We start from the raw sequence: 57,671 nt of genomic DNA on the forward strand, positions 1-57,671 counted from the left end.
ACGTTGATATCGTTTGGCACATCGCGGCCAGCAGGGATGTCTTTGAAGCTCATTTTTATATTTCCAATTATGTTAAGGAATGGCGGCAATTATAGAAGTTCACACTTTGGGATGCTAGTCATAGCAAAGTTTAACCGGAAATAATCGATATATAGCCTCAAAAAAACCATGAAAAATAAGGCATTTCGTTCATAAGTTATTGCTTTCTTTCTAAATTTAGCTAGTCTAAAGGTGTGATCAAATTATAGTCGAGAGGGCACTGATGACTAAATCTGAACTGATAGAAATGCTTATAGACCAGCAGCCTCATCTACCAGTTAAAGATGTTGAGTTGGCGGTTAAGGCTATGCTGGAGCATATGTCTGAAGCACTTGCTAATGGCGAGCGTATTGAGATTCGTGGTTTTGGTAGTTTCTCACTGCATTACCGTGCGCCTCGTGTTGGTCGCAATCCGAAGACAGGTGAGTCTGTTGAGTTAGGCTCCAAATATGTGCCGCACTTTAAGCCTGGTAAAGAATTGCGTGAATTGGTCAATTCTGTCGCATTTAGTGAAGAGTTAAGCTAATTTTGCTATCGAATTTTTCTTTGACCAGCGGCATAATAGACTAATTAACGCATTAGATGGGTGTTTTATGCTTAAGTGGCTTAAGCGGGCTATACTTCTTATTGTATTAGCTTTCTTTTTGTTTATAGGTCTTTTCTTTGCTATACGAAATGGCGAACTAATCTCCTTGGATCTTGTTTTGTGGCAAGCTCCAGAGCTCAGTATTGCGCTATATATTATTATTGCTTTTGCGTCGGGAATTATTTTAGCTTTGCTTTCATCTGGTGTGTTGCTGTTGCGCCTTGAGCGCCGACTTCGTAAGCAAAACAAGCGTATTCTGACGCAACAAGTGGAAATGGATAATTTACGCAAAATGAATTTGTCACCTGAGTTGGCTGAGCGGGAGTAGCGCTTGACCGAGTGGGTATTGTTTGTTGTTCTCTTTGCAGCCTTGTTTATTGGATGGCTATTAGGGCGTCGCCGCAATCATGACGTAACACCCAAGGAACTAAAAAAAGTCCCCAATGATTATTTTCGTGGCTTAAATCATTTACTAAATGGTCAACAATCAGAAGCCATTGATGCTTTTGTTGACTCCCTTGAGGTCAATTCGGATACGTTTGATATTCACCTCACATTAGGCAATTTGTTTCGCAAGAAAGGCGAGATTCAAAAAGCCATTAATATTCATCAAAGCCTAATGGCTCGACCTGATATTTCTCCCCGTGATACTCGTTTAGTACAGCTTGAGTTGGCCAGCGATTTTATGTCTGCAGGGCTATTGGATCGCGCGGAACGTTTGCTATTGAATATAGCGTCGAGAAAAACCGAGTTTCAAAAAGAAATCTTCACTTTATTGGTAGATCTGTATGAATTCGAGCAAAGCTGGGAAAAGGCTATTAGCATTGCTCATCAATTACAGCTAGATTTCCCAAATCGTCGCCAAGCGCAAAGGTTGGCCCACTTTTATTGTGAACTGGCTGAAGAGGCGGCTAAAAAAGATCAGCTAACGCAAGCATTTCAGAGATATAAGGCTGCGATTGATGTGGATGTGGATTGCGTTCGAGCAAGCATTGGTTTGGCTGATTTGTACATACTGCAAAAGCGTTTTCGGGATGCCATAAAAGAATTGAAGTCTGTGGCAGACCAAGATCATGAGTTCCTGCCAATTGTGATACCTAAATTAAGAGATTGTTACCAGAAGGTTTGGAGTAGCGGAGGCTATATTAAGTTCTTACAAGAGCAGCTTAAAATGCATCCTTCAGCGACGTTAATTCGTGCTTTGACCGAACATTACGCCCACGATGACAAAGAATTTGCGGAACAGTTTATAATAACCCAACTAAGAGCTCACCCAACTATAAAAGGCTTTCAAGAATTGATCGATATGCAGCGTGCCGACTCCCATGGACACGATCAAGAAAACCTAAGTGTATTGTATGGGCTAATAGAACAATTAACGTCTTCTAAACCAAAACATAGATGTCGCCAGTGCGGTTTTTCTGGCCATCAGTTGCATTGGCAGTGCCCTAGTTGTAAAAGCTGGGGAACGGTTAAGCCGATCCACGGTTTAGAGGGTGAATAGTAAAGTATATAGAGGAAAATCAATGAGTTGCCAATCCCCAATCGTTGTAGCGTTAGACTACCCAACAATCGATCAAGCTACTGCGATGGCAAAGCGCTTAGACCCTAAATTATGTCGAGTGAAAGTTGGTAAAGAGTTGTTTACCAAAGCCGGTCCAGCCATTTTAGAAGAATTGCACAAGCTAGATTTTGATGTATTTCTAGATCTTAAATTTCACGATATTCCTAACACGGTTGCGAATGCCGTATCCGTTGCAGCAAAAGAAGGTGTGTGGATGGTAAACGTCCATGCCAGTGGTGGTCGTCGCATGATGGAAGCGTCAGCGAATGCCTTAGCGCAAATTCAAGATCACAATACACTTTTGATTGCGGTGACTGTTTTGACCAGTATGGATGAAACAGATCTTTCAGAAATCGGTATTGATCTATCGCCACGTGACCATGTTAAGCGTCTTGCTACACTTGCTCAGTCTTCAGGTATGGACGGTGTTGTGTGCTCGGCCCAAGAGTCTGAAATGCTATCTGAAACACTCGGTAAAGACTTTGTGTTGGTAACACCTGGTATTCGTCCTACTGGCTCGGACCAAGGTGATCAAAAGCGTATCATGACGCCAGCACAAGCGATGCAAGCAGGTAGTCACTACCTGGTGATGGGGCGACCGATTACCAAAGCAGAAGATCCTATTGCTGTATTAACTCAGGTCAATACTGAGCTGGGTGTGACTGCATAGTACTTGAGCTAGCTCGTTAATGTGTTATTTTAAAAGCCGATCCTAAGTGATCGGTTTTTTTATTGGCATGAAGCCGAACTAACAGCATAAGGAGAATGCAATGTTATACTTCATAAAACGCGCCTGTGCGCTGTGTCTTATTTTAATTCCAATGTTTTCAATCGCGGCTGAGCCGCTCGATATTAACTCAGCAACGGCTGACCAGTTAGCCATGGCGTTATCTGGTGTTGGAAATTCCAAAGCGGAAGCAATCGTGGCCTATCGCGATGCGAATGGGCCGTTTGCTTCTATTGATGACTTAGTCAAGGTGAAAGGAATTGGCCCATCGTTATTGGATAAGAACCGTATAGTGATTCAGGTAAAAAAAGACGCAGAACCATAGCTGTCTGCAACGTTGTTTAAAAGAGGAGAGATCATGCGATCACTCCTCTTTTGAGCAGATATCTTCGAAGGCTTGGTTCTGAGTTAGATAAATGTTGCCGCTTAGATGTGAGGTTAAGGTAGAGCCTTTTAATCTATCCATGACTGGGCCTTTGACTTCTGATAAGTGTAAGCGAATGCCTGTGGAGTGCAGTCGTTCACAAATCATTTCAAGGCTCTCTAAGGCGCTTGCATCAATCATATTGACTGCGGTGCACATCAGTACTACGTCCTTTACTTCTTTATTTTTTGCGATCAATTGCGTAATGCGATCTTCCAGCACGCGAGCATTGGCGAAGAATAAGCTTTCATCGATTCGTATGGTCAATAAATCGTTCGTTGTTTCTACTTGAAAGCGTTCAACGTTACGAAAATGTTCTGTGCCAGCAACGCGGCCAACCACAGCAATGTGAGGGTTGCTGGCATGCCAAAGAAATAGCAATAGCGATAGGCTCACACCAGTGATGATTCCGGCCTCAACTCCGGCTAAAAGCACGACCAAAAACGTCGCAAGCAAAGCGCTGGCGTCTTGTTTTGAATAACGCCAAATTTCGATCAAACCTTTTAGGTCTATCAACTGTAGTACTGCGACAATAATGGTGGCGGCTAGAACGGCTTTTGGTAGATAGTAAAAAGCGCCAGTCAAAAAGCTTAAAGTGAGTAGAATCAAAATCGCTGTAAACACGCCCGTCATAGGCGTTTTGGCGCCAGCATCAAAGCTAACGACAGAGCGAGAGAAGCCGCCAGTGACTGGAAAACCTCCACTAAAAGCGGAGCTAAGGTTTGCTGCGCCTAGGCCTATCAGTTCCTGGTTTGGGTCAATGCTTTGGCGACGCTTTGCGGCGAAGGATTGAGCTACAGATACTGATTCAACAAAGCCTACAATGCTAATCAGGATGGCTGCGGGTAGTAAATCCAATGCTAAATGAAAATCCATGTTAGGTAAGGCAAGTGGTGGAAAGCCGCTTGGTACGTCTCCTACAATCTTAACACCTGAGTTGTTTAGCTGCAGGGCTGCGACAATTAGTGTTGCGATAACAACCACTAAAACGGGTCCTGCTTTAGAGGCTAATTGAGCTTGATGATGGGAGAGGCCAATAGCCATTAATATGTGCTTGAAGTATAGCCGAAGTAGATATAAAACGACGATGGCACCTAAGCCAATGCATACGGTTATTAGGTTAGCGGTAGAAAGGTTGTACCACATGGTTTTCAGCATTTCGATTAGGTTATGTCCTGATGCCTGAATGCCTAAGATATGCTTTGCTTGTCCCAAGGCGATTAAAATAGCGCTGGCACTGATAAAGCCAGAGATCACTGGATGGCTCAAAAGGTTTGCCAAAAAGCCAAGTTTGAAAAGCCCCATCAATAGCAAAAATAGCCCAGAAATCGCTGCCAACAAGATAACCACTGTGAGATATTCCGCTGTATTCGGTGTAGCAAATTGTAGCGCGGCCGTGCCTGTCATCATAGAAACCACGGCAACGGGTCCAACGGCCAGAGTTCGGCTAGAGCCAAATAATGCATACGCAATCAGTGGCAAAATACTGGCATAGAGCCCTACTGCTGGTGGTAACCCCGCCAGCATGGCATACGCCAAACTCTGCGGGATTAACATGATGGTCACGATAATACTGGCCATCATGTCGGTTTGCATGTCTGCTCGCGTGTAGTCTTTTAACCATACACTGGCGGGGATGAGACGATTCAATCGAGTCATTACGATACCTAAACTAAATTGATCGGCGTTTTTAGGTAGCGCATACCATTTTCTTCCTCTGGAGGGAGGTCGCCAGCACGCATATTGACTTGCACTGATGGCCAAATCAAACGAGGCATGGCTAGAGTGGCATCCTTGCTGGTGCGCATCTGGCAAAAAGCCTCTTCAGAAATGCCTTCATGGATATGAACGTTAGATGATTTCTGCTCAGCAACCGTTGTTTCCCAAATGTATTTGTCGCGGCCAGGGGCTTTATAGTCATGACACATAAATAGGCGAGTTTCATTAGGCAGTGAAAAGATTTTCTGAATAGAGCGATAAAGGGTTACGGCATCGCCACCAGGAAAATCACAGCGCGCAGTGCCATAGTCTGGCATAAAGAGTGTGTCGCCAACGAATGCGGCGTCGCCGATCACGTAGGTGACACAGGCTGGCGTATGGCCAGGGGTGTGCAATACTTCAACGTTCAAGTCGCCAAATGGTAATTTATCACCTTCTTGTACTAACTGATCAAACTGAGAACCATCGCGGGCGAATTGTGGTTCAGCATTTAATAGTTTGCCAAATGTGTTTTGTACCGTAGTAATGTTGTTGCCGATTACAATTCTGCCTCCAAGCGCTTTTTTTAAATACGGAGCAGCCGATAGGTGGTCAGCATGAACATGTGTTTCTAAGATCCAGCTAACGGATAATGATTCGTTTTCAACATATTTGATCACTTCGTCTGCTGAGGCGGTTGAGGTGTGGCCAGAGGCATGATCGTAATCTAATACGGAGTCAATAATGATGCAGTGTTTACTCGCTTCATCAACAACTACATAAGAAACAGTAAATGTTGCTTCGTCGAAGAAGGCTTTGACAATAGGTTGGAAAGACATTGTTATACCTCTTTAGGTTATAAGGTTATTACTTAATGATATATAAGGGGTGCTTTATTAGCAACTGCTTAGATAGAGCGATTTGGACTACTCAAGCTTGCTTTTATATTCTTTCTTTCTAATGTCATAGTTTGAGTAAGACCTAAAAGTTGAAATTTGTTACTCTGTTAAACTACCGCTGAATGAAAAGAATAGGGCGTAAAAGTGTCGCAAGAATTTCAAGTTGTTTCGCAATATCTGCCAGCTGGAGATCAGCCAAAAGCTATTGAAAAGCTCGTCCAAGGAGTTGATGCAGGGTTGGCGCACCAAACATTACTGGGGGTTACTGGCTCAGGTAAGACTTTTACAGTTGCTAATGTAATTGCTCAGGTGAAACGCCCGACTATCATCATGGCGCATAATAAAACTTTGGCCGCCCAGCTTTACGGGGAATTCAAGGAGTTCTTCCCGAACAACGCGGTGGAGTACTTCGTTTCCTACTATGACTATTATCAGCCCGAAGCCTACGTTGCCGCGTCAGATACCTTTATTGAAAAAGATGCATCGGTAAATGAGCACATTGAACAGATGCGGCTGTCGGCAACCAAAGCGCTCTTGGAGCGTGAAGACGTCATCATTGTTGCGACCGTATCTGCGATTTACGGTTTGGGTGATCCACAGTCCTATTTAAAAATGATGCTACATCTTGATCGTGGTGATCGCATTGATCAGCGTTCGATTTTACGACGCTTAGCAGAGCTTCAGTACACACGTAATGATATGGTGTTTGAACGTGGTAACTTTCGGGTGCGAGGCGATGTGATCGATGTCTTCCCAGCTGACTCGGAAGACGAAGCGCTACGTATTGAACTGTTCGATGACGAAGTGGATAACTTGGCGGTGTTCGATCCACTGACCAATCGCACCCTTCGTAAAGTGCCACGGATTACGATTTATCCGAAAACCCACTATGTCACGCCTCGCGAAACCATTCTTGAAGCCATTGAAAAGATTAAAAAAGAATTAGATGTTCGACTTGAGCAGCTGAAGTCACTTAATAAACTGGTTGAGATGCAACGCCTAGAGCAACGCACTAACTATGATTTGGAAATGATGCAGGAGCTTGGGTACTGCTCAGGCGTTGAAAACTACTCCCGATACCTTTCTGGGCGACCGGAAGGCGCGCCGCCGCCAACACTGTTTGATTATTTGCCTGCAAATGCGCTTTTGGTGATAGATGAATCCCACGTGACTGTGCCGCAAATTGGTGCCATGTATAAAGGTGACCGCTCCCGCAAAGAAAACCTTGTCGAGTATGGCTTCCGTTTGCCCTCAGCATTGGATAACCGTCCGATGAAGTTTGAAGAATGGGAGCATATAAAGCCGCAGACTATTTTTGTCTCGGCGACACCGGGCAAATATGAAGAACAGCATCAGGATTGGGTGGTGGAACAAATCGTTCGTCCGACGGGGTTGGTCGACCCTGAGTTAGAAGTTCGTCCTGTCGCTACACAGGTGGATGATTTGCTGTCTGAAATTAACCTTCGTCTACCGAAAGGTGAGCGTGTGTTGGTGACCACGTTAACCAAGCGCATGGCGGAAGACTTAACCGATTACTTACATGAGCACGGTATCCGTGTGCGTTACCTGCACTCGGATATTGATACCGTTGAACGTGTAGAAATTATCCGCGACCTACGCCTCGGTGAATTCGATGTGCTAGTGGGTATTAACCTGCTCCGAGAAGGTCTGGATATTCCTGAAGTCAGCTTGGTGGCGATCTTAGATGCTGATAAAGAAGGCTTCTTACGTTCAGATCGCTCACTAATTCAGACTATTGGTCGTGCGGCACGTAACGTTAACGGTAAAGCAATTTTGTATGCCGATCGTATTACCGGCTCGATGCAGCGTGCGATGGATGAAACCATTCGACGCCGCGCGAAACAAGAAGCCTTCAACGAAGAGCATGGCATTGTGCCAAAAGGTATTAACAAATCGGTAGAAGACATACTTGAGGGGGCTTACAACCCAGGTGCAGGTGGTCGAAATAAAGGCAAGCAAACACGTAAAGTAGCCGAGAAAGTCAAAGATTACCAAATTGAAAACATGGATGATGTGGCTGAAGTGCGTAAAGCCATTGTTCAGCTGCAGAAAGAAATGACGCTTGCTTCAGAAGAGCTTCAGTTTGAACTTGCTGCAGGCTACCGTGATCAAATCCGCGTTTTGCAGAAGAAATTAAAAGAGGTAGGAGAGGGTTGAATTTTCCCTTCATTCACCGTTTAAAAACAAATACTTAAAATTTTATTTAAAGTGCTTGAACTGGTAAAAGTGCTGCGTATAATAGCCATCACTTTCTAGGTCTATAGCTCAGTTGGTTAGAGCGCTACCTTGACATGGTAGAGGTCAGCAGTTCGAATCTGCTTAGACCTACCAGAATTTACAAAAAAGCCGAGCGCCAAGCTCGGCTTTTTTGTTTCTATCTCCTTTGTTTCATGTTTCTCTGACTAAGTGCTCCCTATCGAATTGAATACTGGGCTGTCTAAGATAATGCGCTCTAGTCGTTTGGTTGCTTCATTAATATTTTTGGCTGTAAAAAGTGCTAATTCTGTTTCTGGAAGGGGGGGAAGCCCTTTATGTAGGATGACTAAATCATCTTCTAGGGTGTGTAGTGGGATGATTCCTATGCCGATTCCTGCTCTGACTGCTGCAAGCACACCAGCCCGACTTTGACTTGTGAATGCCACTCTGTAAGCAATATCAGCTTCCTCCAGTAAATGGATAGCATGATGTCTGTGGTTGCAGCCTTCATCGAAAACCGCAAGCGGAAGAGGTCGTTGACCAGCGAGGTTATGATCCCTTGATCCAATCCATACTAACGCGTCCCTTCTTAATCGAATACCACCATCGCTATCTGCCATCATTTCAACTAAAGCAATATCAAGTAAGCCTTTTTCTAGTCGTTTTATAAGAGTTACTGGACTGTGATCGCAAAATACTTCTAGTTCAACCTCTGGGTAACTGAGAACAAACTCTTGCAGCAATGGAGATAAGGTTCTAGTTGCGTATTGGTCATGACTGCCTAGGCGAACGGCGCCGTTAATTCCCATATTTTGAAATGAGCCAACGATTTGATCATGTAAATTCAGGAGTTGTTGTGCATGAGCTGTGAGTTGCAATCCTGCTGGAGTCAATCTAACCCCATGTTGACCGCGTTCCATTAGAGTGCTCCCAACAAGCTCTTCTAAGCGGCTTAGCTGCATGCTTATGGTGGAGGGAGCCTTATGCAGGTGCTTTGAAGCTTCTGTTAAGTTCAATGTTTTAGCGACCATTAAAAATGTTCGTAGAAGGTGAATCGGTAAGTCGCGCATAAGTAATGTGTCTACTCTTAAGATTTCGATAAAAGCGAATGTAGATTTCAATATTATTCGATTTATTGAAAATGTGCATTCCTCTAAATTCCTTTCATCAATTAAAAGTCAGCTTTTGAAAAGCATTATTTGGTGGGGGTGAGTATGGGGATGGATGCGTTAATGGCGTTTAACCAAGTTGTAAGTCACGGTTTTGGCCTGTTTTTATTTGTTGCGCTGGTACCTGAAATGCAAGCAGATATGGGCATTGAAGCGTGGCATCTTGCCATTATTGGTGCTGGTAGTCAGATGTCATATTTAATAGGTGCTGCGCTTTTGGGAGTTTGGGGCACAAGCTACCGTCAAATAAGTTGCTGCTTGTTAGTGGGTTATTAACCGCTAGTATCCTTTTTAGCATGATGTTTATTCAGTCCCCGATGCTGATAATGCTAGGTCTTTTCCTCATGGCCATCAGCGCTTCTATTTGCTGGGGAGGCATTGTTGAATTGATTGCTCGGCACAGTAAGACGGAGGAGAGGTCCACTCACCTTTCGATTGCCTCAAGCGGAACGGCATGGGGCTATGGTGTAAACGGTTTACTGCTTCTATTGATTGTTCCTTTATGGGGATGGGAGGGAGCGTGGCTTGTGGCGGGCTCAATGGCAATAGTCAGTGTTTTAATGACTTATCTGGCTTTGAGAAAGGGAAAGTCTAGTTCGCGCGCTCTGGTTGATGAAATGGTCCTCTCTAATCAAGTGATTCCTTTAACTTCTAAAAAATTAATACATGCCATATTTACCGAACGCGTTGCCCGAGCCTCTACTATGATTTTAGGTGTCGTTGGGTTTTCCTCTATGCCCTTCTCTACATGGTTAAACCTCTATTTAGAAGAGCTTTTACTACCCTCAACTGTCGGTGGAACTGCGTGGCTTTTAGTTGGTGTTTCAGGCATGTTGTCAGGCATTTTCATAGGAAGGTTAGCAGATATAAAAGGGGCTTTGTTTTCACTAGCAGCTATCTTTATTGGTTTTCTGGTCGGTAATATTTTGTTCATGGTTAAGCCAGAAAAAACAGTCTATCTGATGGCTGTTTGCTATGGTGCGATGTACTTCCCTGTATGGGGTATTTTAGCTGGTTGGGTAAATAAGACATATTCATCAAAAGTGACGATGCAAATAAATGGTATTGGAATGGTTGCTTTTGGGCTGGGAGGAGCATTAGGAAATCTTGTCGCAGGGGGGATTCAGCATCATACCAGTAGCATTAGTGGTCTTTTTGTTATTTTAAGTGCTGCGGCCATTTTATTGGTTGGAATCACTCTACATTTGAATTGGATATCTGCTTCTAAAAATATATCGCAATCAGATCTAATGCCTGAGTCCTAACCAATGCTTAATATAAGTACAGTTAAATTAAGTAGGCATATTTCAAAATATACGAACATTGAGCTACGCTATGATAAGTGCTTCTGTAAGTCCTTTTTTGCTTTTACCGTTGCGTCTTCTTAACTATGTAAAAGTTTGTGCAGTTGTCGTATGTTGTGTGACAGTCATCAGTGCTTGTGTAATTTGTTGTGGTGTAAGTAAAAAACATAAAAAATATGAGGGCAAATATTGTAATGTTTCGTTATAAATAGATGAATTCATTGCATAAAAGTCATAACCTCTAACCATGGTCGGTAATGGACGAGTAATTAATGTGCTGAGCACAATACTCATAATTGAACTTTAAGGAATTGGTATGCTGAAACTGTTTTTGATACAGGCATTTGCTGTCATAGTTGCAATGACATTGGCACTTTCCCAATTTTTTTGGCCTGCTTTGTTGGTAATGGCGTTATCAGGAGTATTGCTCATTTTCCTGAGCCGTACCGCAAATAGTCGTTACGTTGCTTCAGACTCATTGGATGATATCTCAGAAAAAAATACAGAAAGTGTTGAAAAGCACGATGCCCAAAAACTGTTTCATGATGAGCTGGTTCCCATTTTGGAAGTATGCGGTGATGATTTAGATAATGTGTTAACAACTCAAAAAAGTGCAATTGAGCTACTGAGCGAATCATTTGAAACAACTCATCGCTTAATTAATGAGCAGTCTGACTGTATTCACTCCTTGATTAACGACAGTGATGATGGATCACGTTCGTACAGCGAAGTTATGCAAGAATTCGCTGACCAAACTTCCAAAACCTTAGATCGATTCATAAATACCACCGTGGAGATGTCTGCTGAATCCATGGACTTGTTAAGCAAAGTGAGTGACATACACGATGAAATGCCAGTTGTAACTAAGGCTTTGAAGGATATTGATGATATTGCTGAGCAGACTAACCTACTGGCCCTTAATGCAGCCATTGAAGCAGCTCGAGCAGGTGAAGCAGGTCGAGGCTTTGCTGTCGTGGCAGATGAAGTTAGAACACTTTCTAATCGGTCAGCAGGTTTTAGTGTTGCGATTCAAACACAACTACAAAAGATACAAGACCAAGTAACGGATCTAACGAAATCTATGGAGAGTTTAGCTGCCCACGATGTGACCTACATTATGGAGTCTAAGCGCACTATGCAAAAGGTTTTGAGTCATATTGTAGAAAAAGCGAAAAGCGATTCAATTGTTACAATGCAGCTCAATGAACTTTCTAATTCAATAGAGGACGCAATCTTTGGCGCTACCAGAGGTTTGCAGTTTGACGACATTAATAGGCAAAATATTGAGTATACGATTGAAACTTTAGTTTTCATTTCTGAGCATCTAGAGACGATTAAACACACTTCCTTTGAAGATTTAGAGCATGTTTTAAAAGACAAGCTTGAACAAATCAAGGTCCGTAGCCAGGAGCGTCATAACCCGGTTTCGCAGCAAGATGTTGATAGCGGTGATATTGATTTATTTTAATGTATTAGAGGGTAATGGTATGACTCAAACATCAGAAGTCATTAGTGTTCCAGAGCGCTTTGATTTTAGTACTCATAAATGGTTTACAGAAAATTATGAAAGTGCGTTGGGGAAAACAAACTATATTGTTTTAGATTTCTCGCGAGTTTCATACATTGATTCGTCAGCGTTAGGGATGATGGTGTTGCTGCATCGAAAGATTGCGGCTGAAGGTGGGAAAGGATGTATTCGAAATGTGTCAGGCACAGCAAAAGACATATTGGATATGGCAAATTTTAATACCTTGTTTGATTATGAATAGGTAAAAATTATGTTTGCTGAAGATACAGTTTTGATTCTTGAGGACGACCTGACTACACAAGTCATTGTATCAGAATCCTTGTCAGCCCACGATATCAAAACTGTATTAGCTAGTTCATTGGCCGAAGCAGAGAAACTGATAGAGCAGACTGAGATAAAGCTTTATTTATTAGATGTGTATCTACCAGATGGCGACTCAGTAGCCTTGGTAAAAAAATTAAGACTTAGTCGGCCTTTGGTTCCCATACTGATAATGACGGCAGATTATGATCAAGATAGGATGTCAGAATTTTTTGACCTTGGCGTACGAGATTTTATTAATAAACCTATTCACCCAGTTTTATTAGCGAGCAGAGTAGGTAGTTTTATTCGCAACTATGTCACTGAAAAAGCATTATTCGATGCGAATGAAATGTATCAAAAGATAGCTCATGAGAAAGAACAAGAAGAAGGGCTTGCTCATTATGTTTATAACCACATTCTGGATGTGCATACTTCAAAGATAGATGGGCTGGACGTTGCGATTCGCTCTTCAGGGCGTTTTTGCGGTGATATGATTCTTTCTGCAAAAGCCCCTAACGGTAATCTGATTGTTCTGCTCGCTGATGCCACCGGGCATGGAATGGCTGCTGCCTTAACAATATATCCCATGGTTTCTACTTTTTCTGCCATGGTGTCAAAAGGCTTATCATTAGGGGCCATTCTTAAAGAGCTAAGTGCGAAACATAATCAATGCATTCCTCAAAACAGGTTTGTCGCCGCTATTCTACTAGAGCTATCGCTGTCAGATAATTCAATTAGGGTGTGGAATGGCGGCATGCCTGCATTACTTATGTTTGATAAGAATGGAGGCCTGACAAAAGTTACCTCAAAAAACTTGGCGATCGGTATACTGCCTGATGAGGTTATTAGTACAAAAATGGAAGTTTTTGAGCTCGATAAAGTCAGCAAGATAGCGATGTTTAGTGATGGCTTAATTGAGAATAAAGCCATTGAAGGGAGAAATATTTCATTTGATGAGGCTTACGATATTATCGCTACTCATCTAGATGATCTTCAAGGCCTATTAGGCAAAATGCATGACTGCGAACAGTTCGTGAATGAATTCAATGATCATGACGATATGACGTTAGCCGTCTTAGATCTTGAACGCTTGAAAGAAGAGCTCAAGCAAGTGGAGCAAGAAGAAGAGGTGCTTCCCGGGTCATTTAACTTTGACTTTGTTTTGACTGGAGCTTCGTTGAACAATGACAAGTTTGTTTTTAGCCTATCTGAACTGCTTGCTTCTTACGGCTTTAATAAAGCGTTCTGCCAGAAAGTTTTTACTGTAGTAACCGAGTTACTGATAAATGCCGTAGACCATGGGATCTTTAATATTCCATCATACCTGAAAGAAGAAGATTTTATTGCTTATCTCTCGATGAGGGAAGAGAAGCAATCAACAATAGCAGCATCGGATAAGGCTTCAATCCAAATTAAATGGCAGGAGCCGACGCGGACGCTTGATATATTTTTATCCGATAGCGGTAATGGCTATGAATTAAAAAATTTAAGCAATGATAACGAATCAAGTGATTTAGCTCATGGGCGTGGTCTTAAACTAGTTTCGTCTTTGAGTCATTCGTTTAAATACGATAAACACACAAATACAACCCATGTGACTTTAGAATATTAGAGGAAGTTATGAGCAAGAAACTGCTTATTGTTGATGATTCACCGTCTGTACGCCAAATGGTTGAGATGACGTTAAAAGGGGCTGGGTATTCTGTTAAGGCTGCGAAAGACGGCCAAGAAGCCTTGAATTTCTGCAAAGCAGAACGTTACGACTTCGTGCTGACGGATCAAAACATGCCTAATATGGACGGTATTACACTGATCAAGTCTCTAAGAGCAATGCCTTCTTACGCTCGAACTCCTTTGATTGTGTTAACGACAGAAGCGAGCGATATGATGAAGCAAAAAGGTAAAGCGGCCGGTGCTACTGGATGGATGGTTAAACCGTTTGACCCGAAAAAACTGCTCGAAGTGGTTTCGAAAGTACTACGTTAATCTGAGTCACTTACTACAGTCGTTCGGAGTGTAAGATGGATAACCTAAGTCAGTTTAATGAAGCGTTCTTCGAAGAAGCTCAGGAGCATCTCGAAACGATGGAAACCATGTTATTGGATTACGACGTGGATTATCCTGATATAGAAGATCTGAACAGTGTATTCCGTGCAGCCCATTCCATTAAAGGTGGTAGTGCTATTTTTGGCTTTACCGCAATGACTGGGCTGACGCATGTCATGGAAAACATGCTGGACAGAGCGAGGAATGAAGAGCTATCGCTGACCAATGAGTTGATCACGGTTTTACTGGAAACCGTTGATGTCTTGAAGGATATCTTGCACAGCTATCGTAACGATGAAGAGATCGATTGGGATGTAGTTGAAACAAACAAAACGATATTAGAAAAAGAACTTGATCTCGCAATGAGTGGTCAAGTAGGAAACAGTCAGGCTGAATTAGATTCAGATGTTCAACAGGTTGAGTCGGGCGGTGAAGAAGCTTCAGAAGCAGAGGAAGGTTTCGGCTTTTTTGACCAATCAGATGATAGCGATGACGAGGATGGTTTTGGTTTCTTTGATGAAGACATAAGTGTCTTAGCATCCAGTCACTCAGACGAGGACGATCAAGGATTTGGTTTCTTTGATGAGACCTTAGACTCGTCATCTGATGACAGTAATGACGGCTTTGGCTTTTTCGATGATGCACCGGCAGCGCCAACGCTGGAGAAGAAAACAGACGACGATGAAATAGAAGGGTTTGGCTTCTTTGAGTCTGAGCCTGATGATGTCGATAGTACTGATGTTGACTCCAAAGATTCAGACAGCAGCACTGCAACGACCCCTTCAGGTGTTGGCGATAAAGACGATGGTTTTGGTTTTTTTGACGAGTCGATGAAGGCTCGACATGAGCAGGATAAGATCGACGACAAACAAGGCTATGGCCTTTATCCCAAAGAAAAAGACGAGCCAGCCAGGAAAACTACACCTAGAAAATCTAAGGCTAAGCCAGCCTCTAAACCAGCGGAAGCGAAAAGCTCTGAAGCCACGAGTATACGTGTAGAAACCGTTAAGATTGATAAATTAGTGAACCTTGTCGGTGAGCTGGTGATCACTCAGTCCATGCTAAATTTAATCGGCAACGAAGTTCAGGAAAGTGTTGCTGAAAAAATGATGGGAGCTTTAGCGGAACTTGAGCGTAATACTCGAGAGATCCAAGAGGCGGTTATGTCGGTTCGAATGCTGCCCATCTCATTTGTTTTCAACCGATTTCCTAGGTTGGTTCGAGACCTCTCAGTCAAAATGGATAAGCAAATTGAGCTGGTGATCGAAGGAGCTAGCACTGAGATTGACAAAAACTTAGTCGAGAAAATTTCGGACCCGTTGACTCATCTTATCCGTAACAGTGTCGATCACGGCATCGAAAAGCCAGAGGTGCGTAAAGCTGCGGGTAAAGTAGAAAAAGGAACAGTTCGTCTATCTGCTGTACAGAAAGGTGGCGAAATTGTCATTTCAATATTAGATGATGGCGCTGGGCTAAACCGAGATCGAATCGTTGCGAAAGCTGAAGAAAAAGGTATAGAGCTTCCAGATCCTTTGACTGATGAGGCGGTTTGGCAGTTGATTTTTGCGCCGGGCTTTTCAACAGCAGCAGAGGTTACAGATGTGTCTGGTCGTGGGGTAGGCATGGATGTGGTTCGTCGCAATATCGAATCCCTTGGTGGCCGAGTAGAAATCAATTCTTCTGAAGGTGTGGGCACAGAGTTTGTTATTAGCTTACCTTTGACGCTGGCGATTCTAGATGGGATGTGTGTTGAAGCTGAACAGCAAATATTTGTTGTTCCTTTGGTGAATATTGTGGAAAGCATTCAGCCGATGCCAGAACAAATTCGAGTTATCAAAGGCAGCAAGATTTTGTGGGCTCGCGAGGAGTATTGGCCTTTGGTTGATATTGGCCGTGTGCTTGGCGGCCGTGCGGAAAGTATCGATCAACTGGATTTATCTGAATCCATCATTGTGTTGGTTGAAACTGCCAAGAGCCGCTTTGGACTTGTGGTCGATACTTTGGTTGGGCAACAACAAGTGGTTATTAAGAGTTTAGAGCGCCACTACCGTCGTGTAGATGGCGTTGCAGGGGCCACCATCATGGGTGACGGTGGCGTCGCACTTATTCTGGATGTCGATTCATTGACACAGTTTATTAGTTCAGATTTGGGAGGGGCATCTTATGCCGTCAGAGCAGCAGGGTAGTGCTTCAACAATGCCAACAAGAGAGTTTTTAACATTTGTTCTAGGCGATGAAACATATGCTCTAGACATTATGACCGTTAAAGAAATTCGCGGTTATGAAGCAACGACGAAAATTGCTAACGCTCCTGATTTTATAAAAGGGGTGATAAACCTTCGTGGTGATATTGTTCCGATTATTGATCTACGTATTAAATTTGGAATTGGAGAGCCCACTTACAATGAGTGGACCATTGTCATCATGTTGAATATCCACGAGCGCATCGTAGGGATCGTGGTAGATGGTGTTTCGGATGTGATGAATCTCGAAGATGAAGAAGTAAAGCCAGCCCCAGAGTTTGGTGTTGCGTTTGATAGTAAATATTTACATGGCTTAGCGACACTTGAAGATCACATGGTCATCATCGTGGATATCGAGGCGCTTATTTCCAGTGATGAATTAGGATTGTTTGAAACTGCCTAGTCAGCAACATAAGTTGCAACTTGGTATTTATCACCATCAACCCTTGCTATGCAAAATGTTGTGGTGTCATACAAACTTAGGTAGGAAGGTTAAATATTATGTTTAAAGGCTTATTTGCAAAACCATTAGAAGATGGACAGGTAATCGTTTCTCAACAAGAACTGATCAATTTACGTGGGCAAATTGAGGCACTATCAAAGTCACAAGCGGTTATCGAATTTGATTTGAAGGGTAATATCCTATTTGCCAATGATAACTTTCTGAATGCATTAGGCTACTCGCTAGATGAAGTGGTAGGTAAGCATCATGCTATTTTTGTAGATGATCAAACGCGTAATACTAATGAATACCGTGAATTTTGGACCAATCTTGCTCGTGGAGAGTTTCAAGCAGGAGAGTTTTCTCGTATTACTAAGCAAGGTAAGCGTATTTGGATTGAAGCAAGCTATAACCCTATTTTTGATGAAAATGGAAAGCCTTTCAAAGTTGTTAAATTTGCCTCTGACATTACTGCCAAGAAAAATCAATCCGCTGACTATGCGAGTCAATTAGACGCGATTTCTAACGCACAGGCTGTAATTTCCTTCAATCTAGAAGGGGTCATTTACGATGCAAACAGTAATTTCTTGAATGCTCTTGGTTATACGATTGATGAAGTTCGAGGGAAGCACCATAGTATGTTTGTGGATGCTGACTTTAGACAATCTGAAGAATATAAAGACTTCTGGCGCAGATTGAAATCAGGTGATCATTTTGTTGGCCGCTTCCCTCGCGTAAGAAAAGACGGAAAAACAATTTGGATTCAAGCCAACTACAGCCCGATTCGTGATGCCCTTGGCAATATCTACAAAGTAGTTAAATATGCTACTGATATCACTGCACAAGTAGAAGCTGAGCAACAATTGCAACTTGCTGTTGAACAAGTAAATGAAGCCATTGAAGCCGCAACAGCGAACGACTTAACTAAGCGAGTCTCTTTAGACGGTAAAACAGGTTCACTGCTTGGCTTATGCCAAGGGGTTAATGGTCTATTGGTCACCATGACGGATGTCATCACACAAATCAAAGGTGCTTCGGATGCGGTTTATGTTGGTGCCCGTGAGATTTCAAATGGCAACACTGATTTGTCCCGTCGTACGGAGCAACAAGCTGCCAACCTTGAAGAAACAGCCTCAAGTATGGAGCAGTTGACTAGTACGGTTCGTCAAAACTCAAACAATGCTAAACAAGCGACAAGTCTTGCTTCAAATGCTGTATCGGTTGCCAGTGATGGTGGTGAGCTGATTGAGCAAGTGGTAGTGACCATGGCTTCGATTAATGAGTCGTCGCAAAAAATCTCAGATATCATCGGTATGATTGATGGTATCGCTTTCCAAACAAATATCTTGGCTCTAAATGCCGCGGTTGAGGCTGCACGAGCTGGAGAACAAGGCCGAGGCTTTGCGGTCGTTGCTTCGGAAGTGCGTACGCTAGCTCAGCGCTCGGCTAATGCGGCCAAGGAAATTAAAGACTTAATTTCTGAATCCGGTGCTAAAATTTCTACCGGTAATGAGCTAGTGAATAAGTCTGGCGATACCATGAAGGAAATCGTCGAAGCGATTAAGAAAGTAAATAGCATTATGAACGATATTTCATCTGCTTCTTCTGAACAGGCTTCGGGCCTAGATGAGATCGGCAAAGCCGTATCGCAAATGGATGAGATGACGCAACAGAACGCAGCTCTTGTAGAAGAAGCTGCCGCCGCATCAGAAAGCTTATTGAACCAAGCCGATCAGTTGGCAACCAATATGGGGCAGTTTATAGTTGATGATCACACTCCTCATCAACTTATAAACCGACCAGCTATTTCTGCTCCTAAACGAGCTGTCGACAAAGCGCGGCCTATGGCTGCGAAAACCCCCACCTCTATAAAAAAGGCTAAGCCTTTACCAAAACCTACGTTAGAGGATGAAGATGGTTGGGAAGAGTTCTAATTACAAAGACTGAGAACTAAATATTTAAGCTCTTTTATTAAGAACTCTTATTAGTGACAAACCTTGATATTTAACAAAATACTGATGTGTCTAGTATGGAACGAGAGTTTGCATATACTGATGTGGATTTCAATAAAGTACGTGCTGAATTACGGGCTTTAGCTGGTATTAACTTAGCGGATAGTAAAATATCTCTAGTATATAGCCGGCTCGCTCCCAGAGTGCGAAAATTAGGTCTTAATAGTGTTAAAAACTATTTAAGCTATTTAGAAACCCATCCAGGTGAGCAAGAGCATTTTATTAATGCTCTGACTACAAATCTGACTTCGTTCTTTCGTGAGCCACATCACTTTGAACTGTTGAAAGAGTTTATTCAGTCAGGAGAGCAATGCGAGCGCATATGGTGTGCGGCATCCAGTACTGGGGAAGAGCCTTATTCGATCGCTATGACTTTAGTGGAAGCATTTGGACGGTTCGATGTTACCAGCAAAATCGTCGCTTCAGATATCGACAGTAACGTTTTGAATAAAGCAAGCCAAGGGGTTTACCCAATCGAAAAGGTTGACCCTATCAGCAATAAAAAAAGCTTCTTTCTAAAAGGAAAGGCGCACAATCAAGGCAGCGCAAAAGTAGTGCCTCAGCTCAGGAATTTAATCGAATTTAGGCAGGTCAATTTGCTTGATAATCAATATCCAGTTCAGGAAGAAATGGATGTGATTTTTTGCCGTAATGTGATGATTTATTTTGATAAAGACACCCAGGTACAGATTCTTGAAAAGTTGCTACAAAAACTTCGTCCAGGCGGACTCTATATCGCGGGTCACTCGGAGAATTTTAATCATCTTGGTCATTTAATAACACCAGTTGGACGAACTGCTTACAGGAAAGTTTAGTAGGGGGAGTTATGGCATTACGAGAAGACGCTCAAGAACATCTTGCGACTAAGCAATATTTTGATCGCCAGTTTGATACGGATGCTATGAAAGTGCTGCCTGGTGAGTACTACGCCACCGCAGATGATATGATGATCACAACCTTATTGGGGTCATGTGTTGCAGTTTGCTTGTATGATCCAATCTCTAAGGTTGGCGGTATGAACCATTTCTTGTTGCCTGAAGGTGATCCAAACGACCTGTTGTCAGCATCTGGCCGCTACGGTGTATACGCCATGGAAATGTTGATCAACCATTTGGTTAAGCTGGGTGGGCGTCGTGATCGATTTAGAGCTAAAATTTTTGGTGGCGGAGCAGTTATTCGCGGTATGGTTCAGAATAATGTGGGCAAGAATAACGCTGAATTCATTCAATCTTTTCTGCAGAATGAAGAGATTCCAGTAGATGCTTCCGATCTGTTAGACATCTACCCAAGACGTGTTAATTTTTTTCCTGTCTCAGGAAAAGCGATGATGAAAAAACTGAAAAATCATTATGACAATGAGTTAATTGATAACGAACTACGCTATAAGAAAGCTGTTGTGGAGAGTAGTCAAGTTGATTCAGGTGACATTGATCTCTTCTAAGTAAGGTGTAAATTTGCATGCGACATCAACCTATTAAAGTTTTAGTGGTCGATGATTCTGAAATAATTCGAAGATTGTTAACGGAAGTTCTAAATGCGGATCCTGACATATCGGTTGTTGGGGCTGCTCAAGATGCCTTTGAAGCCAAAAAACTTGTCAACCAACTCTCTCCTGATGTGATCACGTTAGACGTAGAAATGCCGGAAGTAGATGGCATTCGCTTTTTAGAAGTTCTTATGAAGGCTCGTCCAACTCCCGTCATCATGATTTCCACTCTTACACGCTCAAAGGCCGATGTCACTCTGCGTGCTCTAGAGCTAGGTGCGGTTGATTATATTGCTAAGCCTGTAGTCGATGATTTATCTATGTTTCATCGCTACTCAAGTACTGTCATTAATAAAATCAAAATGGCTGCTCGCTCAAGAGTGGGTCACTCTCGCTCACCGATCAAAAGACCTGCTCTACCATCTACAAAAGCAAACCGTGTGCTCGCCATAGGAGCTTCTACTGGTGGTACTGAAGCTATTAATAGTGTTCTGCAACAGCTTCCTGCTCAAAGCTTTGCTGTGGTCATGACCCAGCATATGCCTGTGGGGTTTACGACGACGTTTGCCGATCGTCTGGACAGAACGACAGACTTTACTGTCATTGAAGCCCAAGGCGGAGAAAGAATTCGTCCAGGTTGTGCATATCTTGCTCCGGGTGGTTTTCATATGCGGGTAGTGCGTCGTGGCAATGACTTGTTTACGGATGTATTCGATGGTGACAAGGTATGTGGTCATAGACCTTCGGTCGATGTGCTATTTGGCTCTATTGCATCAGAAGTAGGAAAATTTGCTTTAGCAGCATTGCTGACTGGTATGGGAAAAGATGGTGCTCAAGGACTAAATAAAATACACCAGACGGGGGCGTACACTGTTGCTCAGGATGAACAAACTTGTGTTGTGTATGGTATGCCACGAGCTGCAGTAGAACTTAATGCGGTGGATGCTATTGTTCCCTTGGAGGAGATAGGTTCCAACCTAGTCGAGCATTTATCTGCTCGGCATGTTAGAGATTAAGCTCTTTAATTGTAGTGTATACGCAAATTAAGCAAGCAGATGCAGCTTTGTACGAAGCAAAAAACTCAGGGCGTAACTGTGTTCGAGCAAGCCAGAGTTCTCTGGATAGTTGAGTACATTAACATTAAAGGCTAGTTGAAATGTCTTGGTGGTGCGTGTCTCGGAAGATGGATAAGGTGCAGGCCGAGTTGCTTAGCCTGCTGCACGGCTAAGTGGCTAGGAGAGGCGAGATGTGCGAGGCTTGCGACCTGAGCACGAGTCGCTTTCATAATCAATTCCGTACTGCAACGGCTACTCATCAAAATATGGCAATCTTTCAGGCCATGCTGAGCAATCATTGCCTTACCAATAAGCTTATCCAGAGCATTGTGTCGACCAATGTCTTCAGCAAAGGCTACAAACTCTCCCACTTGGTTCAATAGCATAGCACCATGAATGGCTCCAGATGTCCGGCCAATCATTTGATGATCTGAGAAAGTAGCTTTAGCGCCAAGCCATATATCATCAGACAATGTAGGTATGGGGGGGTAAGGTGTCAGCTTAGGGAACGCTTGCTCGACTGCTTCGATGCCACATAAACCGCAGCCGCTGGCTCCGCGTCTTTGTCGCATAATAGAGCGACTTCTTTGTAATGCTCGGTTTGTGAGTACTAAGTTTGCCAATATATGGTGTGGCGAACTGATTTGGTCGCTGGCTTCAATAGAGCGAAATTCGATGTCTAATATTTCACTAGCCTGATTAATAAGGCCTTCAGAGAAAGCGAATCCCGCTACAAAAGCCTCTACATCAACGTCTGTGACCATAATTACTGCGTAATTTACATCGTTGATACTGATTGCGATTGGGGTTTCTTGAACCAGCTCCGTCTCATGCAAACCATGACTATCCATGTAGCTGTTCGTTACTGTGCCTAAAGCCGCCATAATCTTACTCACTGATGCTAAACTGATTTTATGATATTGAATCAGGTACCTTACCTGAAAGATACGACTCACACATGTCTATTTAAGACTGCCAAGTGACTTTGGCAACATAACTTTTAATCTTTAGCTTTATCAGGGCTTCTAGCCATAGATTTTGGCTGGTCTGAAGGCGGTCGTTCGGCGCTTTCACTTCGATAAAGCGAATGCTTTTTTCCTCTGTCATAAATTGGATTAAGTCAGGCATACCACGTTTATGTTGACGTAAATCCTGCTCCAAATAATCAAACATTCCTCTCAATTGTTCACTCGAAATATTGTCTAGCGCAAGGTCAATCAGCTCTTCTGATAAGCTTGGCCAATGAATAAATGGGCACTGAAGTGAATGTTTCTTATGATAATGACGACGAATAATCGCCTGATAGGAGCCATCAACAATGGTCGCTCTTAGTTTAGAAAGCTGATTGGCTCTCGCTTGGAAAAAGTCTTTGCTGTAAATATCCAGTGGTGCCGACTGAAAAGGGTGTAGAAACGCACCTTCAATAGGGGCATAGATGGCCTGCCAGAACAGAAGTGCCCACAAGCTTGGTATTAATCGATTCTCTACATAATATACAGGCGATGATGACGTGCTAAGAGTTTGAGCGACGGCGTTCTCGACTCGATATTCTGAAGCAGGCAGATGGAGTAATAATTCAGGAACCTCTAGCGCCTTTGCTCTCTTTGCCGGTAGGCCGAGCTTACGCTGTTGGCGGTGTAAGATACGCTGTAAGTAAATGCTGGTTTCACTGTGCTGGATAGTCTTTAATGCGGATTGAGCGATTTGGATAATGCTTTCGGGGGAGTCGTAGCGCTCCATAACCCTTAGTTGGCGAACCAGAGCAGTATTGCTTTGTGTAGCGTCATACAGCGAAATGGCATCTTTTAAAAGGTTGTGCTTTTCGAATAGTTGAGCAAGCTTAAAACATACTCTTTTCCGTTTGGCTTCCAGCCACCTATTTTGACAAGAAGACAGTAAAAGAGGATCAATTTCTAAGACGTCGACACCATTAAGCAATGTGTTTTCAGTGTCGGCTTGTAGGTCATCGAAATGTAAATATCGATCAATATCTGAACGGTCTGTGAATGCCCTGAGCTCTGGCTGATAGGAGATGGATTCGTACTTGATATGCCCAAGCTATGTCACAATAAATTCAGACCAGTCTTGTGCTAAATTGCCAAAAAACATCAGTTGAATTCGCTTATAAAAACTCGGGTGTCGTAAGCGAATCCAATGCTCTGTATCTCCCCAGTCTTGTGCTGTCCTTGGTTTTTCCGCCCATTGAGCGTTTTTTAGACTCTGATACAGCGTATCTTTTCGTTCACTCTTTTTGGGTGGAACAGGGAAATGGCGATGACAAAACGTCCAGATAATTTCTTTGTTAAACTTTGAGTAGGCCTCGTCCAAAGAAATTAAGGGGTCCATCTCAATCAGCTTCAAGTCTTCAAGTAAGGCAACGGCCTGATTGGTGTTCTCAATTTCAGCGTATTGCAGAGTGCCTAGAGGGAACAGCTCCCCTTGACGCATAACCATTCTTACCAACAATGCTTGGGCATCACGTGGAAGGTTTAAGATATCTTGCAGCCGTTGTATCTCTTCGGTACATAAACAATCACAGTGATGCTTAAGTACCCATTGCCAAACGGTTAGTGCATTTTCTAAATAGTAAAATGGATTGGACAATGAAGCGGCTTGTATGAAGTCTGATTTTTGCATATCAAGAATGTGTAAGAGGCTGTATTTTATAGCATTAGTTGATTTTGCAGACTGTCATTTTTTCTGAGACTCAGGCAAGATGTGTCTGTCTTTTAATTATGTATCAATATAATGCTAATCTTCCAAAGTATTATATCTCTCAAGATGGCAGCAGAGAGCTGCCCTGGAAAGAAGTTTACTCTCTATGGTTCAACCAAACAAAAAACTGCGCTGGCTGCCTCGCGGTCCACGATTGTGGGCTCTCCTTATTGTTACGGTCTTTGTGTTGTTTTTGATGATTTACGAAGGCTCCGTTGAAGATGATCAACGGGCTGAAAATTACCGAGCTCTTCCGAATAGTCGCATAGAGCTAACCCCGATTACGACACAAATTGCGACGGCCCCACTTCCTCCTGATTTGAATGATCTTGCCCCGCCAACTGGTATAGGTGAGCGTGAACAAGCACCATCTGTTGTTGATCAGGTTGCCCAATCAGCACCTAAGCCAAGAGCTGTGGAACACCAAATCAAATCTGGAGACACTCTAGAAGGTATTTTTCAGCGCTACGGTTTTCCAATTAATACCCTTTATAGTGTGTTAGAAGCAGACCAAGAATACTTGGTACTTGAACCGCTTCAAGTAGGAGACAGTTTACGCTTTGAAACGAATGACAAAGATGAGCTGATTCGTATTTCCCGTAAAATTGACCCAAGTAAGACCATTGCATACGTGCAGCATGACAACGGTGGCTTCGTTTACAAAGAAGAATTGAAGCCTATTTCATGGAGTCAATTTACTAAGCACGGCGCAGTAGAAGGGAGTTTTTATCTGTCCGCGAAGCGAGCAGGGCTGTCGGATGCAAACGTGATGACGATCAGCGATTTGTTAAAAGGACGTTTAGATTTTCGTCGTGATATCCGTGCAGGAGACCCATTTGATGTGGTACTTAAGCAAGGGGATGTGAACGGCGAAAAAGTTGGCAGTGAACAGGTCGAAGCGATACGTATCAAGGTTCGCGGCCAATACTATCAGGCCTTCCTCAATAGTTCTGATGGCCGATTCTATGATGAGTCGGGGAACAGTTTAACACCTGCTTTGCGTCGTTGGCCTACATCTGTGACTTACCGTGTTAGTTCTGGTTTCAACCCAAATCGAATGCATCCTGTTACAGGCCGACCTTCGCCGCACAATGGTACAGACTTGGCCACGCCAAGTGGAACCAAGGTGCTGGCAACGGGTGATGGAATTGTAAGACGAACAGCCAATCATCGTTACGCGGGTAAGTACATTGATATTGATAATATCGGTAAGTACAGTACGCGTTTTTTACACTTGAGTAAGATCCTCGTTAAAAAAGGTCAACGGGTGAAGCGTGGGCAAGTGATTGCATTATCTGGCTCCACTGGTCGAGTTACTGGGCCTCACTTGCATTACGAGCTGCATATCAATGGTCGTCCAGTTAACCCTATGAAAGCCAAGATTCCGACTATGCAGTCGATTCCTAAATCAGAGCGAGGGGAGTTCGATAAAGCTATTGCTAGCTGGACTGCAATGATGGATGCGAAAGACATATTGTAGAAAGCATAAAAAACCTGCCGCGGCAGGTTTTTTTATGGGAGATAGTGCTACTCAGAAAGACTGTGCTTTCGTGCTCTCGCTTCAGAGTGAGCACTACGATGAAACTTATCGTGGGGTTTGGATTTTTGCCCCCCATCGTCATCTTGGAAGAAACTTGAGCGCTTAAACGCTTTTACCCGCTGTTCTTCAAGTTCACCTTGTTCAACGGCCTGCTTAACAGCACAGCCCGGTTCATTGGAGTGTGTGCAGTCATTAAAACGGCATTTCTCCGCAAGCTTGGCGACTTTCTCAAGGCCAGAGACGGAGCTTAACGCTTCGTTAGCTTGCAACTCTCGTAGAGCGGGAGAATCCAGTAAAACCGCACCATTAGGAAGTCTAAATAAGGCATCTTGCTTGACTGAAAAGTGCGTTGTATCCGCTTCAACATCGATTAGGCTTCGTACTAAGCGAGACTTGCCTGACCCCGGAGCCCCCAAAATGGCAACGGTCTTGCCCTTTTTAAAGAAACCTTTTAAAGCTTCTAGAGGTTCGTCAGATTTAGTGTTTACCGTCTCAATCATCAGCAGAGGATTTAATTGCTGAACTTGATCGCGTTTTTCTTCTACGCTGTCGCAAAGGTCTGCTTTGGTAAGGACCACAATGGCGTCTGCTTCCGCATCGTGAACTAGTTCTAAGTAACGTTTGATTAAGTCCAAATTAAATGACTCATCAAGAGCGCTGACAATTAAAACTGTGTCGATATTGGAAGCAATTAGATGTTGATCTTGATTGAAAAGCGCACTTCGGTCTAATTTTCGAACGAACTGGCTAGCCGCATCGACCACCACCCAATCCCCAATGGTCATGTTAGGCTGTGAGGTGTGTTTGGATAAAGAGATCAAGCCGTTTTCTGAAAGCAGAGCGTACTGTGAGGGTTCTACTTGGCAAACACGTGCAATTTTGTGCAATTCTAGGTCATCCAATGACAACTGTTGCTGGAAGTAGGTTTGCCATCCTAGTTCAAACAAAGAGATAGATGCATCCATTAAGATAACTCCAGGTGCATAAACACCAACAAACGAGATAAAGAATAGCCACTAGAATGCAAAAGTAGCCGTTCCTGTGAACAATTGACTATGGTTAAAGAGTACCCAATAACAGCAAGTCAATCATATTCGAGAGTAGCACAGTGTTTAACCAGTACAAATGTCTTTTTTGAGTTTTATGATTTTTCATAATGTGTAAGTTCGTGCATTAAAATAGGCATATTCTGTGCTTTGATTTACGGGTATTGTCGTTATCGATAAGGTAAGTCGTTACGGATATAAATAATGATGCCTATGAGCATTTTCTAGGGAGTCATAAGTATGTTGCTACACACAAATGTCTATCTGTTACTTGGCTTAGTTTTTCTCTTTTTAAGTATCAGTACGGCTGATGTCTATTTTCGAAGTGCTTGGGTGTGGGCTGCGGCTTCATTTTTTGCAGTCAGTCTTGCTTACCTGTTGAATAAACCTACCATTTTTCGCAAACGTGCAAATGGCACCATTCCAATAGCGATTCGTTGGCTACTGTGGCCTTTTCTTTGGATGACACAATGCTATAACGCGGTTGCCCGTCGACGTGACAAGGTGCCTGCAATCCAAGAAGTGGAGTCAGGGTTATTTTTAGCACGTCGCTTATTTCCCTCGGACATACACACACTTCGCTATCATGACATCGGTGCAGTATTAGATGTCACGGCGGAATTTGACTCCCTAAATTGGACCCTATTAGGGGAAGAGATTGATTACTTAAATGTCCCCATTTTAGATCATTCGACTCCCACTGAAGCCCAAGTAGAGCGAGCACTGAATTGGATTCATACCCACCGAAAAGATGGTCGTAGCGTGATCGTGCATTGTGCGTTGGGTAGAGGTCGCTCAGTGTTTATGATGGCGGCTTATTTGCTTAGCCAACACCCTGATAAAACGCCCGCCAGTGTTCTAAAGCAGATCAAAGCCGTAAGGAAAAGTGTCCATTTAAATAGAAAGCAACTGCATGAACTGACAACATTGCATCATAAGCAGGCCTTAAAGGTAAAAAATAGCGCTTGGCTGATTGCAAATCCGGTTGCTGGAACACGCCAATGGGAACACAGCAAAGAGCAGATTCTTGAGTTATTAAGTCCTTACTATGATCTAAATATTAAGACCACGTCAGAGGAGCGGAATGGTAGCTTTTGGGCCAAACAAGCGGTTGCAGCAAAGCCTGACCTAATCATTGCCTGTGGTGGCGATGGAACCGTGGCGGAAGTAGCGCAAGAGTTAGTGAATACACAAATTAAGCTGGGGATTATTCCTCTTGGAACAGCGAACGCTTTGAGTTATGCGCTGTGTGGGATTGGTGTCAAATTAAATCCGATTCAAACTGCTTGTATGGCGTTAATTGAAGGGGTTGAACGTCGTATTGATACAGCCAAATGTAATGACGAGGTGATGCTCATGCTTTGTGGTGTTGGCTTTGAGCAACAAATGATTGTCAAAGCCGATAGGACCAAGAAAAATACCAGTGGCCAATTGGCTTACCTGCAAGGTCTCTCTGAGGCAATTACTGCGAATGAGTCTACGACTTATCAAGTTTGTATTAATGATCATGAAACCATTGAAATTAATACGCCGAGTTTGACGATCGCCAATGCTGCGCCAGTGACTACATTGCTTGCACAGGGTAAAGGTGCGCCAGATATCTCTGATGGTGTGATGGATCTGACCTGGCTGTCCCCAGATAGAGCCCAATTACTGAATTTATTGGAACTGGTAGGGCACGGCCTAACAAATCGACTTGAGGATCATGTCTATGAAGGGGTCAATCATACCACTGCGTATCGTGTGTCTTTGAAGTCCAGTAGTACGATGGAATATGTTTTGGATGGCGAGAATCGTAGCGCTGATCAAATTACGATAGAGATGATTCCAAAATCTTTATCGGTTATGGTTCCGATGAAGCATGAAAGTGTTGGAAGTCAGATAGGAGAGCACTTAAATAAGCACTCCCCATAGCTGGAGAAATTAACCTTCAAGTCGAATTTTTAATGTTCCAGTAACTTGACCTGAGTTATCTGATGTTGGAGCATCAAACTCCAGCTCGTATTTATTGCGAGTTGGAGCAAAGGTGCCAATCAATTTTTGGTTAATTATGATCTGATAGGATTCAGTGAAAGTAATACTTAGCGGCTCAGACATCGCATTCTCTACCAGAAAGTTTTCTGTCAGCTTGATGATACGAGACTCTCCACGAACCCAGTTACCGACTAGTGATGGTGCTTTAAACGCTCTATCTTTTGTCACCTCAACAGAAGACAAATGGAGTTGCAACACATCTCCTTTACTCGGATGTTCCCTGCGTTGATTAACGCGTTTATCAAGTGCCACAATTTGAGATGTTAAGTCACTTGTATAACTCTTTAACTCTTCTACTTTACTAGCCAGAAGAGCTGAGTCATTTATAGAGGGAACCGATAGCTCTTTTGGGCTAATGGTTCGACCTAAACGCTGCTCAAGTTCCTCGATATTTTGTTGCGCTAACAGTTGAAGATTTTTATATTGAGTTAATAGCTCTTCATCCGTCGCTTTGTTTATGTGCTCTGACTCTTTAACATCCGATGTTTGTTTTTCTGGTGTGGCATCGTGTGGTGCAGCTGGTTCCTCTATCTGTGTATCTACAGAAACTGGTTCACTAACAGGTACGCTACTGGGCGTCGAAGTTGTAGGTAAGGAACACGCTGACAATAACAAAGGGAAAAGAACAAAACTGGTGCGTAAGATCCTCATACTCAAAAAAATTCCTAAAATGAAAAAATATGCGCCAAGTATGCGGTAATGGGGCTGCGATGTCGAGTGAAGGAGTCGTAAACACATCAAGGGAAATCAACATCCCTTGATGTACTAGAGCTCTTTCATTATCTGGTGTTCCAAGCAATACAATCTTCTAGTGTTACTCCTTTGCCGCCAAAGATATCTAATGCACTGCCAATGGTTAAATCCACCTCACCATTAGACAATTCATGAACTCTTTTAAGGTCGTTCAAAGATCTTGCACCACCAGCATAAGTGACGTCTATAGGGCAGCCTTGACCTAACAAAGCTACTAACTTCTCATCAATGCCAGCTTGCAGGCCTTCAACGTCTGCCGCATGAATCAAGAATTCGTCACAGTGATTGGCAAGCTCAATTAAGTTTTCCAAATTGACTTCAGTTGAGGTCACTGTTTGCCAGCGATCTGTGGCAATAAACCAACTGTCACCCACTTGACGGCAGCTTAAATCAAGCACCAAACGATCGGTTCCTGTTTCACGCTTAATTTTGTCTAAGCGGTCCCAAGAGAACTCACCGTCTTGAAAAAGATAAGATGTCACGATGACGTGGGATGCGCCTGCTTTTAGATATTCAGCGGCATTTTTTACGGTCACGCCACCGCCGTATTGGAGGCCGTCTGGATAAGCTCGTAATGCACTTAATGCTTCCAATTTGTTTTGCTTGTCTTTGCCTAGTGCAATAACGTGGCCACCGGTGAGGCCATGTTCACGATATAGGGTGGCGTAATAGGCTGCATCATAGTCGCTAATGAAGTTTTCTTTTGCGCCAGTATCATTCAAGCTCCCGCCTACAATTTGCTTAACTTTACCCTGATGTAGGTCGATGCATGGACGAAATAGTGTCACTGAAGGCTCCAGTATCCAATCAAAAAGGACAGTGATTGTAACGAACTTGTCAAAAGATGCGAAGCAAGATTATGAAACCTGTGTCTGCTGTTACAATACATTGCTTACAAATAACCTCTCTAGGGAAACTTATGTCGCTGAAAATCTCCAATACTGTTGAAATTCCTGATCATGAAATTGAGATGACGGCGATACGTGCACAAGGGGCTGGCGGTCAAAATGTTAACAAAGTCTCCAGTGCCATACATCTACGCTTCGACATTTTACAGTCATCTTTGCCTGACCGTATCAAAGAACCATTACTTGATTTAAAAGATGGCCGCATTTCAAAAGATGGGGTTCTTATCATTAAAGCGCAGCAGTTTCGCACCCAAGAAGCGAATCGTGAAGATGCCTTAAATCGTTTGCAAAGCTTAATTCTTGAGGCCATTCGCCCACAAAAAATGCGCCGTCCAACTAAGCCAACCAAAAGCTCGCAGAGAAAACGCCTAGATAACAAAAAAGCACGAGGTGCTATCAAAAGTCAGCGACAGGCAAAGTGGTGAGCCAAGGCTTTATTATTAACAACTGATATAAGAAACATCTCCTTATTTCAAATTAATATAAGCTTATTGCTTTTTGTGTTGACTGTTTTGGTTAATGAGATTCTAATGTAGCATTCTGCGATACACTGGGTGGCGTTGTTGGCTAGGTGTTGAAAAAACTTCTTGTAAAGAATGTGTAAGCTGCTTTAAGTGAACTCATAAGTGACATTTATTGATCTAACGCAATGACCCATAAGCGCAGTTAATAAATAATTCAAATGTATGCTAACCATACATTCATTGAATGACTTGGCATTAGTTGGCGACCAAAAGAAATAAGAGCATTGAAGTGCCTAGGAAGCGCCGCCGTTTTCTTACGTTAGACATGGGTTAAGATCATGATTAATGAAGCAGTTGTAGAGCTTTCGCGATTACAGTTTGCGCTCACAGCCATGTACCACTTTTTGTTTGTACCTCTGACTTTAGGCCTCTCTTTCCTTCTCGCGATTATGGAGTCTGTGTACGTCATTACTGGCAAACAGGTGTACAAAGACATGGTGCGCTTTTGGGGTAAGTTGTTCGGGATTAACTTCGCCCTAGGTGTTACAACCGGTTTGACTATGGAGTTCCAGTTCGGAACAAACTGGTCTTACTACTCGCATTACGTAGGCGATATCTTTGGTGCGCCATTGGCGATCGAAGGTTTGATGGCCTTCTTCCTAGAATCAACATTGGTTGGTTTGTTCTTCTTCGGTTGGGATCGTTTAAGCAAAGTGAAGCACCTAATGGTGACTTGGCTGGTTGCACTAGGATCTAACTTATCTGCATTGTGGATCTTGATTGCCAACGGTTGGATGCAAAACCCAGTCGGCTCTGAGTTTAATTACCAAACCATGCGTATGGAGTTGGTGGACTTCGGTGCTTTGTTATTTAACCCAGTGGCGCAGGTGAAATTTGTACACACTGTTTCAGCGGGTTATGTAACCGGTGCGATCTTCGTACTTGTGATCTCTAGCTACTACTTACTTAAAAACCGTGATCTAGCCTTTGCGCGTCGTTCTTTCGCCATCGCTTCAGCGTTCGGTTTAGCCGCTACTTTAAGCGTTATCATCCTAGGTGACGAGTCAGGTTACGAGCTAGGTGAAGTACAGCGAGTTAAACTGGCTGCGGTTGAAGCGGAATGGGAAACTCATGAGCCACCAGCACCGTTTACCGTGATCGGCTTCCCGAATCAGGAACTTGAAGAAACAGAATATGCCTTGCGCATCCCTGGCTTGATGGGCTTGATTGCTACACGTTCTCTAGACGAAGAAGTGGTAGGTATCAAAGAGCTAAAAGAATATCACCGTCAGCGTATCATTAACGGTATTTACGCTAATCAGTTACTAGCTGAACTACGTGCTGGTAACGAAGACCCGTTGCTTAGAGAGAACTTTGATAAAGTGAAAGATGACTTAGGCTACGGTCTATTGGTGACCGCTTTCACTGAAGATCTTGATAACGTCACACCAGAGCAATTAGATATGGCGGTCGATTACTCTATTCCTAAAGTGGCGCCGTTATTCTGGTCGTTCCGCATCATGGTGGCAGCTGGTTTCCTAATGTTGGTCACTTTTGCAGTGGCTTTCTACCAAAATGCTCGTCGCCGTATTGGTCAGAACCGTCTATTCCTCAAAGCCATTATGTTCACGCTACCGCTACCATGGATTGCCTGTGAAACCGGTTGGTTTGTAGCGGAATACGGTCGTCAGCCTTGGGCCATTGGTGAAGTGCTGCCTGTTCACGTGGCGGTGTCGAATCTGACAACAGGTCAAATTTGGTTGTCACTAGGTCTTATGACTGCTTTGTACACTGTGTTCTTAATTGCAGAAATGTACTTGATGATCCGCTTTGCGAAACAAGGTCCTTCAAGTCTGCACACTGGTCGCTATGCGCTAGAGAAAGAAACAGACCAGCTTAAAGCGCAGGAGGTTTAAGATGGATTATGAAATGTTAAAAGTCATCTGGTGGGTATTGGTTGGCGTATTGCTGATCGGTTTTGCCATCACCGACGGCTTTGATATGGGGGTTGGTTCGCTTTTGAACGTTATTTCAAAAGACGATTCAGAGCGCCGTATTATGATTAACTCGATTGCCCCTCACTGGGACGGTAACCAAGTATGGTTTATCACAGCGGGTGGTGCTTTGTTCGCGGCTTGGCCTGTGGTGTACGCGACTTCGTTCTCAGGTTTTTACATGGCGATGATTTTAACCTTGGCGGCTTTGTTCTTCCGTCCAATTGGTTTCGATTACCGTTCTAAACTTGAAGGCACTAAGTGGCGTAAAAACTGGGACTGGGGCATTGGCTTTGGTTCGGCTGTTCCGCCAATCATCTTTGGTGTGGCGTTTGGTAACCTACTACAAGGCGTACCATTCCAGTTTGATGAATACCTACGTGTAACTTACACAGGCTCATTCTTCGCACTGCTTAACCCATTTGCGATTCTATGTGGTTTAGTGAGCTTGCTAATGCTTGTGACACAAGGGGGTGCTTGGTTGCTACTAAAAACGGAAGGCAACCTGTTTGCTAAAGTTCGTAAAGCAACCATGGTGTCAGGCGTACTAACGGCTGTGTTGTTTGCGCTAGCAGGTGTTTGGTTAGCTTACGGTATCGATGGTTACGTGATCACAAGTGAGTTCGATGGTAACTCTGCTATGACTCCGCTGATGAAAACAGCAGAAGTTCAAGCGGGCGCTTGGTTAGCGAACTATAGTGTTTTCCCAGCTTTAATCTTAGCTCCGATTGTTGGTATTGCTGGTATGTTGCTAGCAGGGCTGATGGGTGCAGCAGGTCGTGGTGGTATGGCGTTCCTACTGTCTTCACTGGGTATTGCTGGCATCATCATGACTGCGGGTGGCTCTATGTTCCCATTCCTAATGCCGTCTTCTACTTTCCCAAGTATGAGTCTGACTATGTGGGATGCGACATCAAGTGAAAACACCTTGATGATTATGTTTATCGTGGCGTGTATCTTCGTCCCAATCGTGTTGTCTTACACTGTTTGGAGTTACTTCGTGATGTTTGGTCGTCTCTCTAAAGAGCACATCGCTAAAAACTCACATTCACTTTACTAATATGCAATGGGGTAGGAGAAACCTACCCCGGTTTAAGGAGTCATTATGTGGTATTTTGCTTGGGTGCTGGGTGTGCTACTAGCGTGTTCATTCGGCATCATCAATGCTGTCTGGCTTGAATTTTCTGGCTACGACGGTGAATCTCCAGACGATTCGATGTAATCAAACTAAGGTTCAAATGACCTTATGATGTAAGGCTTTCGCGATGCGTAAACGACTAAAGACACCAGAACAGCAGTTTCTATCTGAACTACAGCAAGCAGAAAAGAAGCGCTTTCAGACTGTAAAGTGGTTGGGCGTCTTAATGGCGTTGACGATCGTTGCGCAAGCTTTAGGTCTGGCAAAAGTCATCGCAGACTTGGTACTTGAGGGGCGCTTTCCCCTCAGTGCCGCATTGCTTGCAGGTGGCGCATTTCTTTTAAAAATCGTGGTGCAATTTGTGCGTGAACAACTATGTGCCAGCGCCAGCCGTAATATTCGTTTTTCACTTCGTAAACGCTTGATTAATCATTTAACGAAACTTGGTCCTAATCGTCTGCAATTGGACGAAGATGCAGGGCTATCGACTCGCGTTTATGAACAAATTGACGCACTTGATGACTATTTCAGTCGTTATGTGCCACAAGTTTTCCTAGTCACTTTTATTCCTCTGACGATCATGTTGGCTGTGCTGCCCGTATCATGGATCGCCTTTTTTATCTTTGCGTTTACGGCGCCACTAGTGGTGTTCTTTATGATACTCGTTGGTTATAAAGCTGCGAATGCTAACCGTAAGCAGTTTAAAGTGTTATCGCTACTATCCAATCAGTTTATGGATTTGAACCAAGGTATTGCGGAACTTAAACGCTTAGGGCAAACCGATAGCGCCCGTGAACGTTTGTCTCTGACTGCTTCTGAGTATCAAAAAACGACCATGGGTGTGTTGCGTTTGGCATTTCTGTCTACGGGCACACTAGAGCTCTTTTCATCCGTAGCGATTGCTATGGTTGCTTTGTATTTAGGGCTTGGCTTGTTAGAGCAACTGCCTTGGCAAACAGGTGTATCGCCGGTCAGTTTATTTGCCGCATTCTATTTATTGTTGCTCGCGCCAGAGTTTTATTTACCGTTGCGACAGCTTGGTAATGACTACCACGCTAAGCAAAAAGCCGAGGCGGCTGCGACCGACATTCAGGCCATTCTTGATGTTGAATTGAATGCATCAAGTGAGCATAAGCAAGTATCGGCACATGAAGTATCAGCACTTTCATCGACGCCTATGATTGAGCTAGTTGACTTACATTGGCAGCAAAATGGTCGAACTCGTTTGGCTAATATCTCGGCTGCTATACAGCAAGGTGAGCGGGTGTGGCTAAGAGGAGAATCTGGAGCAGGTAAGTCAAGTTTGATGTCTATTCTGCTTGGCTTTGAACAGCAATATCAAGGATCCATCTTAATTGAAGGTACGCCACTTTATCCGATGGATTTGCAAGCTTGGCGTCATCGTTTGGCTTGGTTGCCGCAGCAGCCGGAGTGGGTGCAAGGCACGATTCGCCAAAATCTAGAATTAGGACTTGGTCAATGCAGTGACGATGAGTTACGCACGGCTTTGATTAAATCCCAATGCTGGGACTTCGTTGGCCAGCTTAGATTTGGTTGGGATACTCCAATCAGCGAAGCAGGAACAGGGTTGTCTGGTGGACAAATGCAGCGTTTGTCTATCGCCCGTGCTTTGCTAAGTCAGGCGGATATTTGGTTATTAGATGAGCCTTGTTCTGGACTCGATTCAGAAACGGCCGAGCAAGTTTTGAATACTCTCGACGAAGCGAGCTTTGGCAAAACCGTATTGATCATCAGTCATGATACGCATCCTGTTGTGTGGGCAAATCAGCAATGGGTAATGACAAAAGAAGGTGTGCATGTCGAAACGCAAACCCCAATTTCTTACGTTTAAATCACTGTTGCTAGAGAACCCTTTTGGGTTATTGGTGGCAACGTTAGTTGGCATTATTTCAAGCCTAGCGGCCGTTGCGTTGTTGGGAATTTCTGGTTGGTTCCTCTCAGCAGCAGGTCTTGCCAGTGCAATGGGCGCAGCACTGGTGTTTAACTTTTTCACACCGGGCGCGTTGGTGCGACTAATGGCGATTCTTCGAACCGCTGGACGTTATGGTGAGCAAGTGTTCTCCCATGATCACCTACTAGGCTTACTACGTAGCCTTCGTTTATGGGTGTGGGATCAGAGGGTTAATACACCTCAGGCTAAGGTTAATAAACAAACTAAAGGTGACTTATTACAGCGCCTGGTTGGCGACTTGGATCAAATTATTAAGTGGCCATTAGCGGTCGTCATGCCATGGGTATATGGTTTAATCGGCTGTCTTGGCCTGTTTGCGTTGGGAGCATTTGTCTCACCTATGCTGATGTTGCCCATTGCCGTTTATGGTGTGGTGCAGTTATCGATGATTCCTTGGTTAGCTAATAGAGCTGCGTTGTTATCCGTTTATACAATGCAGGCTTTATCTGTGCACCGTCGAAGCCGTTTTATGTCGGTATTTTCGGCGTTGATTACGTTAACCATTCGCGGTCATTGGCAACATTACAGTGAGCGCTTGGACAACTTAGATGAGCGCCAACGTAAGCTTCAAGCTCGTTTGCAGCGCAGTATGTCAATGACAAAATTGATCAGTCAATTAATGAGCTTTTTGCTAATCGGTAGTTTCTTCGTTTTATGTTTAGAAATCTCTGATCAAGGCATTAGCATTCAAGCCGAGGTGGAAGCCACATGGTTGGTGGCATTAGTGTTGGCAGCATTAGGCGTCAATGAACTGATGCAACCCATTGCCAATGCTGTGTTGGCTCAAGGCCAGTCTAAAGTAGGTCTTAAAAGACTGAATCAGCTTGCGATATCAAGCACGAAACAAGAACTAGAACATGAGCAAGTTCTACCTTTTGCCAGCATTTCTCTACGCGAATTTTGCGGTCGATATGAGACGTCTGCTATTCATCTGCCGAAAGTGAATTTTGCTCTGGCTCAAGGTGGTTCAATGCGCCTTGTTGGCACGAGCGGCTCGGGTAAGAGTACATGTTTGGCCGCGTTAGCTGGTGATTTAAACTACAGTGGTGAAGTCTGGTTGGATGACCAGCGCTTGACTTTTTTAGATGCGCCATCGTGGCGCAATCAACTAGCGTTTCTATCGCAGCAGTCGGTTATTTTTCAGCAGAGTTTAAGAGCGAATCTGTGCCTTGGTAATGCGACTGCAACGGATGCAGAGTTGTATCAAGTGCTTCATACTCTAGGTTTAAAAGAGTGGGCTGAAGCTTTACCAAACGGTCTCGATACGCTTTTAGGTGCACAAGGTCGTGATATTTCAGGTGGCCAAGCTCGCCGCATTTGTCTTGCAAGAGTGTTGCTGCGTGGCTCACCTTTGCTGATCTTAGATGAGCCCTTTGATGGCTTAGACAGTGTCAGTATTGAGCGAGTGTGTGAGGCCTTAACTCATGGTCCATATCGTCCGGATTTTCTGATTTACGTGAGTCACATTGATACTGCCTTAGACCAATACTCAAATTCGTATTCTTTGAATTAAGATTGGTTACAATTTCTTAATAGCTATTCGAGTTACCAAAATGCAAAAAGCCCACATTTAATGTGGGCTTTTAATTTGAATATCGACTAGTGCCTAGGCAGTTTCTTCAGCTGCTTTAGCTTTTCTAAGCATGTCATGCAGAGTGTCTTTTAAGTGCAGACGACGCTTCTTAAACTCTTCTTCCTCTAGTGTGCTAGCCAGCACAATTTCTTTTTCAATATTTTCAATTTCATTAGTTAAGAAATGATACTCATCGAATAAGCGTCGGAAATGAGCATCGTGCATTTTTAATTCATGAATTTGTTCTTTGTATTCAGGTAATTCATTTACCAAGCTGTGGTTTTCGATAGGCATTTCAATTCTCCTTGATTGTTCTCTTAATCTCTAACTCAAGAGTACGCTTCTTTTGACTCAGGTAAATTGATTTCGGTCATTTGTAGAATAAATGCATAATTTTGGCGTTTTCAGGAAACTCTTGCCTATTTGAACAATATTACACTGCCTGCTTAGCACAGCTTGATGTCAAGCGTGCGTCATTCAAAAGAGCAATGATCTGTTGGGTTGGAGAGCACCTGACTTCGTCGTAATAGGCGTAGGCTGGGTGAAGAGCAGATGCGCTATTGAATTAACGATAAGAATAAATACGCCAGTACGTATAACGTTTAACTATCTTGCAGGTAATAAATTTATGACTTCAATTGAGCAACTTAAAGCCGCTCGTGAAAGCGCGCTTTCTCTCACTCAACATGGCGCTCCACAAGCAACAAGCAATCAGTTTTTTGGTGTTGGTCCAATCACAGACATGGCATTAAATGAAGTTGATGCTCGTCAACTTCGTTTTGAGTTCGACGCGTGGTTAGAAGAAAATTATCCAAAGCTGGATGACAAAGGGAATCGCATTGGCAGCTTTACAACGGCTGAAATCGGTCGTGGTATGCATCGTGGTTACCCTGCAGATAAAGTCCTAAACGACATGATCCGTGAAATTCACCGCTACTTTGGCTTCCCTAAAGCAAATAGCATGGCGGTTGGTCTGGGTGGCGGTCACAGTGGCTTCACTGCCGCAGCGCTTCACCTAATGACGGCGAACGATCCTTCTCAAATCGTTTACGTTGATACACCAAAGCCTGAATCAGAAGAAGGCAAAGCAGGTGGTTTCTTCCGTCAATCTTGGGGTACTCAGCTAACTGAACTTCAGCGTTACGCCGCGAACGGTGATGAAAACCGTATCCTTTTTGCTGAGGGCGAAGGCGCTATCCCAAGTGCTTCTTTCTTACTTGAGAAAGGCGTTAAACTATTTTTCGGTGTAGGCCACGAAACAACGGGTGCGACCACTTATACAGAACAAGAAATCCGCAACCTTCTAGAATGGGTGGATGCCAACCCAGAAGAGCACCACGCGGTAATTGATGCGACGTCTCTTCTAGGCGCGATGCCTTGGTCAAAAGACCTAGTAGATGGCGTGCTGACGAAATGTAACATGTTCATGCCATTCCAAAAGGCCATCGGTGGTATCTCTGGTTACTTCATCGTATCGTTAACTAAGCCAGCACTAGCTCGTATCAATGCGAACCAAAAAGATCCAGCATGGGCGATCCCACGTCAGCTGAAAATTGCTGTGCCACGTGATGCAAAAGCACCTCTATCAAGCGAAAAAACAACGGATCTTGGTCCAATCTACGACGCTGAAAAAGATCAAATGCTGGGTGGTATCATCAATACATTCAGTACACTAGCGTTCGCAGAAACAACGTTCGCAGTTCTACGCAACGAGCGCATTATCGGTAATGTCTACACTCTAAACGCACGCTCTAAAGCAAACCGTGATCTAGTAAATCAGTGGATCGACAACAGCGAACTGTTCGAACTAGGCGTATCTAACACTGATTCTCGTGGTGCCGCGGTAACACTTCTAAAAGTCACTGACAGCGATATCACGGATGCAGACGTTCATAACCGCATCATCATGAAGTCTAAGCAAATGCTTGGTTACGAAGGTATCACTCACGTAGACGGTACGCATGAAAAAGGTCTGGACGTTGCACGTTACGTGAACGCATTCCCAGGTTCTCCAGGTGACTACCGTGCTTGGATCGGTGGTATCCGTCCAAACGAAGACATCACTGCACTACTGGACAACATCCAGTATTGCTACCTACGTGCGAAAATTGCGGTTCTTGAGGAACTACTCGCTGAGCAAGGCGAATCGGTTGAAAGTGCCGTATCTGCTTCTGCTTCTGCTTCTGCTTCTGCTTCTGCTTCTGCTTCTGCTTCTGCTTCTGCTTCTGCTTCTGCTTCTGCTTCTGCTTCTGCTTCTGCTTCTGCTTCTGCTTCTGCTTCTGCTTCTGCTTCTGCTTCTGCTTCTGCTTCTGCTTCTGCTGGCGCTGATGTTCGTCTAGACGACGCTGACCGCGCATACAAAGTACTGATCGCAGATCTCGTGGGGATGGTTTTCGATGCCGATGGACAAGCAGATTGTCGTGAAGTAGCCGCCTACATCAAATCTCAAGGCGGTGAGTTCCACTTTGGTTCCGTTTCAGAAGCAGGCGATCTAGAAAAAGGTAAAGTACATTTCTTCTATCAACCAAGCCTAAGCCGCGAAGACGAGTTACTGGCTGAAACGGGCGAAGGTCAATACGACGCTGTGATCGCTGCGGCGACATTCCTCCCTGCGGAATCAAAGTTCGAGCTAGGTGGCGTACGTATCGGTGCCGGTACTGGCAACATGGGGTCTGCTAGCTGGGGGGGCGGTAACGGTGAAGGTGGTGTTGCACCACTGATGAATACGCCAAGCTTCAACTCTCGTGCCACAGCTCAAGTAGCCATGAAAGCGCTGCTTAAAGTGCTTCCAGATCTACAAGTCAGCGCAATGCACGATCGCGTTGTTGCGGGCGACTTTGACACAGGTAAGAATCTAGCAGAGTTCCCAACAACGAAACTTGAAGGTAAGAAACTTGCGGTGGTTGGCTACGGCAACATCGGTCGTGAAGTAGCGAAACTAGGTGCTGCATTCGGCATGAACGTATCTGTATACGCTCGTCCAGCTCATCAGAAGTGGATCGAATCTGAAGGCTTCACTTACGCTGCTAGCATCGTTGAAGCGGCACAAGACGCTGACGTTCTTAGCCCACACACTGGCCTAGGCGCATTCAACGCTGAAACGGGCAAGTTCGCTAACTCTGATATCATCAACGCAGACGTATTTTCTGCAATGAATCAGGGGGCAGTACTGGTAAACTACGACCGTGGTGAAGTGGTTGACATCGAAGCACTTGACGCTGCACTAGCGAGCGGTCAGATCCGCTACGCGGCAATCGACGCAGACCTATTCAAAGACCCTGAAACGGGTGCTTTGTCTGGTCCAATGGTGCCATACCGTAACATCTACGAGAAACACGTCGGTAAGATGGAGCTTCTGCCACACGCTGCCGCGGACACAGAGCATGTTTCTCGTGTAGAAGGCGCTAAGCAAGCCGTTGATCAGATTTTATCAGTGATCAAGTACCGCAAAGTAGTGAACCTTAAAGGTGATCTACCAGCTGGCTACACAGATGGTGGTGCGAAGACAGTTAACGGTGTAGGCAAAGTGAACTCAAGCTCTGTTGCTAGCCTATCTGACGAGCAAATCAAACAACTAGCTGACAGCGCGACGCAATTAGCGGCATACTGGGGAGCAATCAACGCAACTCAAGACGCAGACAAACGTGCGGCACTTGTGGCTGAATACACTGAAATGATGGTGTTGAACTCAAATATCTACGGTACGCTGCTAGCTCAGAACGGTCTTCAAGGTCCATTTGGCAAATAATAGTAGTATCTAGTTACACTTAGATATCTCAATGAGCCGCATCAACGCCGTGACGTAAGTCCTGTTGATGCGGCTTTTTTATAGGGTGTCATTAGGCACATAAGGGGGATAGATTGAATTCAATGGAAAAAGAATCCGCCATTAAGATTTTTGATGCGGCGATTGATGCGGTAGCAGGCTTTAATGCAACGCAGCGTGCGGTTGCTGCATTTGATGGCTTTGTGCCGGATCAAATCGTTGCAGTGGGTAAAGCAGCAAGTGGCATGTGTGCAGGCGCTTTAGCGGTGCTTGGTAATGATTGTCCTGCGCTTCTAGTCACTAAGTATGACCACACTGACAAGGCAATGTGGGAGGCACCAAATGTGACGGTGATTGAATCGGCGCACCCAGTGCCAGATCAGCACTCGTTAGACGCAGGCTTACAGATGTTGGATACTGTTGAGTCTATGTCGGCAGGCAGCAAGCTACTGTTATTGGTCTCTGGCGGTACATCGGCTTTATCAGAAGCCTTGCCTGAGGACGTCATGCTAGAGGACTGGCAACAGCTAACGGATCAAATGTTGGCAGCAGGCTATAACATTGGCCAAATCAATGCGCGCCGTAAAGAAACGTCCTTGATTAAAGATGGTAAGTTGTTGCAAAACTTTAAAGGCGCAGAAGTTCGCGTCTTAGCCATTTCTGACGTTGAAGGTGACAGCATTGGTACCATTGGCTCGGGGACTGGTGACACAAAACGTTGTCCGTCAACTGCAAGTGTTGATTTGATAGCAACCAATGAAGTGGCTCGTATGGCTGCTGCGGTTAAAGCGAAAGAGCTTGGTTTTACAGTCAAAGATAACCAAGAGTGTTTATACGATGACGTCGGTGTTTTATCGGAGCGCATTGGTCAACACATCGCGAAAGCCGAGCAGGGGATTTATATCTACGGTGGTGAGCCAACGGTGAAACTGCCTGAAAACCCTGGTAGTGGCGGTCGTAACCAAGCGCTAGCGCTAGGACTTGCTCAGCATATCGTAGGTCGTGATGATGTGTTGGTATTGGTAGCGGGAACCGATGGCAGCGATGGTCCAACGGATGCAGCAGGCGGCATTGTTGATGGCTCAACGGCAGTGGATATCGAAGGCGCTCGTGATGCGCTAAAGCGTGCTGATGCAGGAACATACTTGCGTGAGCATGGTGGCATCTTTATCACAGGCCCGACCAATACTAATGTAATGGATATTGTGATCGCGATTGTTCGCTAATCAATAAAAGAATTCAGTCATAAAAAAGCTCCAATCCTGTTAGGGCTGGAGCTTTTTTTACTCTATTAAAGAGTTGCTAATTAAAATGTAAAGGTTACATGTGGCGCGGCATTATTGTCATCTTCGATAGAAGGTGAGCATAAGAATACGCGAGAAGATTGAATGCCATTATCAACCAGATAGCGTTTTAAGGACTCAGCACGCTGATTGGCAAGCTCTAATAATTCCGCCTTTTCGTCTTCGGTTAAAGATTTGTAGGTCTTATCTTCACTAATGTCTTTTACGACTGATACACCACACGCTTTTAACTCTGCACTCTTACGATCTTTCATCAGTTTGATCATCTGATCTAAGAAGGCTTCTTGCTCCGGTGCAGTGATGTCTTCTTCTCCTAAAGCGTATTGCAACGGTTCTACGCGAAGACGTAGGGCTTGCTCACCCGCAAACTGTACCAATGAAATTACGTTGGCATAAGGGACAAAGGTTTGCATTAAGTAGGTACTTGAGGCTTTAAATAGCCCTTGTCTGATCGGTAACAAGAAGAAGTTCTGCCACTGGAAGTTAGGATTGTCGATATCACCTTTCATGGGCAGATCTAAGACAATGTTGTTGTCGCTGTTCTTCAGTGCATCGACAGCTAAATCCAGCGGTACGGCACCTACTTTTAGTAAAGCATTGCTGTCTTTTTGTCCGCCTAGATCGAATTGTCGTAACACAATATGAGTATTACCGCTAAGTTGACCGGCATTGGCACCGAGATCAAGATCCATATTAAGTTGACCCGATTGAATCTGATAGCCAAGTGCATTGGAAACATAGGGAGAAATTGGAGGTAGCTCAACCTCTCTCACCGTTGCTTTTGCTTGCATTGTTAAGCGTTCAGCCATGGGTTTGATCGAAATGTCGCTGTTGATCGTGGCATAGTCGCCATTTTTAGCTTTCAACTGAATCGTGGCCGCAGTGTCAGGGTCACGAGTATTGAGCTGATTAACGGTTAATTGCTCAATGTCTAAGACTCGACTAAGGGCAGGTGAAATACCTTTGTCAGAGAAACTAAATTGAGAGCCTGGCGATAACTCGATGCGATCAACCACCACATAGAATGGAGAACTTTCGCTGCTTGAACTGTCTGTTGCTGGTTTTTCTGCTGTTTCAGCTTCACTTAGTGTAGCGTGTGATTGCCAGCTTTTTGGCAGTACTAAGTTGGCTAATTCTCTAGACTCGGACAACGCCACTCCAGAAATAAGCTTATCAAACAGCACACTGTCTACGTTGATACCATCTTTTTGGACTTGAACTCGTTTAATGGTCAATGTGTCAAACTTGCTCAGAGCAGGTAAGTTTTGTTCTGAGTTTGGTTGAGAAGCGACTAGTCCATTAAGCTGAATCTGATCAATAGAGGCTTTAGTGCCTTCAGTGTCGACGCTGATCGATGGGGCATTACCAGAGATGCCTTTCAGGTTCAGTAGCGTGCCTTTGTCCGTCGCACTACTGGTCAGGTTCGCCATTTCAAGGGTATTTTTCTTTGCCTCAAGTTTCTCTAGGCCTTGGTCATTTAGACTCAGAAGAATCGACTCATTTACCAAGTTCAATTGATCCAGTAGTCCTGTCAGAACCTCATTTTGGGTGATGCCTAGCTGATTAAGAATGAGCTGATTCTGCTGAGCGTTGAGCTGCTGTTGGCCGTCTAATTGCTGCCACGCTAATTGGCTGTTTAATGAAATAGCATCGTAGCTAACGGACGTATTAGGTTGCTCATTTGGCAGGTTACGCAGCTCTAAATTTAATCCTTTGGAAGTCAGTTGCGTACCTGTTTTCACCGACAGGCCTTTATCAGACTGAGTGAATTCAGTTTTATTGAGTTGCAAATCAAGGTCTGCCAGAGCGGCATTGATATCAGGATTATCGAAAGCGAACGTACTTAACTGCACCGTTGCGTTGTTACTTTGAATATTCAGTTTTTGATCAGACTGGGTGATCTTGGCTTTGTTAAGTGCTAAACCAATGGACTGCAGTTGACCTGATAGATTCGTGCCCGCCATTTTGGTGTTGTCTAAATCAAAGCGTAATTTATCAAGCGTCACTGTCTGGCTTTGTTCAGCTAAGTCCACATTAACAGGAACATCCAGAGCCAAAGAGGCAGCCTCTAGCTGCTCTCCTGTTGGTAACTTTCCTGTCAGTCCTTCAGCCGTTAAGGCCACTACCGTGGCAATATTGCCTTGAGAATTTGCCAAATCTAACTGCGTCGCAACATCACTTAGTTGAAGTTCAGACTTCGTGATGTCGGCGCTGGTTTCACCAGAGCGCCATTTTGTTGAGCCTAGGGCGAGAGTTGTATCACCATTGTGAACCGTCAGCTCGTCACTCGTCTTAGAAAGGTTTAACTCGTTTTTGAGGGCAAGGTTGTCTGTTTCTAATTGTTGATCGCCAAGTGTTACTTTCAAACCTTCAATATTGATCGAGCTGTTTGCTTGAGCATTGAGGCTTTGTGTTGTGTTCATCGACACGGTTACGTCGTTTAGCTGAGTGTCAAAGGTATTCCAAGCAATAGTTTGATCGTTCTGCTGCAGACTGATATTTGAGCTGCCAACACTGATGCGAGGGGACTCAAAGGTCAATAGTGGCGCATCTTTAAAACGATAAGTGGTTTTAGTGGAGCCTTCCAATCGCAAGTCATTGGCTTGAACGGTGCCAATTTGATTGGGTAAAAAGTGCTTGAAATCAGTACTAGAGACGAGGATGTTCTCTAGGTCTATCGATGCATCCAGCTTTTCTTTATCGGCTTGAATGTCGCCAGTTAAGTTAGCGATGGCATCATTCACGGAGGCGTTTAGCTCAAAAATACCTCGCCATTGAGAGAGCTCATGGGACACTTCGGCGATACTTAGGTGGTTGATGGCAAAGGTGTCGGTCCCTTTCTCTGTGCTGAGCGAAACGGAAATGTCCTTTATGTCAGCATTTCGAACGAAAAAGGTTGGAACGATGATTGCTTCTTTACCTGATTCAGCTTCTTCATCGTCTGCGGTGTCAGCTTCGGATGGGGGAATCGTAATGCCTGCAATGGTTAAGCTATCTTCTAGTTGATTGACCTGAGTTTTGAATCCATTAATGGTCACATGGTTAACATGGAAGGCACCGAGGAAAAGTGGCCAAAAGTCTAGGCCAACACTTAAGTGCTCAAGGTGTAGTGTTTCTTGCTCTTTTTGCTCAATGCTGACGTTGCTTAGATTAACTCCGATAGGAAACAGGTCAGGATTAATCTCATCAGCTGTCAATACCGCGTCATATTGCGCAAGGTAACGATTAGCCGCCCACTTGGTTAATACTGGGATTAATGACCAAATTAAAACCAATGTAATCAATATGGCGCTAATGATTAAAGCAGCTTTTTTGTGCCATGTTTGCATTGTAATGGCCTTATTTGCCATGAAGTTCTCCTTGCTGACAAGCTCAAGCGCGAAACGTCAGTTATTTTACTGAGATAAAGAGAATAGTGTAAGACCAAGACTTCGTAAGTATTGTTCAGTAAAGAAGATGCTTACTCAGTAGAAGGGGGGGAAGATTCCGTATTGGATTCTTTACGCAATGGCATTCTTAGCAGGTGAATGCTGACGGCAATGCCTATCACACATAAACCGATGGTGGCCCAGAAACGCGCGACGATAAACATTGATAGAGTCATGCCGGCCCACATGAAAATAAGAGCGCGGTTACGGGCTTTTTTAGGAATTCCTTGATCTGATTGCCAATCAGAGACAATAGGGCCGAAATACTTATGCTGTATCAGCCATGCGTGAAAACGTTCAGAAGATTTTGAAAAGCACCATGCGGCAAGAAGTACCAAAGGTGTTGTTGGCAACAAAGGCAGGAAGATGCCAATGATGCCTGTGATGAGCGATAGCCACCCAAGGATGATCAATGCAAGTCGTTTACCAGTCATATTGGGTCATCGCTACGTGTTCAAGTAAGTCCGTTATGACCTCTTACCTTAAAAAGTAAGAGCCAGTTTGTTTGGTGCGCTTAATTCGCTGCACCAAACAATGATTCCATGGTATCGCCTTCAGTTTCAGTTACCAAGCTCCAACCACCGAGGCGTTTCCAGCGGTTGACGATTTCACAAAACAGTTCCGCTGTTTTTTCCGTGTCGTATGCAGCGGAGTGCGCTTGAGAGTTACTAAAACTAATGCCAGCAACTTGGCAGGCTTTAGCAAGTACCGTTTGACCAAAAGCCAAACCTGACAAGCTCGCTGTATCAAAACTTGAGAAAGGGTGGAATGGGTTGCGTTTAATCTCGTTTCGTTCAATGGCAGCATTTAAAAAACCATGATCGAATGCCGAATTGTGACCAACCAAAATAGCACGTTTACAGCCGGTTGATTTCAGCTCTTTACGCACCTTGCTAAACATCTGCGTTAGGGCATCTTTTTCAAGAATATCATCACGATCAGCGGCGAATGGATCAATACCTGTGAACTCTAAGGCTTCTTTTTCTAAATTCGCACCTTCGAATGGTTTGATATGAAAGGACATGGTTTCATGGATAAAAAGCTCGCCATTTTCGTCCATGCGCACAATGCTCGCAGCCAATTCTAGTAAAGCATCGGTTTTTGCATTAAAGCCTGCCGTTTCTACGTCGATAACAATGGGTAGGAAGCCGCGGAATCGATCTTTGATTTCGTGATTAGACAAAAGAGAATCCTTAATTCTGCCGAATGCTCAGAAAATAAATGAGTAGTTTACGGGAGATGATAACATACATGGCAAGTCGAGAACGAGAACTCATATCGTGATAGTTAAACCTTTATTGAAAGCCGCATTGTTACTCTCGAGCTGTATTTTTGCTATGCAAAGCAGTGCGTTGACGCGTTACGAATCAACGATTGAAGAGTCAAAATGGTCTCTGTCCGGCGACATTTTTGCTTGTACCTTAGAGCACCCGATTCCACATTTTGGTGTGGGGGAATTCATTAAAGAAGCGGGTGAACCCATGAAATTTGTTCTGCAGCCCCACAATGAAAAGATGGGTCCGGGACAAGTGTACATTATTTCTCAAGCACCTAGTTGGGTGCCGGGTATTTCACCTGAAACATTAGAGGTCATGCCTTATCCAGGCTATGGTTTGACCGTTGAAGTTGGCGGGCAGGTTGCAGAACAAATGCTAACCTCACTTGATCGCGGGCGTCACCCAGTGGTAACAGGGTCGGCATGGGAAAATGGCCGAGAAAGTGTCGAGGTTGCGCTCAGTAACATTAATTTTAATCCTGCGTATGATGAATTTCGACGCTGTATGGCAAGTCTATTGCCAGTTAATTTTGATCAAATCGCGCGTACGGCTGCACTCTTCCCTACGAATGGCACGGAATTGACTGAGCGAATTAAACGACGCCTCGATCTGGTGGCGATTTATGTGGCCGCAGATCCCACTATTGAGTACATCTACATTGACGGTCACACGGATATTGTTGGCTCACGACGTGACAACCGAGAGTTGTCGAAAACGCGAGCAGAAAAAGTAACCGCTTATCTGCTACAGAAAGGTATTCCACCTGAAAAAATTGTTTCCCGATACCATGGGGAACGTTATCCTGCGGCCGATAATCGAACCAATGATGGCCGCGAACGTAACCGTCGTGTGACCATCCGACTTGAGAGAGCAGGTAATAACGCCCAATCATTATCTGAACCGAGTCAATAAGCGGTATTTGTACAGTAACTATCCTTTCTATTTTCCCTAACGCCCCTTGCTAAGCAAGGGGCGAAAATTTACACTAACCGCCTATTTTATTTAGTTGTGCAGCCTAATTTTGGGGCTGTTCGAGTTCGTTGAGGAGAAAGAACATAATGTCTGACGTGAAGAAGGTAGTGCTAGCCTACTCTGGCGGCCTAGACACTTCCGTAATCGTGAAGTGGCTTCAAGAAGAGTATCAGTGTGAAGTGGTAACTTTTACCGCTGACTTGGGTCAGGGCGAAGAAGTGGAGCCAGCTCGCGCGAAAGCTCAAGCGTTAGGTGTAAAAGAAATCTTCATCGAAGACCTACGTGAAGAGTTCGTTCGTGATTTCGTATTCCCAATGTTCCGTGCGAACACAATTTACGAAGGTGAATACCTATTAGGTACATCTATTGCACGCCCTCTGATCGCTAAGCGTTTGATCGAAATCGCTAACGAAACAGGTGCTGATGCCATTGCACATGGTGCGACGGGTAAAGGTAATGACCAAGTTCGTTTCGAACTGGGTGCTTACGCACTGAAACCAGGTGTTTCTGTGATCGCTCCATGGCGCGAATGGGACTTAACGTCTCGTGAAACATTGATGAACTACTGTGAAGAGCACAAGATCCCAGTAGACTTCTCAACGAAGAAGAAAAAGTCACCATACTCAATGGATGCGAACCTACTGCACATCTCTTATGAAGGTGATCAGTTAGAAGATCCATGGATCGAGTCTGAAGAAGATATGTGGCGTTGGTCTGTTGCGCCAGAGCAAGCGCCAGACACACCGACTTACATCGAAATTGAATACAAGCACGGTGATCCCGTTGCAATCAATGGTGAGGAAATGTCACCAGCAACAATCCTTGAGACGCTGAACAAAATCGGTGGCGAGAACGGCATCGGTCGTATTGATATCGTTGAAAACCGTTTTGTGGGCATGAAAGCTCGTGGTTGTTATGAAACGCCAGGGGGCACGATCATGCTTCGTGCGCACCGCGCGATGGAGTCTATCACTCTAGATCGTGAAGCAATGCATCTGAAAGATGAAATCATGCCTCGCTACGCGAAAGTAATCTACAACGGTTTCTGGTGGTCAGAAGAGCGTCGTATGCTGCAAGCATTGATCGATGCCTCTCAAGAATTTGTATCGGGTACGGTTCGTCTTAAGCTATACAAAGGCAATATCGAAGTTGTGGGTCGTAAGTCTCCTTACAGCCTATTTGATAGTTCTGTTGCAACATTCGAAGATGATGCAGGCGCTTACGACCAGAAAGATGCGGCAGGCTTCATCAAGCTAAATGCACTACGTATGCGTATCGCAGCTCAAAAAGGCCGTACTTTCCTAGATCGTGACTAAACCATTTCGCTGCGGCGAAGGTTGAAATACGAAACGCCCGCTCTGCAAAGAGCGGGCGTTTTTTTATGTGTCTTGATCTTTACTTTCAGCAGGCTATTTTAATCAGGGCAGAAAAGTGTTTTTATTGACTGTTTGGTTAACAATATTAGAAAGGTAGCCTATGACCGTTTTTAACATCGGTTCGATTAATATCGACCACTTGTACCAAGTGGATCATTTTGTTCGTCCAGGTGAGACTATGAGCTCATCCAGCTATCAGCAAGTGCTGGGTGGCAAAGGCGCCAATCAATCTGTAGCGCTGGCGAAAGCACAAGCAGATGTACAGCACATTGGTGCGCTAAACCGCGCTGACCAGCATATTCTTGCTCAGCTACAAGAATATGGTGTGAATACGGATCAAATTGCGCAATTGGACGAAGCGTCGGGTCATGCCATTATTCAGCTGACGCCGAGTGCAGAAAACAGCATTATTTTATGCCCTGGGAGTAATCATTGCTTAACAGAGCAGCAAATAAAGTCTGCCCTGAATACCGCCAAAGAAGGCGATTGGGTATTGCTGCAAAATGAAACCAACTTGGTCGCAGAAACGCTAGAGTGGGCACAGCAAGCTGGTGTGAAGGTGGCTTTTAACCCTGCGCCAATGGATGCTGAGCTGACCCGAAGTGTGTTGCCATTCATTGATTTACTAATCGTCAATGAAGTGGAAGCAATGGACCTTGCTGGTGCTGACACCATTGAAGAAGCCGCGCAAATTCTTCCCAAGCAATATCCCGATCTTGCGGTGATGATGACGTTAGGCAAAGAAGGCGTGCGCTATTTCTCTAAGGCAGAGGACCTTCAAGTCAAAGCGTTTGTCGTTGAAGCGAAAGATACGACCGCTGCTGGAGATACTTTTATTGGTTTTTGTTTGGCGGAATTAGCAAGAGGTGCTTCTTACGAAGTGGCGATGCGCACAGCTTGTGCAGCATCGGCCATTGCCGTGACCCGAGTAGGTGCCGCACCTTCTATTCCAACGCTTGACGAAGTTACCGAATTTTTAGCAAATCAGTCTAAATAGATTTAACGAGAGAACCATGACACGAAAAATTATTATTGATACGGATCCAGGCATCGATGATGCAATGGCGATCTTTTTTGCTTTTCAAGCAAAAGAACTAGAAGTTTTAGGTCTCACCACGACGTATGGTAACGTGCCAGTTGAGATTGCAACGCAGAATGCACTGACTCTGACAGAAATCGCTGGCGTCAATGTACCTGTGGCGGGCGGTGTGGCCGAGCCTTCGAAGATTGCACCACGTCCTTTCCCTGATTTTGTTCATGGTGCGGATGGCTTTGGTAACATCAATTACCCAGCGCCAAAGACTACAGCTCTAGAGCAAAGCGCTGCCGAATTTATCATCGAGCAAGTACGTAAATACCCAGGTGAGGTAACACTTGTCGCGCTTGGGCCTTTGGGCAACCTTGGCAAAGTGCTAGAGCTTGATCCTGAAATCGCAAACCTAGTTGATGAAGTAGTGCTCATGGGGGGGGCTGCTATTGAGTATGGTAACGTGTCACCCGTTGCGGAAGCTAACATCATCAACGAACCTCATGCTGCGGACGCGGTGTTCACGGCACCTTGGCAAGTCACTATGGTCGGCCTTGATGTGACTCACCAAGTATTGCTAGACAACTCAGTACTTGAGCGTATTAAAGCGAAAAGCCCAGAACAGGGCAGTTTCTTGTATGACTGTGCTCAGTTCTACATTAACTTCTACAGTGATCGTTTCGGCATCAATGGATGTTACTTCCATGATGCGTCGACGATCGCTTACTTGCTAGACCCTAGTATTTTTGAAGTTGAGTTAGGGGCTGTACGGGTTGCTTGTGAAGGCATTGCAATGGGTCAAACGATCTTCGCACCACAGGGTGTTTCTTACCCTGAACCGCATTGGAATGACGTGCCAATGACACAAGTCTGCATGGAAGTTGATGGTGAACGGATGCTTGCGTTGTTTGAGCAAGTAATGTCTGATTGCTAAGACCTTCAACACTTTTTACGCTTACGCCTAAAATAAAGTTATTCCTTGTTACCAAGGAATAACTTTTCTCATTAGGACATAATTAAGCCGCCATCGACATTGATGGATTGACCTGTAATGTAAACCGCATCAGGTCCAGCAAGAAAGGCGACGAGCCCTGCCACCTCATGGATTGTGCCAGCTCGCTTCATCGGTATATTGCCAACCCACTCATTCATGAGTTCGCCCGGTTGATAATCACCTAGCAGTTCTCCCCACACTTTATCATTGTAGTCCCACATTTCTGTATGAATAATCCCTGGACAAATAGCATTAACAGTGATGTTCTCTGCTGCTACTTCTTTGGCTAGACTTTGGGTTAAACCTACTACGCCAAATTTACTTGCCGCATAATGTGGGGTATAAACAAAACCTTCTCGTGCCTGTCCTGAAGCAGTATTGATGATTCTTCCGGCGACACCGTCTTTGCGCATATACTTAATGGCTTCCGCACAAGAAAAGAACATGCCTTTTGTGTTGACATCAGTGGTTAAATCCCAGTCTTGTTCTGTAACGTCCTCTAACTTTGAGATACGTATAACACCTGCATTATTAACTACGATATCTATCTGACCGAGTTGTTTATAGGCTTCCTCATAAAAGTTTTTGACAGAGGATAAATCGCCCACGTCACACATTAAGATATTGACATGGCTTTGTGGGTATTTTTGACGTAAACCGTCTAAGGTTTCATCTATATCTTTATCAATCGTGCCAATGACTACTCTGTGGCCATCCAAAAGAAATCGTTCTGTAATCCCTAGTCCAATTCCTTTATTGCCGCCCAGTATAACTACGCTTTTGCTCATCATGTTGCCACTCCTTTTATTGTTGTTTGGATATTTATTCAACTTTGAATTTATATTGCTCGCCCGTAAATCTAAACCCAATTTCTCATGGTATCAATAAGTTTGGATGCCTTTTATGCATTATTTCTATGTGTTTAAACTGCCACACATTAGATTGGATGACTGGTTGTCCTAAAAATTGTGAGGAAGTGATTGACAGGAAAAAAATGTGGTGCTTGAATATATATACGATTAAGAATAAATATTCAAAATAATAACATTATGAGGTAAAGCTCATGTCACAATCGAGTGATACGAATGTAGCGGTTGCAAAGCCAAGCAATACATTCCACAAGCAAGTTTCTTCATTGTTGTCGGGGCATGGTGCCACGGGACCTTTGATAGGATTAGTTCTACTTTGTGTTTTTCTTTCCTTTTCTACGGATTCGTTTTTAACCGTTCGTAACTTTCTTAATATTTTTGATCAAATCACTGTGCTTGGGATCATGGCTGTTGGTATGACGTTCGTCATATTAATTGGAGGCATAGATTTGTCTGTTGGTTCTGTCCTTGCGTTAGCAATGATGGTAATGGGCTATCTTACTAATTTTGCCGATATTCCGTTACCTGCTTCTATATTAATTTCTTTATTTGTTGCGGGGGTATGTGGATTGGCCTCGGGAGTCATGATTACTCGTTTCCATGTTCCAGCTTTCATTGCAACTTTAGCTATGATGTCCATTGCCCGCGGTTTAGCCAACATGATCACAGATGGCCAGCAAATAGTTGGTTTTCCTGGATGGTTCAACCTTGCTTCAATTATTCGTTATGGTGGCTTTTTAACTATTACCGTCGCGGTCATGCTGCTGGTAATTTTGGTCGGATTCTTATATCAACGTTATCGTGCAGGTGGTCGAGCATTGTATGCAATTGGGGGCAATCCAGAGGTGGCTCGCTTAGCAGGGATTAATGTAAAAAAAGCAACTGTTTGGGTTTATGTCACAGCAAGTACTTTAGCAGGGTTGGCAGGGATTGTTATGGCGGCCCGATTAGATTCCGTGCAGCCAAGTTCTGGCTTCGCCTATGAACTTGATACGATTGCTGCTGTGGTAATTGGTGGGACTAGTTTAAGTGGCGGCTCTGGTGGTATTGGCGGGACCATTGTGGGCGTCTTAATTATCGGTGTGCTTCGAAATGGCTTAAACCTTTTAGGTGTGTCACCTTTTATGCAGCAAGTCATTATTGGCTTAGTCATTGTGCTTGCCGTAGCCGCTGAAGCTTTCAAGAAGAAACAAGCTTAGTTAAATGAAATAGAAATTATTTTGGCCTCGCTCTAAGTTCGGGCCCTAACCGAGGAGAATGACATGAAAAAAATCATAAAAACCATGTTGGCTACTGCTGTTGCAAGTGCATCTTTGTTGCCAATGACTGCCTCTGCAGAAGTGGAAAAGGTAGGCTTGGCAGTTGCAAACCTACAGGCGAATTTCTTTAATCAGATAAAGCAATCAGTTGAAGCCTACGGACAAGAGAAAGGGATCGAGATTATTACTGTCGATGCTCGTGGCGACAGTGCGACTCAAGTTAGCCAAGTGCAAGATTTATTAACACAGGATATTGATGCTCTAATTTATATTCCTGCGGGAGCTGCCGCGGCAACGGTGCCTGCGCGTTTAGCTCGAGCTGAAGGCGTTCCTGTAATCAATATTGATCGTAACCCTGCTGGTGCTCCGGGAGATACCTTTATTACGACAAATAGTGTTAGCTCTGCCTATGATGTATGTAAGCATATCATTGAAAAGGCAGGAGGAAAGGGCAACATGCTTATGATCCATGGGCAGAAAGGAACCACTCCTGAGATAGAGCGAACTGAAGGCTGTTATAACGCTATTTCCGAGTATAAGGGGGTCAAAGTTGTCGGTGAACAGTGGTCAAATATGTGGTCACAAGATGAAGGTTTTCAGATAACCCAAAACTTACTTCAAGCTTATCCTGATGTAAGCATTATTTTTGCTCAAGCAGATGGTTTGGCTTTAGGTGCTGCTCAAGCGATTAAAGTATCAGACATGCAGCACACAATTTACGTTGGAGGGTTTGATGGGGATACTGCTGCGCTGGAGGCGATTCGTGATGGTGTATTTGATGTTACTGCAACGCAGCAGACTCAGCTAATGGGACGTTTAGCAATTGATTCAGCTATCCAACTTGTTAATGGTGTTGATATTTCAAAGGAAAATCGTTTAGAGGCAACCTTAACTACACAGGATAATGTCCAAGCATTTATTGATGAGCATCCGTAAGTTTTAGCAAGTTTTTAATTTACTAAGTCAATAATAAAAAAGGTATGAGTATGACTTCACAAGCTAATACACCAATTCTTTCACTCAGGAATGTACGAAAAACCTATGGTAACACGGAGGTTTTGCATGGCATCGATTTGGATTTGTATGCGGGTGAAGTCATTGCTTTACTAGGTGAGAACGGCGCAGGTAAATCGACTTTGTCAGGGATTATTGCGGGCTCTAAAACACCGACTGAGGGTGAAATGAGTTGGCTAGGAAATTCTTATTCTCCTAGTTCCCCGAGAGAAGCGATTGATTTAGGTGTTGGATTGATTCACCAAGAATTGCGTTTGCTTCCACATCTGACAATCGCTGAAAATGTATATGTCGGTCGTTATCCGATCAAAAATGGAATGATAGACCGTAATGAAATGGAAGCTAAAGCAGCACAACAGCTGGAGCGCTTAGGTCTTAATATTCCAGCATCGCGTAAAGTAGAAGGACTGTCTACTGCGAATCAACAACTGATCGAAATCGCAAAGGCTTTGGCATTGAATGCCAAAATGCTTATTTTAGATGAGCCGACGGCTTCATTAGGTGGATCTGAATCTGAACTTCTTTATAAACAGATCGATAAGCTTAAGGAAGAAGGTGTCGGGATTATTTTTATCTCCCATCGTCTTGAAGAGATTAAGCGCGTAGCTGACCGAATTGTGGTAATGCGTGATGGTGCAAAAGTTAAAGAATTTCCTAATGCGGATTTACCAATACGTACCATTGTAGAGAGCATGGTTGGTCGCAGCTTAGAGCAAATGTTTCCGCCATTGCCAGTTCCTACAGACGAGGTAGTTTTTGAAGTCAAAGATTTATGCTCTGCAGATGGAAAGTTTAACAACATAAATTTTCAAGTTCGCAGAGGGGAGATTCTTGGCATTGCCGGGCTGGTAGGCTCAGGTCGTACCGAAGTTGTACGGGCGATTGCTGGTGCTGACAGTATTAGTTGCGGTCAGATCTTTCTGAATGGTGCAGATATTACGCCAAAATCGCCAAATGACTCTATTCAGAATGGTGTCGTGTTGGTCCCTGAAGACCGCAAACTGCAAGGGTTAGTGCTGGAGCATAGCATTGCAGAAAATATTGCTTATTCAAACTTAGAATCAGTCACAACAAGCGGCTGGATAAGCAAAGCAAAGCTGGATGCTTTTGCCGATGAGAATATTAAGAAATTTGGTGTTAAAGGTATAGCACAGCAGCATGCTGATGAAATGTCTGGCGGAAATCAGCAAAAGGTGGTGATCGCCAAATGGCTGGCGCGAAAACCAAAAGTTGTTTTATTAGATGAGCCTACTCGAGGCATAGATGTTGGGGCCCGCTCTTCTATCTATGAAATTATTGTGGGTCTAGCAGAGAAAGGCGTAAGCGTTATTGTTGTAAGCTCAGACCTCGAGGAAGTCTTAGGTGTTTCAAATCGTGTACTGGTAATGGCCCACGGTCAGCAGACTGGTATTTTGAATCATGAAGAAGCGAATGATGTATCGGTAATGGAATTGGCTACCGCCTAGTCGACCTCTTAACCGTTTGATGATTCCTTAAGGTGGATAACAATGAATTTAGAGAACTTAAATACCCCTGAATTATTTAATTTAGCTGGAAGAGTCGCGCTTGTTACGGGGGCTGGAAGTGGTATAGGTCAACGTATTGCGATTGGTTTAGCTCAATCTGGAGCGGATGTTGCGTGTTTAGATCGACGTGAAGATGGCGGCTTGCAAGAAACAGTAGAAATGATTCAATCCTTCGGTCGTAGTGCATTGGCACTTGCTGCAGATGTTACTTCGAAGCAGTCCATGATTGATGCCGTTGCTAAAACTGAACAACTATTAGGCAACTTATCGATTGCTGTAAATGCGGCTGGTATTGCGAATGCTAGCCCTTGCGAAGAGATGGAAGAAGATCAGTATCAAACCCTTATGGATATCAATATGAAGGGAGTCTTCTTGTCGTGTCAGGCTGAAGCGAATGCGATGTTAAAACACGGTTCAGGTTCAATCATTAATATTGCATCTATGTCGGGCGTCATTGTCAACAGAGGCTTAGAGCAAGTTCATTACAATGCTTCCAAAGCTGGTGTTATTCACATGACTAAAAGCATGGCAATGGAATGGGTACAAAAAGGGATTCGCGTAAATTCAATTAGTCCTGGCTACACGGCTACTCCAATGAATACTCGCCCAGAAATGGTGCATCAAACGAAAGACTTTGAGTCGCAAACTCCCATGGGACGTATGGCGTCAGTGAATGAAATGGTTGGACCAGCCATTTTCCTTGCAAGTGATGCCTCTTCTTATTGTACAGGGGTTGACCTGCTGGTTGATGGCGGCTTTTGCTGCTGGTAAAGCCGCGTAGTACATCACTTTATTTGCTTAGCGGCACTATTATTTTGATGCTGCTAAGAATCAGGAAAAATATTTTTTTAACCATATCTGAATAAATATTCATGATTGAATATTTAGCCGAGGAGGGTTTATGAATCCATACTTGCTATCCATTGATGAATTGGAACGCAAAGCACGTGCGGTGCGACGTCGTATTATCGAATTAAATG

52 protein-coding genes and 1 tRNA gene (2 of these 53 running past the window's edge) are annotated in these 57,671 nt (G+C 44.1%); 38 read left to right on the forward strand and 15 right to left on the reverse strand.

Going from position 1 to position 57,671, the window contains the following annotated elements; genetic code table 11:
* A protein-coding gene (gene ppa / locus ACXAC1_RS13810; RefSeq protein ID WP_475062150.1) for an inorganic diphosphatase crosses the window boundary here: on the reverse strand, positions 1 to 53 show its beginning. It extends 478 nt beyond the left edge of the window; the window shows 53 of its 531 coding nt (coding positions 1-53); its start codon is at positions 51 to 53; its stop codon lies off the left edge, out of view.
* Between the two features lie 209 nt (positions 54 to 262).
* On the opposite strand from ppa, the gene ihfB reads away from it, so the two are divergent.
* The 5 genes from ihfB (at position 263) to ACXAC1_RS13835 (ending at position 3,241) form a co-directional block, all read left to right on the forward strand.
* Entirely contained in the window at positions 263 to 565 is a 303-nt protein-coding gene (gene ihfB, locus ACXAC1_RS13815) for an integration host factor subunit beta (RefSeq protein WP_475062152.1), read from the forward strand.
* Between the two features lie 67 nt (positions 566 to 632).
* Positions 633 to 953 (forward strand): lipopolysaccharide assembly protein LapA domain-containing protein, encoded by a 321-nt coding sequence (locus tag ACXAC1_RS13820; RefSeq protein ID WP_475062154.1) that lies wholly within the window; start codon positions 633 to 635, stop codon positions 951 to 953.
* Positions 954 to 956: 3 nt separating this feature from the next.
* Entirely contained in the window at positions 957 to 2,129 is a 1,173-nt protein-coding gene (gene lapB / locus ACXAC1_RS13825; protein WP_475062156.1) for a lipopolysaccharide assembly protein LapB, read from the forward strand.
* Positions 2,130 to 2,151: 22 nt separating this feature from the next.
* Entirely contained in the window at positions 2,152 to 2,859 is a 708-nt protein-coding gene (pyrF, locus tag ACXAC1_RS13830) for an orotidine-5'-phosphate decarboxylase (protein ID WP_475062158.1), read from the forward strand.
* 100 nt (positions 2,860 to 2,959) lie between these two features.
* Positions 2,960 to 3,241: a ComEA family DNA-binding protein gene (locus ACXAC1_RS13835; RefSeq protein WP_475062160.1), complete on the forward strand. Its 282-nt coding sequence runs from the start codon at positions 2,960 to 2,962 to the stop codon at positions 3,239 to 3,241.
* A gap of 39 nt (positions 3,242 to 3,280) precedes the next feature.
* Here the strand turns inward: ACXAC1_RS13835 and ACXAC1_RS13840 are convergent, their stop codons facing one another.
* Entirely contained in the window at positions 3,281 to 4,999 is a 1,719-nt protein-coding gene (locus ACXAC1_RS13840) for a SulP family inorganic anion transporter (protein WP_475062162.1), read from the reverse strand.
* 8 nt (positions 5,000 to 5,007) lie between these two features.
* On the reverse strand, positions 5,008 to 5,877 hold the full coding sequence (locus ACXAC1_RS13845) for an MBL fold metallo-hydrolase (protein WP_475062164.1): 870 nt from the start codon (positions 5,875 to 5,877) through the stop codon (positions 5,008 to 5,010).
* 204 nt (positions 5,878 to 6,081) lie between these two features.
* Between ACXAC1_RS13845 and uvrB the strand changes: the two genes are divergently transcribed.
* Together uvrB and ACXAC1_RS13855 are read left to right on the forward strand one after the other, a co-directional pair.
* The gene (gene uvrB / locus ACXAC1_RS13850; RefSeq protein ID WP_475062166.1) at positions 6,082 to 8,115 is read left to right on the forward strand and encodes an excinuclease ABC subunit UvrB; all 2,034 of its coding nucleotides are present in this window, start codon (positions 6,082 to 6,084) and stop codon (positions 8,113 to 8,115) included.
* Positions 8,116 to 8,212: 97 nt separating this feature from the next.
* A tRNA-Val gene (locus tag ACXAC1_RS13855) sits at positions 8,213 to 8,289 on the forward strand.
* Between the two features lie 71 nt (positions 8,290 to 8,360).
* On the opposite strand, the gene ACXAC1_RS13860 is transcribed toward ACXAC1_RS13855, so the two are convergent.
* The gene (locus ACXAC1_RS13860; protein ID WP_475062168.1) at positions 8,361 to 9,275 is read right to left on the reverse strand and encodes a LysR family transcriptional regulator; all 915 of its coding nucleotides are present in this window, start codon (positions 9,273 to 9,275) and stop codon (positions 8,361 to 8,363) included.
* Between the two features lie 111 nt (positions 9,276 to 9,386).
* Here ACXAC1_RS13860 and ACXAC1_RS13865 point away from each other — a divergent pair, with 111 nt between their 5' ends.
* From ACXAC1_RS13865 to ACXAC1_RS13920, 12 genes are all read left to right on the forward strand, one after another.
* Entirely contained in the window at positions 9,387 to 9,599 is a 213-nt protein-coding gene (locus ACXAC1_RS13865) for a hypothetical protein (protein ID WP_475062170.1), read from the forward strand.
* Positions 9,575 to 10,588: an MFS transporter gene (locus ACXAC1_RS13870; protein WP_475062172.1), complete on the forward strand. Its 1,014-nt coding sequence runs from the start codon at positions 9,575 to 9,577 to the stop codon at positions 10,586 to 10,588. Before ACXAC1_RS13865 ends, ACXAC1_RS13870 begins: the two co-directional genes overlap by 25 nt.
* 355 nt (positions 10,589 to 10,943) lie before the next feature.
* Positions 10,944 to 12,095 carry a methyl-accepting chemotaxis protein gene (locus ACXAC1_RS13875; RefSeq protein ID WP_475062173.1) on the forward strand — a complete coding sequence of 384 codons (1,152 nt, stop codon included), beginning with the start codon at positions 10,944 to 10,946 and terminating at the stop codon, positions 12,093 to 12,095.
* 19 nt (positions 12,096 to 12,114) lie between these two features.
* A complete protein-coding gene (locus tag ACXAC1_RS13880) occupies positions 12,115 to 12,396 on the forward strand; it encodes an STAS domain-containing protein (protein ID WP_475062174.1) in 282 nt (93 codons plus the stop codon).
* Between the two features lie 9 nt (positions 12,397 to 12,405).
* Positions 12,406 to 14,070: an ATP-binding SpoIIE family protein phosphatase gene (locus tag ACXAC1_RS13885; RefSeq protein WP_475062175.1), complete on the forward strand. Its 1,665-nt coding sequence runs from the start codon at positions 12,406 to 12,408 to the stop codon at positions 14,068 to 14,070.
* An 8-nt stretch (positions 14,071 to 14,078) separates the two neighbouring features.
* Positions 14,079 to 14,444 (forward strand): response regulator, encoded by a 366-nt coding sequence (locus ACXAC1_RS13890; protein WP_133563824.1) that lies wholly within the window; start codon positions 14,079 to 14,081, stop codon positions 14,442 to 14,444.
* 35 nt (positions 14,445 to 14,479) lie between these two features.
* Complete coding sequence (locus ACXAC1_RS13895; protein WP_475062177.1) at positions 14,480 to 16,690, forward strand: chemotaxis protein CheA; 2,211 nt, start codon at positions 14,480 to 14,482, stop codon at positions 16,688 to 16,690.
* Positions 16,668 to 17,150 (forward strand): chemotaxis protein CheW, encoded by a 483-nt coding sequence (locus ACXAC1_RS13900; protein WP_228191177.1) that lies wholly within the window; start codon positions 16,668 to 16,670, stop codon positions 17,148 to 17,150. The genes ACXAC1_RS13895 and ACXAC1_RS13900 overlap by 23 nt, the downstream gene beginning before the upstream one ends.
* Before the next feature lie 98 nt (positions 17,151 to 17,248).
* A complete protein-coding gene (locus tag ACXAC1_RS13905) occupies positions 17,249 to 19,123 on the forward strand; it encodes a methyl-accepting chemotaxis protein (RefSeq protein WP_475062179.1) in 1,875 nt (624 codons plus the stop codon).
* Between the two features lie 95 nt (positions 19,124 to 19,218).
* Complete coding sequence (locus ACXAC1_RS13910) at positions 19,219 to 20,016, forward strand: CheR family methyltransferase (RefSeq protein WP_475062181.1); 798 nt, start codon at positions 19,219 to 19,221, stop codon at positions 20,014 to 20,016.
* Positions 20,017 to 20,027: 11 nt separating this feature from the next.
* Positions 20,028 to 20,642, forward strand: a complete 615-nt coding sequence (gene cheD, locus ACXAC1_RS13915) for a chemoreceptor glutamine deamidase CheD (protein ID WP_475062183.1) — start codon at positions 20,028 to 20,030, stop codon at positions 20,640 to 20,642.
* A 17-nt stretch (positions 20,643 to 20,659) separates the two neighbouring features.
* Positions 20,660 to 21,703: a protein-glutamate methylesterase/protein-glutamine glutaminase gene (locus ACXAC1_RS13920; protein ID WP_475062185.1), complete on the forward strand. Its 1,044-nt coding sequence runs from the start codon at positions 20,660 to 20,662 to the stop codon at positions 21,701 to 21,703.
* A 131-nt stretch (positions 21,704 to 21,834) separates the two neighbouring features.
* On the opposite strand, the gene ACXAC1_RS13925 is transcribed toward ACXAC1_RS13920, so the two are convergent.
* From ACXAC1_RS13925 to ACXAC1_RS13935, 3 genes are all read right to left on the reverse strand, one after another.
* The gene (locus ACXAC1_RS13925; RefSeq protein ID WP_475062187.1) at positions 21,835 to 22,626 is read right to left on the reverse strand and encodes a formate dehydrogenase accessory sulfurtransferase FdhD; all 792 of its coding nucleotides are present in this window, start codon (positions 22,624 to 22,626) and stop codon (positions 21,835 to 21,837) included.
* Between the two features lie 82 nt (positions 22,627 to 22,708).
* Positions 22,709 to 23,680 carry a VRR-NUC domain-containing protein gene (locus ACXAC1_RS13930; protein WP_475062189.1) on the reverse strand — a complete coding sequence of 324 codons (972 nt, stop codon included), beginning with the start codon at positions 23,678 to 23,680 and terminating at the stop codon, positions 22,709 to 22,711.
* A 120-nt stretch (positions 23,681 to 23,800) separates the two neighbouring features.
* Positions 23,801 to 24,379, reverse strand: a complete 579-nt coding sequence (locus tag ACXAC1_RS13935) for a hypothetical protein (protein ID WP_475062191.1) — start codon at positions 24,377 to 24,379, stop codon at positions 23,801 to 23,803.
* A gap of 184 nt (positions 24,380 to 24,563) precedes the next feature.
* Between ACXAC1_RS13935 and ACXAC1_RS13940 the strand changes: the two genes are divergently transcribed.
* Positions 24,564 to 25,937, forward strand: a complete 1,374-nt coding sequence (locus tag ACXAC1_RS13940; RefSeq protein WP_475062193.1) for a peptidoglycan DD-metalloendopeptidase family protein — start codon at positions 24,564 to 24,566, stop codon at positions 25,935 to 25,937.
* A gap of 47 nt (positions 25,938 to 25,984) precedes the next feature.
* Here the strand turns inward: ACXAC1_RS13940 and rsgA are convergent, their stop codons facing one another.
* A complete protein-coding gene (rsgA, locus tag ACXAC1_RS13945) occupies positions 25,985 to 26,962 on the reverse strand; it encodes a GTPase RsgA (protein ID WP_475062195.1) in 978 nt (325 codons plus the stop codon).
* A 321-nt stretch (positions 26,963 to 27,283) separates the two neighbouring features.
* Between rsgA and ACXAC1_RS13950 the strand changes: the two genes are divergently transcribed.
* Positions 27,284 to 28,957 (forward strand): diacylglycerol kinase family protein, encoded by a 1,674-nt coding sequence (locus ACXAC1_RS13950; RefSeq protein ID WP_475062197.1) that lies wholly within the window; start codon positions 27,284 to 27,286, stop codon positions 28,955 to 28,957.
* Positions 28,958 to 28,966: 9 nt separating this feature from the next.
* On the opposite strand, the gene ACXAC1_RS13955 is transcribed toward ACXAC1_RS13950, so the two are convergent.
* Together ACXAC1_RS13955 and hisA are read right to left on the reverse strand one after the other, a co-directional pair.
* Positions 28,967 to 29,734, reverse strand: coding sequence for a hypothetical protein (locus ACXAC1_RS13955; protein ID WP_475062199.1), 768 nt, complete (start codon positions 29,732 to 29,734; stop codon positions 28,967 to 28,969).
* 122 nt (positions 29,735 to 29,856) lie between these two features.
* Positions 29,857 to 30,618, reverse strand: a complete 762-nt coding sequence (gene hisA, locus ACXAC1_RS13960; RefSeq protein ID WP_475062201.1) for a phosphoribosylformimino-5-aminoimidazole carboxamide ribotide isomerase — start codon at positions 30,616 to 30,618, stop codon at positions 29,857 to 29,859.
* 131 nt (positions 30,619 to 30,749) lie between these two features.
* Here hisA and arfB point away from each other — a divergent pair, with 131 nt between their 5' ends.
* The 6 genes from arfB to ACXAC1_RS13990 all read left to right on the forward strand — a co-directional run bounded on the left by arfB (position 30,750) and on the right by ACXAC1_RS13990 (position 37,819).
* Positions 30,750 to 31,163: an alternative ribosome rescue aminoacyl-tRNA hydrolase ArfB gene (gene arfB / locus ACXAC1_RS13965; RefSeq protein WP_475062203.1), complete on the forward strand. Its 414-nt coding sequence runs from the start codon at positions 30,750 to 30,752 to the stop codon at positions 31,161 to 31,163.
* 377 nt (positions 31,164 to 31,540) lie between these two features.
* Positions 31,541 to 33,118, forward strand: a complete 1,578-nt coding sequence (locus tag ACXAC1_RS13970) for a cytochrome ubiquinol oxidase subunit I (protein ID WP_475062205.1) — start codon at positions 31,541 to 31,543, stop codon at positions 33,116 to 33,118.
* Between the two features lies 1 nt (position 33,119).
* Positions 33,120 to 34,256 (forward strand): cytochrome d ubiquinol oxidase subunit II, encoded by a 1,137-nt coding sequence (gene cydB, locus ACXAC1_RS13975; RefSeq protein ID WP_475062207.1) that lies wholly within the window; start codon positions 33,120 to 33,122, stop codon positions 34,254 to 34,256.
* A 45-nt stretch (positions 34,257 to 34,301) separates the two neighbouring features.
* A complete protein-coding gene (cydX, locus tag ACXAC1_RS13980; protein WP_133563865.1) occupies positions 34,302 to 34,418 on the forward strand; it encodes a cytochrome bd-I oxidase subunit CydX in 117 nt (38 codons plus the stop codon).
* Between the two features lie 43 nt (positions 34,419 to 34,461).
* Complete coding sequence (cydD, locus tag ACXAC1_RS13985) at positions 34,462 to 36,186, forward strand: thiol reductant ABC exporter subunit CydD (protein WP_475062209.1); 1,725 nt, start codon at positions 34,462 to 34,464, stop codon at positions 36,184 to 36,186.
* Positions 36,152 to 37,819: an amino acid ABC transporter ATP-binding/permease protein gene (locus tag ACXAC1_RS13990; RefSeq protein WP_475062211.1), complete on the forward strand. Its 1,668-nt coding sequence runs from the start codon at positions 36,152 to 36,154 to the stop codon at positions 37,817 to 37,819. The genes cydD and ACXAC1_RS13990 overlap by 35 nt, the downstream gene beginning before the upstream one ends.
* A 93-nt stretch (positions 37,820 to 37,912) precedes the next feature.
* Here ACXAC1_RS13990 and ACXAC1_RS13995 read toward each other — a convergent pair whose 3' ends face one another.
* Positions 37,913 to 38,173, reverse strand: coding sequence for an HP1242/YdcH family protein (locus ACXAC1_RS13995; RefSeq protein WP_475062213.1), 261 nt, complete (start codon positions 38,171 to 38,173; stop codon positions 37,913 to 37,915).
* Between the two features lie 334 nt (positions 38,174 to 38,507).
* Here ACXAC1_RS13995 and ACXAC1_RS14000 point away from each other — a divergent pair, with 334 nt between their 5' ends.
* Positions 38,508 to 41,627, forward strand: coding sequence for an NAD(P)-dependent oxidoreductase (locus ACXAC1_RS14000; protein ID WP_475062215.1), 3,120 nt, complete (start codon positions 38,508 to 38,510; stop codon positions 41,625 to 41,627).
* A 122-nt stretch (positions 41,628 to 41,749) separates the two neighbouring features.
* Positions 41,750 to 42,871, forward strand: coding sequence for a glycerate kinase type-2 family protein (locus ACXAC1_RS14005; RefSeq protein WP_475063834.1), 1,122 nt, complete (start codon positions 41,750 to 41,752; stop codon positions 42,869 to 42,871).
* 80 nt (positions 42,872 to 42,951) lie between these two features.
* Here the strand turns inward: ACXAC1_RS14005 and ACXAC1_RS14010 are convergent, their stop codons facing one another.
* The 3 genes from ACXAC1_RS14010 to rnt all read right to left on the reverse strand — a co-directional run bounded on the left by ACXAC1_RS14010 (position 42,952) and on the right by rnt (position 47,560).
* Positions 42,952 to 46,299, reverse strand: coding sequence for a DUF748 domain-containing protein (locus ACXAC1_RS14010; RefSeq protein WP_475062216.1), 3,348 nt, complete (start codon positions 46,297 to 46,299; stop codon positions 42,952 to 42,954).
* A gap of 110 nt (positions 46,300 to 46,409) precedes the next feature.
* The gene (locus ACXAC1_RS14015; RefSeq protein ID WP_475062217.1) at positions 46,410 to 46,811 is read right to left on the reverse strand and encodes a YbaN family protein; all 402 of its coding nucleotides are present in this window, start codon (positions 46,809 to 46,811) and stop codon (positions 46,410 to 46,412) included.
* Positions 46,812 to 46,891: 80 nt separating this feature from the next.
* Positions 46,892 to 47,560, reverse strand: coding sequence for a ribonuclease T (gene rnt, locus ACXAC1_RS14020; protein ID WP_475062219.1), 669 nt, complete (start codon positions 47,558 to 47,560; stop codon positions 46,892 to 46,894).
* A gap of 97 nt (positions 47,561 to 47,657) precedes the next feature.
* Here rnt and ACXAC1_RS14025 point away from each other — a divergent pair, with 97 nt between their 5' ends.
* From ACXAC1_RS14025 to ACXAC1_RS14040, 4 genes are all read left to right on the forward strand, one after another.
* Positions 47,658 to 48,566 (forward strand): flagellar protein MotY, encoded by a 909-nt coding sequence (locus ACXAC1_RS14025; protein WP_475062221.1) that lies wholly within the window; start codon positions 47,658 to 47,660, stop codon positions 48,564 to 48,566.
* A 146-nt stretch (positions 48,567 to 48,712) separates the two neighbouring features.
* Positions 48,713 to 49,942 carry an argininosuccinate synthase gene (locus ACXAC1_RS14030; RefSeq protein WP_199461676.1) on the forward strand — a complete coding sequence of 410 codons (1,230 nt, stop codon included), beginning with the start codon at positions 48,713 to 48,715 and terminating at the stop codon, positions 49,940 to 49,942.
* 160 nt (positions 49,943 to 50,102) lie between these two features.
* A complete protein-coding gene (locus ACXAC1_RS14035) occupies positions 50,103 to 50,999 on the forward strand; it encodes a ribokinase (RefSeq protein ID WP_475062223.1) in 897 nt (298 codons plus the stop codon).
* Between the two features lie 16 nt (positions 51,000 to 51,015).
* Entirely contained in the window at positions 51,016 to 51,963 is a 948-nt protein-coding gene (locus ACXAC1_RS14040) for a nucleoside hydrolase (RefSeq protein ID WP_475062224.1), read from the forward strand.
* Between the two features lie 71 nt (positions 51,964 to 52,034).
* On the opposite strand, the gene ACXAC1_RS14045 is transcribed toward ACXAC1_RS14040, so the two are convergent.
* Positions 52,035 to 52,814 (reverse strand): SDR family oxidoreductase, encoded by a 780-nt coding sequence (locus tag ACXAC1_RS14045; RefSeq protein ID WP_475062225.1) that lies wholly within the window; start codon positions 52,812 to 52,814, stop codon positions 52,035 to 52,037.
* 272 nt (positions 52,815 to 53,086) lie between these two features.
* On the opposite strand from ACXAC1_RS14045, the gene ACXAC1_RS14050 reads away from it, so the two are divergent.
* The 5 genes from ACXAC1_RS14050 to ACXAC1_RS14070 form a co-directional block, all read left to right on the forward strand.
* Positions 53,087 to 54,091 (forward strand): ABC transporter permease, encoded by a 1,005-nt coding sequence (locus ACXAC1_RS14050; RefSeq protein ID WP_475062226.1) that lies wholly within the window; start codon positions 53,087 to 53,089, stop codon positions 54,089 to 54,091.
* Between the two features lie 63 nt (positions 54,092 to 54,154).
* Positions 54,155 to 55,087, forward strand: a complete 933-nt coding sequence (locus ACXAC1_RS14055) for a substrate-binding domain-containing protein (protein WP_475062228.1) — start codon at positions 54,155 to 54,157, stop codon at positions 55,085 to 55,087.
* A 50-nt stretch (positions 55,088 to 55,137) separates the two neighbouring features.
* Positions 55,138 to 56,631 carry a sugar ABC transporter ATP-binding protein gene (locus tag ACXAC1_RS14060; RefSeq protein WP_475062230.1) on the forward strand — a complete coding sequence of 498 codons (1,494 nt, stop codon included), beginning with the start codon at positions 55,138 to 55,140 and terminating at the stop codon, positions 56,629 to 56,631.
* A gap of 42 nt (positions 56,632 to 56,673) precedes the next feature.
* Positions 56,674 to 57,462: an SDR family oxidoreductase gene (locus ACXAC1_RS14065; RefSeq protein WP_475062232.1), complete on the forward strand. Its 789-nt coding sequence runs from the start codon at positions 56,674 to 56,676 to the stop codon at positions 57,460 to 57,462.
* Positions 57,463 to 57,592: 130 nt separating this feature from the next.
* Positions 57,593 to 57,671: the 5' portion of a transketolase gene (locus tag ACXAC1_RS14070; RefSeq protein WP_475062233.1), read on the forward strand. Its footprint extends 752 nt past the window's final position; 79 of the gene's 831 nt are visible here — the first part of the coding sequence; the start codon lies at positions 57,593 to 57,595; the stop codon falls past the right edge of the window.

This window comes from Marinomonas sp. AWM4_232, from assembly GCF_056158325.1.

Excerpts from the sequence above, each read along its gene's own strand:
- ihfB (WP_475062152.1), top strand. The coding sequence starts at position 263 with ATGACTAAATCTGAACTGATAGAAATGCTTATAGACCAGCAGCCTCAT.
- ACXAC1_RS13820 (WP_475062154.1), top strand. The coding sequence starts at position 633 with ATGCTTAAGTGGCTTAAGCGGGCTATACTTCTTATTGTATTAGCTTTC.
- pyrF (WP_475062158.1), top strand. The coding sequence starts at position 2,152 with ATGAGTTGCCAATCCCCAATCGTTGTAGCGTTAGACTACCCAACAATC.
- ACXAC1_RS13835 (WP_475062160.1), top strand. The coding sequence starts at position 2,960 with ATGTTATACTTCATAAAACGCGCCTGTGCGCTGTGTCTTATTTTAATT.
- ACXAC1_RS13840 (WP_475062162.1), bottom strand. The coding sequence starts at position 4,999 with ATGACTCGATTGAATCGTCTCATCCCCGCCAGTGTATGGTTAAAAGAC.
- ACXAC1_RS13845 (WP_475062164.1), bottom strand. The coding sequence starts at position 5,877 with ATGTCTTTCCAACCTATTGTCAAAGCCTTCTTCGACGAAGCAACATTT.
- ACXAC1_RS13865 (WP_475062170.1), top strand. The coding sequence starts at position 9,387 with ATGGCGTTTAACCAAGTTGTAAGTCACGGTTTTGGCCTGTTTTTATTT.
- ACXAC1_RS13875 (WP_475062173.1), top strand. The coding sequence starts at position 10,944 with ATGCTGAAACTGTTTTTGATACAGGCATTTGCTGTCATAGTTGCAATG.
- ACXAC1_RS13880 (WP_475062174.1), top strand. The coding sequence starts at position 12,115 with ATGACTCAAACATCAGAAGTCATTAGTGTTCCAGAGCGCTTTGATTTT.
- ACXAC1_RS13885 (WP_475062175.1), top strand. The coding sequence starts at position 12,406 with ATGTTTGCTGAAGATACAGTTTTGATTCTTGAGGACGACCTGACTACA.
- ACXAC1_RS13890 (WP_133563824.1), top strand. The coding sequence starts at position 14,079 with ATGAGCAAGAAACTGCTTATTGTTGATGATTCACCGTCTGTACGCCAA.
- ACXAC1_RS13895 (WP_475062177.1), top strand. The coding sequence starts at position 14,480 with ATGGATAACCTAAGTCAGTTTAATGAAGCGTTCTTCGAAGAAGCTCAG.
- ACXAC1_RS13900 (WP_228191177.1), top strand. The coding sequence starts at position 16,668 with ATGCCGTCAGAGCAGCAGGGTAGTGCTTCAACAATGCCAACAAGAGAG.
- ACXAC1_RS13905 (WP_475062179.1), top strand. The coding sequence starts at position 17,249 with ATGTTTAAAGGCTTATTTGCAAAACCATTAGAAGATGGACAGGTAATC.
- ACXAC1_RS13910 (WP_475062181.1), top strand. The coding sequence starts at position 19,219 with ATGGAACGAGAGTTTGCATATACTGATGTGGATTTCAATAAAGTACGT.
- cheD (WP_475062183.1), top strand. The coding sequence starts at position 20,028 with ATGGCATTACGAGAAGACGCTCAAGAACATCTTGCGACTAAGCAATAT.
- ACXAC1_RS13920 (WP_475062185.1), top strand. The coding sequence starts at position 20,660 with ATGCGACATCAACCTATTAAAGTTTTAGTGGTCGATGATTCTGAAATA.
- ACXAC1_RS13925 (WP_475062187.1), bottom strand. The coding sequence starts at position 22,626 with ATGGCGGCTTTAGGCACAGTAACGAACAGCTACATGGATAGTCATGGT.
- ACXAC1_RS13935 (WP_475062191.1), bottom strand. The coding sequence starts at position 24,379 with ATGCAAAAATCAGACTTCATACAAGCCGCTTCATTGTCCAATCCATTT.
- ACXAC1_RS13940 (WP_475062193.1), top strand. The coding sequence starts at position 24,564 with ATGGTTCAACCAAACAAAAAACTGCGCTGGCTGCCTCGCGGTCCACGA.
- rsgA (WP_475062195.1), bottom strand. The coding sequence starts at position 26,962 with ATGGATGCATCTATCTCTTTGTTTGAACTAGGATGGCAAACCTACTTC.
- ACXAC1_RS13950 (WP_475062197.1), top strand. The coding sequence starts at position 27,284 with ATGTTGCTACACACAAATGTCTATCTGTTACTTGGCTTAGTTTTTCTC.
- arfB (WP_475062203.1), top strand. The coding sequence starts at position 30,750 with ATGTCGCTGAAAATCTCCAATACTGTTGAAATTCCTGATCATGAAATT.
- ACXAC1_RS13970 (WP_475062205.1), top strand. The coding sequence starts at position 31,541 with ATGATTAATGAAGCAGTTGTAGAGCTTTCGCGATTACAGTTTGCGCTC.
- cydB (WP_475062207.1), top strand. The coding sequence starts at position 33,120 with ATGGATTATGAAATGTTAAAAGTCATCTGGTGGGTATTGGTTGGCGTA.
- cydX (WP_133563865.1), top strand. The coding sequence starts at position 34,302 with ATGTGGTATTTTGCTTGGGTGCTGGGTGTGCTACTAGCGTGTTCATTC.
- cydD (WP_475062209.1), top strand. The coding sequence starts at position 34,462 with ATGCGTAAACGACTAAAGACACCAGAACAGCAGTTTCTATCTGAACTA.
- ACXAC1_RS13990 (WP_475062211.1), top strand. The coding sequence starts at position 36,152 with ATGTCGAAACGCAAACCCCAATTTCTTACGTTTAAATCACTGTTGCTA.
- ACXAC1_RS13995 (WP_475062213.1), bottom strand. The coding sequence starts at position 38,173 with ATGCCTATCGAAAACCACAGCTTGGTAAATGAATTACCTGAATACAAA.
- ACXAC1_RS14000 (WP_475062215.1), top strand. The coding sequence starts at position 38,508 with ATGACTTCAATTGAGCAACTTAAAGCCGCTCGTGAAAGCGCGCTTTCT.
- ACXAC1_RS14005 (WP_475063834.1), top strand. The coding sequence starts at position 41,750 with ATGGAAAAAGAATCCGCCATTAAGATTTTTGATGCGGCGATTGATGCG.
- ACXAC1_RS14010 (WP_475062216.1), bottom strand. The coding sequence starts at position 46,299 with ATGGCAAATAAGGCCATTACAATGCAAACATGGCACAAAAAAGCTGCT.
- ACXAC1_RS14015 (WP_475062217.1), bottom strand. The coding sequence starts at position 46,811 with ATGACTGGTAAACGACTTGCATTGATCATCCTTGGGTGGCTATCGCTC.
- ACXAC1_RS14030 (WP_199461676.1), top strand. The coding sequence starts at position 48,713 with ATGTCTGACGTGAAGAAGGTAGTGCTAGCCTACTCTGGCGGCCTAGAC.
- ACXAC1_RS14035 (WP_475062223.1), top strand. The coding sequence starts at position 50,103 with ATGACCGTTTTTAACATCGGTTCGATTAATATCGACCACTTGTACCAA.
- ACXAC1_RS14040 (WP_475062224.1), top strand. The coding sequence starts at position 51,016 with ATGACACGAAAAATTATTATTGATACGGATCCAGGCATCGATGATGCA.
- ACXAC1_RS14045 (WP_475062225.1), bottom strand. The coding sequence starts at position 52,814 with ATGATGAGCAAAAGCGTAGTTATACTGGGCGGCAATAAAGGAATTGGA.
- ACXAC1_RS14050 (WP_475062226.1), top strand. The coding sequence starts at position 53,087 with ATGTCACAATCGAGTGATACGAATGTAGCGGTTGCAAAGCCAAGCAAT.
- ACXAC1_RS14055 (WP_475062228.1), top strand. The coding sequence starts at position 54,155 with ATGAAAAAAATCATAAAAACCATGTTGGCTACTGCTGTTGCAAGTGCA.
- ACXAC1_RS14060 (WP_475062230.1), top strand. The coding sequence starts at position 55,138 with ATGACTTCACAAGCTAATACACCAATTCTTTCACTCAGGAATGTACGA.
- ACXAC1_RS14065 (WP_475062232.1), top strand. The coding sequence starts at position 56,674 with ATGAATTTAGAGAACTTAAATACCCCTGAATTATTTAATTTAGCTGGA.